Consider the following 57,671-nt stretch of genomic DNA (forward strand, 5'->3'; position numbering starts at 1 on the left):
CATCATCCTCTTCTCCATCCACATAAGGTGGATATGCATACACACCTGTATCCAATTTCTCAATCATTGAGAAGGGAAGCAATCTGCCTTTGATGTAAGGAACCAGACCACGACATACCGCATCATCCCAATTCAGGATGGCTACGTCGTCAGGCTGCTGATTGGCGAACAGTTTGGCTTTGGAAGCCACATAATCATCCAGATCCCCATGATAGTCCAGATGCGTCTCTGCAACGTTAAGCAAGCTGGCGATCCGGGGACGGAAATCAACCGTTCCTTTGAGCTGGAAACTGCTAAGCTCAACAACCATCCAGTTATCTGGAGAAGCTTGCTCTGCCGCTTCACAGAGAGGTGTTCCGATATTACCGGCAACGATCGGTTTGAGGCCGGCATGCTCCAACATTTTACCCACCCAAGTGGTCGTTGTTGTTTTACCGTTGGAACCCGTAATCCCGATCATGGGTGCAGCACATAGATGATAAGCTACCTCTACTTCGGTCACCACTTCAATGCCCAATGCCATAGCTTGCTGCACAGGAGCTGCATGGTATGGGATACCCGGGTTTTTAACGACCAGCTTCACACCACTGTGAATCAGATCATCCGGATGTCCTCCGCATACAACAGAAATTCCCAAAGCCTCCAATTCGGAAGCTTCGGGACATTGATTTCTCTCTTTTTTATCATTTACTGTGACCTTCGCTCCGGCGCGATCCAGCACTTTGGCGACCTGTACCCCACTTTTCGCCAATCCGAGCACGACTACTTGTTGTCCGCGATATGATTCAGGATGATTCATGATCTACAACCCCTTGTTGAGATAAAGTCCAAGAGCGGCCAAAATTGCGCCTACCGCCCAAAAGGTAATAACAACCCGCCACTCTGACCAACCACTTAATTCAAAGTGATGGTGAATGGGGCTCATTTTGAATACACGCTTGCCACGAGTCTTGAAAGATACCACTTGAATGATGACAGACAGGATCTCGATAACAAAAATACCGCCAATGATGACAAATAGAAGCTCTGTCTTGGTTACAATGGCTACCGCACCAATCGCACCACCAATACCCAGAGAACCGGTGTCTCCCATAAACACTTTGGCCGGGTGTGCATTGTATACCAGAAAACCGAGTACGGCTCCGATCATCGCTGCTGCACAAACTGCTGCCGGCATCGACGTGGCTTGCATCGCTACAATGGCAAACGCGCCAAAGGCAATCGCACTTACCCCTGATAGCAAACCATCCAGACCGTCGGTAAAGTTAACGGCATTGGTAATAGCAAGCATCATGAATACAACAAACGGATAATAGAACCATCCGGTCCAGTCAAACGAGAATGACGTACCCGGGATAGAGATGGCTGTGCTGTGTCCATTCTGGATCAGCAAGAAACACATCACTGCACTGAAGAACAATTGACCCAGCATTTTTTGTCTGGCCGTCAGTCCCAGCGAACGTTTGAACACAATTTTGATGTAGTCATCCAGGAAACCTATAAGCCCGAATCCCAGCGTAGCCACAAGCAAGACATAAAAGTCTGTATTCTTGACTGCCGAAAATTTCAAAAAGGCCAATGTGAACGCAACTAAAATGACGACTCCACCCATTGTAGGTGTTCCGCTTTTTTTCAAATGGCTCTGAGGCCCATCTTCCCTAACTTGCTGTCCGAATTTCATCCGGCGTAACAGCGGAATCAGGAGCGGTGCGGCAATCACCGCCAGAATAAATGAAACGCCGATTGTTAACAGTAATACCTGAAAATCCATGGGTTCACCCCTCTAGTCTACTCGATTCTGTAATGGTGCTATTTGTAGTGCTTCGACCACGTCCTCCAGCTTCATGCCTCTTGAAGCTTTGAACAAGACAACGTCTCTGGGATGTAGTTTCTCCAGTAGATAACGGGTCATTTCTTCTTTATCTATAAAAGCATGCACAGCCTCTGCCGGCATATGCTTTCTTGCTCCTTCAGCAATATGTGCTGATAGGTGACCATATACGAGCACCATGTCCATTTTGGCAGATGTAATATACTCACCAATTCCAAGATGCAGATTCTGTTCTTCAGGTCCAAGTTCAAGCATATCACCAAGCACAGCCACTTTCATGCGGTATCCTTTCAGACCCTCTAGTACATCAATTGCGGCCTTCATGGAGGTTGGACTTGCATTGTATGCATCATTCAGCAGGGTTAGACCACTAACGCCTTGAGTAACCTCAATACGCATGCCTGTCAGTTTCAAGCGAGACAATCCCGCTGCAATCTGCTCTGTCGTCACTTTGAAATGACGGGCTACAGCCAAAGCAGCCAGACAGTTAACGACATTATGCGTTCCCAGCAGAGGTAGCGTAAATGCATGTTCTCCAGACTGTTTGGTGGTGAAAACTACGCCGTTCTGCGCATTCATAATTCCGGTAGGATAGTCATCATTATCGGTTTGCAGACCAAATGTAAACCGCTGCAATCCCTCAGGTTGTTTCGTTGCGGGCTCTTCAAGGACTTGTGCAATTAAAGGCTCGTCTCCGTTGTAGATCAGTAACCCGCCAGGCTTCAATCCCGCGGCAATCTCGGCTTTGGCTCTGGCAATCTCCAATCTGGACCCCAGCTGAAGCAGATGAGATTCACCAATATTGGTTATAATCGCTACATCTGGCTGAGCAATAACCGACAAATCATTAATTTCCCCGCGACCACTCATACCCATCTCCAAAATGATAATCTCGGTATCCGGGTCCATGCTTAGTACAGTCAGTGGTAAACCAATGTGATTATTAAAGTTGCCTTGTGTCTTATGCACTTTGAACGTCGTTGAGAGAATGGCATCTACGATGTCCTTTGTTGTTGTCTTGCCGTTGCTGCCTGTGATGCCGACTACAGCTGCTTTATTCTCCGTTAGATAAGCCGATGCGAGTGCTTGCAGTGCGACAAGTGTGTCGTCAACAACAATGACAGCTCCTTGTGGCGGAATACCATGATCCTTTTGCCAGATCGCGCCTGCAGCCCCCTTCTCTAGACAGGCTTGCACAAATTCGTGTCCGTCAAACCTTTCACCCACTAGCGGAATAAATAAACTGCCTTCCAGAGGTTTACGCGAATCGGTAAACACCCCTTCAACCATTACATTGCCATGAGCGGCAACATCACTTAATGTTCCTCCACACATCTCGGCCAATTGTGCCAATGTTCTTTTTATCAATTGGATTTGCCCCTTATCGCTTCTTTGGCTATGATTCGGTCATCAAAATCGGTTTTGGTTGTGCCGATAATCTGATAGGTCTCGTGACCCTTGCCCGCAATCAATACTACATCGGCTGGGCTTGCCATTTCAATAGCTGCATGAATCGCCTGGCGTCGATCCACAATCATCGTATAACGTTCAGCAGGAACGGATTCTTCAATCAGGCCCTGTTCAATGTCTTTGAGAATCAGATCCGGATCTTCTGTCCGTGGATTATCGGAAGTAACCAGTACAAAATCACTATAATTCGCAGCAATTTTCCCCATGAGAGGACGTTTGGTACGGTCCCTGTCACCACCACAGCCAAACACGCAGATTACACGCCCTTCGGCAAATTCTTTCACCGTCCGCAACACATTCTCCAGTCCATCCGGTGTATGGGCATAATCGACAATAACAGCAAATGGCTGTCCTTCGTCCACTCCTTCAACACGTCCATCCACGCCCGGAACCGTCTCCAGACTGCGCTTGATCTCTTCCAGCGGAATACCTTCCACCAGCGCTGCAGAGATTGCTGCCATTGCATTGTACACATTGAATTTGCCTACCATGCGCAAGCGAATATCCGTGCTGCCTGCAAATGTATCCACGTGGAAAGAAGTTCCCTGAGACGTGATTGAGATTTGGGATGCGCGTACATCCGCCTTTTCACCCATGCCATATGTAATCACTTCAGCCGCAGTCACAGAGATGAAATAATCCGCTGCCGGGTCATCTGCATTGATAACAGCAAATTTACGCTGTGAGACATCTTCCGTATAACCGTTACCCAGACGTGCAAAGAACAATCCTTTGGCCCCGCGATATTCCTCCATGGAATGGTGGTAGTCCAAATGATCCTGCGTCAGGTTAGTGAATACCGCAGTGCGGAAATTCGTTCCCTTTACTCGCCCTTGTTCCAACGCGTGAGAAGAAACTTCCATAACACAGCAGTCCGTACCCTTCTGAACCATATCATGCAGACTACGCTGCAGATCAAGCGCCTCTGGTGTTGTTCCTGACATCGGGTAGGTGCGACCGTCATACCGCATTTGAATGGTACCGATTAATCCCGTCTTGCGCCCGTAATCACTCATGATTTTTTCAATTAAATAGGTGGTCGTTGTTTTGCCGTTCGTTCCCGTTACACCAATCATATTCATCTTCTGGCTTGGCGAGTCAAAAAAGAAATCTGCCAGAACAGCCATCGCAAATCGGCTGTCTTTCACCAGCAATTGTGGTACAGGCAGATCCAGCTGCCGTTCAACCACCAATGCAACTGCACCTGCATTTACAGCTTTTTCTGCATAATCATGACCATCTACCGTATGTCCCGGAAGACAGATAAACAGATCACCCGGTTTTACCTGCCGGGAATCTGTCTGAAGGTTTTGGCATTCTGTATTTGATTCGCCCACGAGGCGGGCGGTGGTCAGCATCGATGCAAATTGTTTTAAAAGCACATGAATAACCTCACTTTTCCAATTATACTTCTGTTTTAACATATGTCTGTATTTATTAATATCGTCAATACAACCCAATAATGAAACGCACCTGGATGAATTTTGTTGCGCTAGAAGCTTCAAACTACCCCTAAGCCCCGTTATTCATCCTTTGTGTGATCATGTGCATCGTTCAGTACATTCCCCATATAAATGCGGATGGTTGATCCCTGATCTACCCTCGCCCCAGGCTTAGGTGCCTGATTAATTACGTATTTACCACTGCCAGACTTCGCCAGCATAAAATTCATGTTCAGGTCTTCGTACAGATCTTCAACAGTAGCTCCTGTCAGGTCTGGGACTGTCACGATTTTGGTTTCACCATACTTGTATTCTTTGGCGACCTGATCCTTCCGAACAGGTACATTCATATAATGCAAAGCATCTTCAAGGATGTTCTGCACAATCGGGGCGGCAACCACACCTCCGAACTGAATTCCTTTGGGATTATCCACTGCGGTATAAACCACAATCTGTGGGTCATCTGCCGGTGCAAATCCGATAAAGGATACGATATGCTCAGTCGAGGAATAACGTCCGTTGATAACCTTCTGGGCTGTACCTGTTTTGCCACCAACCCGGTATCCATCAATGAATGCCGGACGTCCGGTACCTTTTGCGACAACACTCTCGAGTGCTTCACGTACTTGTTTGGATGTATTCTCCGAGATCACCTGACGAACCAGTTCTGGCTTGGCTTCTTCCATAACTTCCCCTGTGACCGGATGGACCCACGCTTTCGTAACATAAGGCTTGTAAAGTTTACCCCCATTGATGGCCGCTGACACAGCTGCTACTTGCTGAATGGGCGTTACCGATACACCTTGACCAAAAGCAGTCGTTGCAAGCTCGACAGGTCCCACTCTGGACAGTTTGAACAGAATTCCACTGGCTTCTCCGCTGAGATCGATCCCTGTCTTGGTACCGAAACCAAAATCTTTAATATAGGAGAAGAGCGATTCTTTGCCCAGCCTCTGCCCCAAAGCCACAAAGCCCGGGTTACATGAGTTCTCCACAACTTGTAAGAAGGTCTGACTTCCGTGGCCGCCCTTTTTCCAGCAACGCAGACGGGCTCCACCCACCTCAACATATCCGGGATCAAAAAATTGATCCTGTTGCAGATTGACCTTTTTCTCTTCAAGCGCTGCTGCCAAAGTAATGATCTTAAATGTGGAGCCCGGCTCGTAGGTCATCCAGATCGGTAAATTGCGATTGTATATCTCCGCTGGATATTGCTGATAATCGGCAGGTTCGTATCCCGGCCTGCTGGACATCCCCAAGATTTCACCCGTTTTGGGATTCATCGCTATGGCCAATGCTGAGTTCGCCTGAAACTTCACCATGGCCTGATCCAGTTCTCTCTCCATGATGGACTGAATGGATTTATCAATGGTCAGCTTGAGGTTAAGGCCGTCCTTCGGTTCCACATACTTCTCGGATGAGCCCGGCATTAGCCTTCCGGCCGCATCGGACAAGTAGGACACACTGCCATTCAAACCATTCAGCTTATCATCATACTTCTTCTCGACACCCGTTAAGCCCTGATTATCAATGCCCGTAAAACCAAGAATATGGGCAGCCAAATCATCATAAGGATAAAAACGTTTATTGTCCTCAGCAACAACGATACCCGGAAGCTTCAAATCACGGATGCGTTGAGCTTTCTCCATCGTAATTTTGCGGCCGCCGGGTTGTAGTCGTACAATGAGTTCTCGTTTCTTGATGGTTGCGAGCACTTTTTCATCCGTCATCCCAAGCAATGGGGCCAGCGCTTTAGCTGTCGTTTCAGCTTCTTTAACCTGAGCCGGAATGGCCATAATGGTCGGTGTTGTCACATTATAGGCCAGAGAGGTTCCATTTCGATCCAGGATCTCCCCCCGCTTGGCTGAGTAAGGAATATTACGCCGCCAGGATGCTTCTGCTTTTGCTGATAATTCAGGGCCTTCCCCGAGCTGTACATAAGCAAGCCTGATCATCAGGGCCGAAAATAACAAAACTAAAATCATTAAACTCCATAGCAACCTGCGCCGCAGATTTACGCTTGATCCCTTCACGAAAAGATCCCCCCACTCGTCCCAAAATCATGACATTCGTTCCATTCATGAATATTCAGGACAACCGGGGGTTAGAACAAGCTGTCAGAGCTCCCTATGGAAGCGAAGCTCCGTTTGTGGCTGGATCATTAGAGGATTCGGATTCATTGGCAGGAGCCTTGTTGTTATCTGTTTTATCTGTTTTATCTGTTTTGTCTGTTCCGTCGGTTTTACCTTCTCCGCCCGAAGGCTCTTGTTCCTCCACTTCAGCTTCTGACGACGGATCAGAAGAGATCGGAGCCTCATCGGCTATACCTGTCACTGCAGCTTTGGCAGTTTGCAAGTTCAACTGCACAGTTCTCTGCTCACCTGCGACCTGCTCGGTTTGCTTCACGACATAGCCCTCACCCTTGACCGTAACCCCCACCTTCATGAGAGAAAGTACTTCAAGGGCATCACGGAGAGATTCACCTGTTAGATCGGGAATCTTCATCTTGCTGCTTTCTTCCGTTAGCAGATAGATTCGTTGTCCTGGATTCATAGAAGCGCCAGCAACCGGATACTGCCGAATTACATTATCACCTTGACCAAGAGTCACATAAGCAATACCTGCGCTTAGAAGCTGGCTTCTGGCCTGTTTGGCTGTCTTGCCACTCAAGTCAGGTGCCTTGGCTTGCACGACAGAGACTTCTTTTGACTTTTTGTCAGGAGTTTTGGCTGTATCTTTGGGTATTCCCATATATTGAAGAGTCTGGCTGACAATCTTTTTGAACACCGGTGCAGCTGCGGTTCCTCCCCCAATGTTGGTTCCATCCGGTTGGTCAATGACAACAAGTATAGCAATCTTCGGATTATTCACGGGCGCGAATCCAATAAACGATACAACGTCTTTTGACTTACTGTATGCTCCATTAACAACCTTTCTTGCCGTACCTGTCTTACCAGCTACACGGTAACCCTCAATATAGGCGTTACGACCAGTACCAATCGTTTGGTCTGCAACCACTTGTTCCAAATAACCACTCACCAGTTTGGAAGATTCCTTGGAAATCACCTGACGAACAACTTTAGGTTTGATCACTTCCGTTGTCCCATCATTCGGGTTCTTGATCTCCTTCACCAGATGTGGCTCCAGCAATTTGCCGCCGTTGGCGATCGCAGAGATGGCTGCGACCTGTTGAATTGGTGTTACCTGTACAAGACCATGCCCATAGGCTGCCGTGGCAATCTCAGATTTGTATACAAGTGGCTTGATCGGTGACGCTGACTCATTCGGTAGATCAATACCTGTCTTTTTACCAAAACCGAATTCGTCTATGTAATGACGCAGACGTTCACCACCAAGCATGTTATAACCCAAGTTAACAAAGGCAATGTTACTTGACCGTTTGACACCTTCAAGATAAGATATCCAACCATAGGCATGTCCATTATCACTAATTGGGAAACCACCGATATACATGCGTTTGGATTCGAAACTTGCATTGGGATCGAAAAGTTTTTCTTCTACAGCCCCTGCCAGCGTAACTATTTTGAATGTACTACCTGGCTCATAGATGGATTGAGTAGCATGATTGATAAAATTCTTTTGATCAGGTGTACTCCCATACGAATTCGGGTTAAAAGTTGGCCAATTCGCCATGCCTAGAATCTCCATCGTGCTCGGGTCTGCTGCAATGACCGTCATACTCAGTGGATTATATTTGGCAACGGCTTCTTTCATTGCATCCTCAATGTAGAACTGGATCGTGTCATCGATGGTTAGCGTAAGGTTTTTACCGTTCTGAGGTGGCAGATAGTTATCCTGTGAATCCGGAAGTTTAATGCCTTTGGCATCCTTCTGATAATTCAGATATCCGTCTGTACCAGTCAGTGCTTCATCATATGAGACTTCAAGTCCATTGACAGCTTTCCCATCACGGCTCATATATCCCAATAGGTGAGAGGCAAGTGTTTCTTCAGGGTAAAAACGCTTCGACTCCTGAGCCATCACAATTGCATTACGCGCCTTATATTCATCTTGCAGTTCTTCACGCAACTCGTTGACTTGTGCAGCAAGTTCAGGACTTATCTTATATCCTTCACTGCGTACTTCACGTTGCTGATAGAAGACTCCATCTTTATTTTTGGCAGTGACCAGAGCACGCATCTCACTCTCATTTTTCCCAAGAAGGGCAGAAAGTTTCTCCGTAACAACATCCTGAATTCCAAGTTCATTAATTAATAACGGATTAACAGAAACCGTATACGCAGGCGCGTCAGTAGCCAAAATGTTACCATTGCGATCCGTAATCGTTCCACGTGCAGCCTTAATCGTCTGTTCCCGCTCTACCAAACCGGCTGCCCGTTCCTGCCATACACCGCCATTCACAACTTGAATGAAAAAGATTCGGGTTACGAGTACAAGAAAAAAGAGGGTAATACATCCCCCTATAAGCAACGTGCGCATCTTTATTCTTTTTATCATCGGAACACCTCTTTACTTACTGCTTGCTGTATTCGAGGACGACTCAGTACCAGTTGATTTCGTACTTGTTGAGCGAGGTACATAAATGACATCCTTACCGGAAGCTTCAACGTAACCAAGTTGTTTTGCATTTTCGATAACCTGGTTATTCAATGTTTCTTTTTCCACCTGCAGGTCTGCGATCGTCTTTTCATACACCTTGATATCCGAAATAGTGGACTGCGCCTGCTTGTTCAGATCGTAGATATGAGCATAACGAGACATCAAGGCTCCTCCAACAAGGATAACTGCAACCAGGGTAATCAGATACAAAATCTTCTCGCGCGCCGGAAGACCCGTACGACGGGTCACCACTTTGGTGGTTTCTTTGTATCGTTGCTGGGTCACACGTTCCTGGGACGCTTTTTCTTTTACAGCGAGATTACCACGTGTATATGCCATACTCCGATTCTCTCCTCCACTCTTGATCTACAATTTCTCGGCTACGCGCAGCTTGGCTGAACGAGCACGTGAATTTTCGGTCAATTCCGTTTCCGTTGGAATCAACGGTTTTCTGTTAACTAAACGCAGGGTCCCCTTGCCGCCGCATACACACAACGGAAAATCGGGTGGGCATGTACATTTTTCCAGATAACTGCTGAAAATCTGTTTACATATCCGATCCTCAAGGGAATGGAAGGTGATAACAGATACACGTCCTCCTGGTGCCAGACAACGAACAGCCTGATGCAAACCTTCCTCAAACGCACCCAACTCATCGTTGACGGCAATGCGTAGTGCCTGGAAGCTGCGTTTGGCAGGATGTCCACCAGTACGTCGAGCTGCCGCCGGGATGCCTTCCTTGATCAATTCCACGAGTTCACCTGTCGTCTCAATGGTGGACTGCGCTCGTTTTCCGACGATAACACGGGCAATTCTTCTCGAAAACTTCTCTTCACCATAGCGATACAAAATTCGAGCAATCTCTTCTTCTGGCCACTCATTCACAATCTCTTTGGCCGTCAGCATTGCATCCTGGTCCATTCGCATATCGAGCGGAGCATCGTGATTGTAACTGAATCCACGTTCTCCTTCATCAAATTGCGGAGATGACACACCCAAGTCGTACAAAATACCGTCGACCTGTGGCACACCATCCATCATTGGTACATCCAGATCCTTGAGTACCTGTTCCAGATCCCGAAAATTGGTTTTCACCAATGTTACACGTTCTCCATAAGCTGCGAGCTTCTCACGAGCATTGTCCAAAGCCCAATCATCCTGATCAAGTGCGATCAGACGTCCCCCTGGACCAAGCTTGGAAGCAATCACGGAGCTATGTCCGCCACCGCCTAAAGTGCAGTCCACGTATATACCGTCCTGCTTGATGTTTAATCCCTCTGTTGCCTCTTCTTTGAGTACGGTTATGTGGTGAAACAACCTGCACCCCTCCTGACTTTATAAATCAAAATTAAAATCGACCAGCTTTTCGGCAATGTCGTTGAATGCTTCTTCGGATTGATTGAAATAACTCTCCCATATGCCTTTGCTCCAAATCTCCACCCGGTTCGACACGCCAAGAACAACACAATCCTTGTCCAGCTTGGCATACTCTCTTAAATTGCCCGGCAGATTTACCCTGCCCTGTTTGTCCAGTTCACATTCGGTTGCACCCGAGAAAAAAAACCGGGTAAACGCACGTGCATCAGATTTCATCAATGGCAGTGCTTTGAGCTTCTGTTCCATGACCCCCCACTCCTCCATGGGGTACACGAAAAGACACTGGTCCAAACCCCGTGTGACAACGAAAGACGATCCCAGAGATTCGCGGAATTTAGCCGGAATGATAACCCGACCCTTATCATCAATGCTATGTTGGAACTCCCCCATAAACATTGGCCCACTCACTCCTCACCCGTTTCTCCCACTTTGCCCCACTTTCCACCACCTAAGCATAATAGATTCGCACAAAAAAATCAAAACCCTTCTTGCATGACTTGATTTTTTATTTTTTCAGCATAAAAAAAACGTCCTTGATCCTGTCACTCAGGATCAAAGACGCTTCCCGTAAACGGGCAATCGTATGTCTACCCGCACATGAGCCATATCATCAATAAACCATTCTATACCTATTGAATCATTTCATCAGCTTGTAATTATTGGATAGTGCTTAAAATTTCCAGCTATCCAGGTATTTCACTTGCTCAGTTGACAAGGAGTCGATGCCAATATTCAGGCTTTCAAGTTTATAGCTGGCAACCTGCTGATCAATATCATAAGGTACATTAACAACGTTTTTACCCAAGTTTTCATAATTCTCACTTACATAACGCAGACCAAGTGCCTGCAAGGCAAACGTCGTATCCATGATTTCGGCAGGGTGACCATCTGCTGCACCCAGGTTCACAAGACGACCTTCTGCAAGAAGGTACATCTTACGACCGTCTTTGAAACGATATTCCTCAATGTTGCGGCGAACTGTGCGAATCGATTCCGAACGTTTAGCCAGTTCAGGTTTATTCACTTCAACATCAAAGTGACCTGCATTACTCAGGATCGCTCCATCCTTCATCACATCGTAATGCTCCCCTGTGATAACATCCTTATTGCCTGTAACCGCAATAAAGAAATCGCCCAATTTGGCGGCTTCCACCATTGTCATGACCCGGAACCCGTCCATGTGTGCTTCTACCGCTTTGATTGGATCGATCTCGGTTACGATCACATTCGCACCAAGACCTTTGGCGCGCATCGCTACACCTTTACCACACCAGCCATAACCTGCAACCACTACGTTTTTACCAGCGATAACCAAGTTGGTTGTACGAATAATTCCGTCGAATGCAGATTGTCCTGTACCGTAGCGATTATCGAACAGATACTTGCAGTATGCGTCATTAACTGCAACCATTGGAAACTTCAATTGGCCTTCTTTCGCCAATGCTTTCAAACGAATAATACCCGTTGTCGTTTCTTCTGCTCCGCCGCGAATTGTTGCTGCGAGGTCAGGGCGCTCGGATGCAATAATGGTTGCAAAGTCTCCGCCATCATCAATAATGAGATCAGGCTTCACTTCAAGCGCACGCAGTTGCAAAGATTTGAATTCCGCAGGTTCCGGATTGTATTTCGCATATACTGTAACACCGTCTTCCACTAATGCTGCGCAGACATCATCTTGCGTAGACAATGGGTTACTGTGCGTAATCGTTACTTCCGCCCCACCCGCTTGGATCACTTTTGCCAAGTAAGCTGTTTTTGCCTCCAGATGAAGACAAATCGCGACCTTCAAACCTTTGAAAGGCAGATCCTGTTCGAATTGGCGACGAATGCGGTTTAATACCGGCATATGTGCCTCTACCCAGTCTATTTTCAGATGACCCTCTGAAGCGAGTCCCATATCTTTAACAATACTGTTTTGCAACGCAGGTGTAGTCATTTCATATCCTCCTTGTTTATGTGTTTCTTCTATTATAAAGGACTCTATAGTGCAATAACCTTGTGCTCTCCAAGGAATTCACTTGAGGCCTTAATCAGTTCATCGATCCACTCGGTGCCATAACGATTCAGGTAAAAGAGTGCATTATGTACTCGTTCCTGTGGTTTGCCCGTTGGGAATAAGGAGTTTTGAATGCCGTTCCAGTGCCTTAGACTCACATGGTGTTTATCTTCGATAGCTTTGTGAGTCTGCTGTTTCAGATACTGCATTTGCTCGTTGATTTTACTCAAATTGGTATCGCCAATTCGTTCCAGCCCAGGATGAATCTCCGCAATCTCATCTAGCAACGGTCCATACAGATCAAGAAACGCCTCCTGAACCTTGTCAAACTGTTCATCTACCTGGAACGTCTCCTGCTGTGCGAGCCACTGCTCCTTCTTTTCTTCCATATGATATTGAACATCCTGAAAAGAAAGTCCATATTGTTTCATATGTTTGTGATGAACATCTTCCATAATGGTGAAAGACAACCGCGGCAACAAAATGGGCATTTGCAGGCCGAACTGACGGAATGCTTCCCGAGTCAAACCCCAATATGCAATTTCACCTTGCCCCAAAATAACAGCGGCTACAGGCAACACGGAATCTTGCATTAATGGTCGTGTCAATACGTTGTTACTGAAGCGCTCCGGATGTTCTCCCAGTTCCTGAAGCAAACGTTCCTCTGTGAAAGAAACCAAACCTTTGCGATCACTATATAGACCGTCCTTCAACAACAAGAGCAGACGCGTACCTTCATGAATATAGAACAAATTGGCTCCATCCTCCGCTACTTCGGCAGGCATAGCATAACCAGCTTGTTGTACCAGCGAAGCACCTTGTGTGTATGCGCTGCGCAGCACTTCATTTTTTCGTATCAACCGCTCAAACACGGGCTGTTCCAACCTGCGTAAATCTGGATCCGATGCATCCATTAGAACAAGTCCACTACTGGCAAACAAGGCAGATATCATGCGAGCAAACGCATCACTCAGATTTGAACTGGATTGATGGATCTCTGTGATGCATTTCATCAGTCCTGGTTTATGTATCGTATCAGGTAAAAGATGTTCCACCTGTTCGAGTACATTCACCCACTGCTGCGAATCCACATGAACATTACTCACAGAATCCCTTCCTGCGAATCGTCCTTGTAACTTAACCTTCTTCATGTCTCCCTGATGATCAGGTAGATAAGTGTGGTTAACCTCATCCCAGTCATGGTCTTCACCGGCAATCCAAAATACTGGGACTACCGGGCGTTGAAGTCTTTCTTCCGCTTCACGCGCAGCTGCCACTACGCTGGCGGCTTTGTATATGACGAACAGAGGTCCGGTCAACAGACCGCTCTGCTGTCCTCCTGTAACCACTAGTGCATCTTGTTCTGCAAGACGTGTGATGGACGCATGAACCTCTCCATGGTCGTTCACCCGCTTATTATATATACGTAAATACTCTGCCAGATCACGACGATCAATACGTGTGTTTTCCGATTGGTCCACCCACTCGGCACGCGCCTGAAGTCCTGATTCCCAGCGAATGTCATACTCGTAAAGGCCACGCGCAGCATCTCTTGAACAGATATAATCTTCTGCAAGTCTTGATCCGCTGCGGAGTGCCTCGGTAATACCGTTCATGAGGTCTGCCTCCTATTCTGCTTCAAAGAGCCTTTCTTGATTGTACCGAATTCAAGGCCGCTTCGTCAAAAGAAAGTGATCAAAATACGAAAAAAACCGCCGAACGAGTCGGCGGCATTTAATACATCAATAATAGCATATCGCTTTAATATTCCTATTATACGTAAGGTTCTGCAACCCAGTGACCTTTGGAAACCTCAATCAATTGAGAATTTTCCAGGTTGTACGGATCATTTGCAGGACCGCCAGATCCATTCTGAATCGGGCTCATATGCTCTTCTGGCAGCAAGATGCGACGTTTGTTCGCTTCCACTTCCGGATCAGGTACAGGGATCGCGGAAAGCAATGTTTTGGTGTAAGGGTGGACAGGGTTCGCATACAGTTCTTCACTTTCTGCGAGCTCAACCACTTTACCCATGTACATTACAGCTACACGGTCACTGATATGTTTAACCATTGACAAGTCATGCGCAATAAACAGGTATGTCAAGCCGAGACGTTGCTGAAGTTCTTCAAGCAATTTAACGACCTGCGCCTGAATGGATACATCCAGTGCAGACAATGGCTCATCACAGATGATGAATTTAGGGTCTACAGCAAGTGCACGCGCAATCCCGATCCGTTGTCTTTGACCACCGGAGAATTCATGTGGATAACGAAGTGCATGACTTGGATTCAAACCTACCAGATCAAGCAGTTCCTCCACTCGTCTCTTGCGCTCTTTAGAGCTGGAAGCCAGGCCATGAATATCGAGTGACTCCCCGATAATATCCATAACATTGAAACGCGGGTTAAGAGATGCATATGGATCTTGGAAGATCATCTGCATATCTTTACGCATTTCTTTCATTTTGCGCGGGGACAACTTATAGATATCCGTTCCGTTGAAGTTAACATTTCCGCCAGTTGGCTCATAAAGACGCAGAATGGTACGACCTGTTGTTGATTTACCACAGCCAGACTCGCCTACAACGCCAAGTGTTTCACCTTCAAAGATATCAAAGCTTACGTCATTGACCGCTTTGAGAATGTTACCTTTACCCAAATTAAAGTACTGTTTCAAGTTTTTCACTTGTACCAGAGGCTTATTGCTGCCTTTGATAATACCAGCCGGAGCTGCTTTTTCCTTTTTGGGCTCGTCCAGACGAGGCAGAGCATTCAGCAATTTAATGGTGTATGGATGTTGAGGGTTACTAAAGATTTCAGCTGTTGTTCCTGTTTCAACAACTTCGCCTTCCTTCATAACAACAACACGGTCACACATACCCGCTACGACACCAAGGTCATGCGTGATCAGCATGATCGATGTTCCCAGCTTTTGCTGCATGTCTTTCATGACATCCAGAATTTGAGCCTGAATTGTAACGTCAAGTGCAGTTGTCGGCTCATCCGCAATCAGAAGGGATGGACGACATGCAAGCGCGATCGCAATCATGGCACGCTGACGCATACCACCAGAGAATTGGTGAGGATAATGATTCATGCGAATAGCCGCATTTTTAATACCTACAAGTTCCAGCATCTCCAAAGCCGCTTTATTCGCCGCTTGTTTGGACATGTTCTGATGCTTGCGCAATACTTCAGTAATTTGTTTACCAACTTTAATGGTAGGATTCAATGAAGTCATTGGATCTTGGAAGATCATACCGATATCTTTACCACGAATCGCTTCCATTTGTTTGTCTGTCTTATTCAGCAGGTCTTGCCCGTGAAAAGTAATTTCTCCGCTTTTGACCTTCGAAGGCGGGGAGGGAATCAATTTCATGATGGTTTGGGCGGTAACACTCTTACCACTACCCGATTCACCTACGATCCCCAGCGTCTCTCCTTTGCCAAGTTCAAAACTCACATGTTTAACGGCATCAAATTCACCAGAACGTGTTGAGAACGACACACTCAGGTCTTTGACAGTTAAAATCGGCTCCATAATCCCACCTCCTGTTTCTATTTACGTAATTTCGGATCTAGTGCGTCGCGCAGACCGTCTCCGAGCAAGTTAAATGCAAGCATTGTAAGAACCATCAGACCTGCTGGGAACCACATCCGCCACGGGAATAGCGTCCAGCCTGTAAGTGCATCATTGATCATAGAACCAAGTGAAGATCTTGGTGCTGATACACCCAATCCAAGGAAGCTCAGGAACGCTTCGGCAAAGATTGCATTTGGAATAGACAATGTCAATGTTACAAGAATCGGTCCTATTGCATTGGGTAGCAAATGACGGAACAATTGACGCCCTGTGCTTGCTCCCATGGACCTTGCAGCAAGAATAAAGTCTCTGTTTTTGAGTTGCATAATTTCACCACGCACAATCCATGACATGCTGATCCAGCCTGTGATGGTGAGGGCAATGATAATCGTTGTCAGACTTGGTTCCAGTACAACCAGCAACAAAATTACAACAAGCATGTACGGCAATGAGTAAAGGATTTCGGAAAACTTGTTCATAATTCCATCTACACGTCCACCGTAGAAACCCATGATCGCTCCATAAATAACCCCGATAACAAGGTCAATCAAGGCTGCGGCCAAACCTACAGTAAGGGATACACGTGCTCCTACCCAAGTTCTTACCCACACGTCACGACCAAGCTCGTCCGTACCGAACCAGTGCTCCGCACTCGGCGCTGCATTGGCATTCAACAAATCATTGGAATAATAATTATAACTTGTAAACAAAGAAGTTGGACCAATCAAAGAGAAAATCACGACAAGAACCAATACACTCAGACTGATCATAGCAGCCTTATTGGTTGCAAGTCTGTACATGGCATCTTTAAAAAGGGATACACTTTCTTGCGGTTTAACCGCTGCCTGACTAGTCAGGTTCGTGTTCGCCGTTTCATTCTTTTTATTATTCGTGCCAGACAACGTTATGCCCCCTTCCGGCTTTCCAGCTTAATTCTAGGATCAATCAGCACGTAAGCGATATCCGTAAAGAAACGAGCCAACATCAGGAGGATACCATAGAAAATCGTAATCCCCATGATCATAGTGTAATCACGGTTTGTGATACTCTCTACGAATACTTTACCAATTCCCCCGATGTTAAAGATCTGTTCAATTACAACGGAACCTGTGATGATATTCGCTGTCATTGGACCAACATAAGTTACTACTGGTAGAATACCGTTTCTTACAACGTGTTTAAACATAATTGCAGGCCATTTCAGACCTTTGGCTTTAGCTGTTTTGATATAATCTGCATGTAATACTTCAAGCATGCTTGAACGCGTCAAACGAGCGATAAAAGCAATCGGAGATGCAGATAACGCTGCAACCGGAAGAACATAATCCAATGGACCATCAAAGCCCATAACGTTAAACCAGCCTAACTTAGTAGCAAAGAGGTACTGCAATAGTGAGGCAAGCAAGAAGCTCGGAACAGCTATCCCTATGACAGCCAGGATCATCGTGATATCATCAATGAGTTTACGATGGTAAACTGCAGCAATAAGGCCCAGCAGAACACCCACGATAATGGAGATAACAATTGCAAATACTCCAAGCTTCAGCGAAGCGGTGAATGTTTCACCGATCATTCCGGCTACATCTCGATTGAGATATTTCATTGAGACTCCGAAATCTCCCTTAATGATTCCACCCATATACTTCAGGTATTGTTCATACATCGGTTTGTCCAATCCATACTTCTGTTCCAGCAAGACCCGAATTTCAGGCGACACTTTTTTCTCGGATGTAAAAGGGTCACCCGGAATAGCCTTCATCAGGAAGAAGGTTGCAGATGCGAGTATGAAAAGCGATAGCAGCATAAATAATAGTTTTTTCAACACATACTTAACCAACCCTTGCACACCTCCACAAACAATATTTTGTATACAAATCGATTGTAGAATTAGACAGAAATAAAGTCCAATCCATTTATCGGAAATTTCAAGAATTATAAGGAAAATCGGTACACATACAAAAAATCGGGATATATATGGAATTCCACATATATATCCCGAAGTATTCATATTAGACTTCAGAACAACTTATTTCTCTTCCAGATATGCACGCGTGAAGTCAATAGCTCCACTGAAATCAAGTTGTACGCCTTTCAGGTAAGGCTTGGTCAAAGATACGTTAGTGTAGTAATAGATTGGCATAACGCCCATTTCATCTTGAATCAGGATTTTCTCAGCGTCAGCAAATGCAGCCATACGTGCAGCTGGATCAGCAGATTTTACAGTTTCTTTAACATCTTTGTCATACTGTTCGTTGCTGAATTTGGAATCATTGTTTGTGTTTCCAGTAGTCCACATTTCCAAGAAGTTGTATGGATCGTTGTAGTCAGCAGACCAACCTGCACGAGCTACTTGGAAGTTTTGGTTTTGACGGTTCTCAAGGAATACGCCCCACTCTTGGTTTTCTGTTTTCACATCAACACCAAGATTTTGTTTCCACATGTCAGCAACCGCCAAAGCGATTTTTGCGTGACCATCACTAGTGTTGTAGATCAACGTAACAGCTGGCAATGTTGTGTAACCTTCTTCTTTCATACCTTCAGCAAGCAATGCTTTAGCTTCTTCCACATTTTCTGTGAAGTAATCGTCTTTGTGCTCATCACGGAATTCGCCGTTTTCACCACGGATACCTGGAGGTACAAAGCCGAATGCTGGAATTTGTCCACCTTGTGTAACTTTGTCAACAATCAGCTGACGTTGAATTGCCATTGCAAATGCTTTACGGATTTTAACGTTGTTAAATGGTGCTTCGTTTACGTTGAACTGATAGTAGTACGTACTTGCAATACCAGTAGCTTTGAACTCGTCCGGCAATTCCGCTTTTACAGAAGGAATTTGGTCGGATGGAATTTCACCGTTAGGTGCACCAGTGTAGTCCAATTGTCCTGATTTGTAAGCTTGCAGCTCGGAAGCACTGCTGTTTGTCAGAGACATATCGATTTGAGCCAATTTAATATCGGCAGCTGCATGATAACCATCGTTTTTCTTCACAACAATTTTTTGACCTTTAGAATATTGATCCATTACAAATGGTCCGTTAACAATCATGTTTTTGTAGTCTGTGAAGAATTTGTCATTTGTGTCAGCAGATGCATGTACTGGGTAGTACGTGTAGAATGCTGTCAGACCCAAGAAGTAAGGTGTTGGGTTTTCCAACGTTACTTCCAATGTGTGCTCATCAGTAGCTTTAACGCCTACTTGTGAAAAATCTGTGACTTTAGTACCTTTGTATGTTTCATCTTTGCTGAGGTTGTAACCTTCAGCACCTTTGATGTAGTACAATTGGTAAGCATATGGAGAAGCTGTTTCCGGTTTCAAAGCACGTTCCCAAGAACGAACAAAGTCTTCGGCAGTGATTGCATCACCGTTGCTCCATTTAGCATCCGGGTTCAGGTTGAAAACATATTTCAAACCATCTTCGGAGATTGTCCAGTCTTTAGCTACGCCTGCTTGTTCTTTACCATCAGCATCGATGCGTACAAGACCTTCGTACAAGAATTTCAAAACTGTGTTGGTTTGGCTGTCTTTTGCTTGAGCCGGGTCCAACGTAGGAGGTTCAGCTGACAGGTTGATTTTCAGAATTTGATCTTTAGCAAGACCATTTCCTTCGTTTGCAGAACCAGTATCGGTGTTACCTGTGCCTTCGTTTTTCGATCCGCACGCTGCAAGTACGGTACCGAACGCCAAAATCAGCGTCAAAAGGACTAATAGACTTTTCCTTTTCATCTAACACGTTCCCCCTAAATTGATATGGTTTATATGTTTATAGATTATACAACCACCGGTCAAAAAAATCTACATTACTTTTTCAGAAAGTAATGTTTTTTTCAGTATTCGACAAAATCGACACATTTTTTGCCTCTTTTGCGTTATGTAACCTTACATCTGTTTCATTAAGTATCTAAATAATCCAAATAAAGTAAACAAAATATACCCAAAACTCATAATGATGAAGGCCATGCGCCATACGGCCCGGAACATTCTCCCCCCATCGACCTTCCCCTTTAGTCGATTTTGCGCACCTCCGATAAATCCAAGTGCTAGTAGTATGAGTAATAATGTCAGATAAAAACCAAAACTCGAATCAAATGTTAAGTTGAATAACGCCGATACTGAAAAAACAAGAAAAAAAGTAGTTATATCCATTGCCATCCGCATGGCGTTCCGTTTGTCTTTTTTCCATACGTACATGCCCCAATAGACAAGAAAGAACGGAAAAAAGGGCAATATGCTCAACACAATAAAAAGTCCCATTAATTCACTCCTTCCGGTTGCATTCCTTCAATCAGATGAAGCAGTATTTCATGTGTAGGTGCAACAAGGTCCAACTTCTGCGCCATATTTACAATATGACCGTTAATTGACCTCACTTCTGTACCACGTCCAGCGAGAACATCTGCGAGCATGGAGGAAGTATTCGTGGCAGTAGAACGACAGACCGATATCAGTTGATCCCACATATCCTGATCCAAACATATTCCACTTGCAGAGTAGATTAACAATACTTCATCATATAACTGGCGCATTAGCCTCTTTCGTTCTTCTTTAACGATCAATTCTCCATTAGGGATTCGCCATACTGCCGTGAGCGGGTTAATGACTGAATTAATCAATAGTTTCCTGTATATCAGCTTATCGATTTCATTCGACACTGCACAGTCAAATCCTGCTTGCTGCAACGATCCCGACAGAGTAAATGTTCTCTTCTCCTCTATAGAGGTAGAAGCTACTATATGTATGTTGTACCTCCCCAGCCTGGTTTCACCTGTACCTGCACGAGTCACCTGACTTTGTGTACGCTTCGCACCTTCTGTTGTAACTGCACTACACAGAAGCGACTTTGGCAAAGCTGCTTGAAGTTTTGCCAGATGGCCCATCCCATTCTGAAAACAAGCGATATTCAGCACATGATCTTGTAATGGACTAATCTCATGAATGAAATCATCCATGCTTGTCTGCTTAACCATGAGCAGTAACCATTCTCCTGGTGTATTCTTCCATGTGTCAGTCAGCTCACTTATTGGTTTCGCCTGTATTTGATCCGGTAGAATATGTATCTCCTCGTCTTGTTCTACAATGGTTACTCCATTATGGCTGAGGAGGTCTGCCTGAGCTGTTGTTCTGGTCCAAAATCTGACCTGGTTACCTGACGCCAGCAGTTTCCCGCCATACAAAAGACCCAGTGCCCCCGCTCCTACGATGTCAATGATCATATGATGCACTCCTCTCCGCTTCAGTAGTTTCTCTTCTATTATCTATAATAGAACAAAAACACCAAACTAAAAACCCGTCATACCTGCCGTTTTGTAACGGAGGTGTGGCGGGTTCATACCTGACTTTCACAAATCAAACGTCTGAATTTGTTACTCAATTCGTTCCAGATTTCCGTTGGCATCCATCTTGAAACGTGTCTTAAGTTCCTCTTCTTCTTCGGACAAGAATGCGAGTCTGCGAGCCCGATCCATAATCTGAATCAAAGCTTTGTAGTCGTCATTCACCACACGGTAATCCGTCTGCACTTCATTCACTTCCTTGGAAAGACGGTCATTCTCAAGACGTAGTTCAAGCAATTCATCTTCTTTCTCGCGAAGCTCCTTCTCCAGCATCTTGAGTTGACGATTGCTCTCCTGCACGGTTCCCTTCCATTGTCGCAGGAAGCGGATTACTGCATCCATCGATAATGAATCGTCTGAAATCCCATCTGATTTGTACAGATGTTCTTCAGTGTCCAGGGTAGACAATGCTGCAACCTGCGGTCCGAGCATAGCTGGTTGCTTTCTGAGATAACTTCGTTTTTGTCGTTGTGCCTTGGCGTTACTGATGGCAGAATCATACTTTTTACGTACACAACTGTTCCAGCGAAAACCGCATGCGGCAGATGTTCTGCCTATTTTTTCGCCTACCTCTTCAAAAGCGGCCAATTGTGTACTGCCTTCCCGAATATGACGCAAAGTAACCTCAGCCAATATCAAATCGTCCTCTGTACTCCAAGCATCCTGTCTCACTGCAGTCATGCTATAATACCCTCCTAACAACATCCTAAAATAACCGTCCGCATTACCGGAAGCCCGGTATGTGAATTAGGTATAAAAGCTGCTTCATTCATTCTTATGCCTCTCATAGAGTTCATAGAATTGATTTCATACTAAAATGTATTTCCACATTCAGGCTTGCTCATACGTGACTCACGTAAAACATATCCCTCTATACTTACTTTGAGCAAAAAAAGAATTCGCTTTCATATCCAAATTTGTTTACACGTTTTTCCTTTCCCGGTATAATGTTGTGTAGACAATCTATGAACGTACTTAGGAGAGGAGGATTTACCGTGGCACGCATGTTTCGGGTACTCGGGTTCTTCACGCTTGCGATTGGCCTGATGGCTTTTGCGGGAGATCTGGTCGAAATGGCTTTGCTTTTTTTCCTGCAGACTGCGTTTTTTGTCATTTTGGGATACTTGAAATTTACTGAAAGAACGTACATATTGCTCTTCTGGGGTTATATGATCGTCACATTCACGGGGTTCAGCTACTGGACCGTATTCCAAATGGGTTTGCCGCTATAATCCACCTGCAGCATCAAAGTAATCCGATATCTGTCGGGTTGCTTTTTTGTTGTGTTCAGATTAAATGGTTGTTCATGGTGTTATGTAACCACTAAGGATAATTCACGTAATTGTTTCATATATTGTCTGGAAGACAACTAGCCTGTACTATTGTCATTGAAGAAGTGGAAAGGAGAATGATCGTTGAGACGTCATAACGGCATTGCCGCATTTATATTATGCATCATCGTATTCCTGCAACTACCCTCAACCTATGCCTATGGAGAGTCTTCACCTGAGGATACACGTGAGATATTGCAAAAAAGTCTATCCATCGTTGAAATCGATCACGAAATTGAACGTATCGCAGGCAGACAGAAGCAGCTGGCTCAACAATACGAGACATTATCTGTCCAGCTTCAGGATCAAGAAGAACAGATACATATTCAGCAAGATCGGGCCGGAGCTGTAGTGAGGTCCTACTATACTGGAGAACGCGACAGTCTTCTTATGACGGTCCTGGGAGCCCGGTCATTCAAAGACCTGTTTGTACTGTATGATTATTACCAGATTATTATTGGACGGGATCAGGCTGTGCTGGACAAGTATCAGGACCGGTACCGCAACCTGCAACAGACTTCCACTCAGATTCGTCAGACTACAGCAGAACTAACCGAAATGAAGACTAATCTTCAAAACCAGCGGGAACGTGTAGTCACCTTGCAAAAAGAAGTAGATGCCCAAATAGCCACCAGCGGAGATGCGGCAGCGATTCAGAAACTGATGGATGAACTGACCCTCTATTGGGAGAATATCGGCATCTATGAGGTGAAACGATATTTCAAAGCATTGGCATCTGCCATGCAGAACCTGCCTGACTTTATCCAAAAACAAAACGGAGGCATATCCACAACTGGAACAACGTATACGATTCGTATTGGGCAGGATGAGCTTAATGCATTTTTACGTTCGCAAAATCCCATCTTTGAAGACTTTGCCTTTCAGTTTAATCAGGATAAGATAATAGCTTCCGGTCAGCGGGATCAGTTGCAATTAAGCATTGAAGGACATTATACGGTAGAAAATGAACCTCAAAACTCCATTCGTTTTCATGTGGACAAACTTGTATTCAACCAACTTGAATTACCAGACACCACTCGCCGAATGCTGGAAAAAGAATTTGACCTTGGGTTTTATCCACAGAAAATCCTCTCGTTTGTGAAAGCAACCGATGTTTCAACAAGTGAAGGCATACTGGAAGTAAAACTAGCTATATCATTTTAAAGAGATTGTTCCAAAAGTCTGCTTAAATTAAAAAGGATGCCTAATGGCATCCCTGGCATTAAAGTTAAAATCCAGACTTTTTTTTGAACAGGAACTAAAAGGTTAGTTCGTCGTTCTAATACTATTTACGTATTGATTCGCTGTAATCTCTCCCTTTAAGAATTGTTGTACCTTTTTATGAAAACGAGTTATTAGAGCGAGCCTTTCGGTCGTTGCAGCAGGGGCATCTTGGGTTGTTGAGAACCAGGAATGTCTCTTTGTCATTTCATAACGTCGAGTAAGTTTATCAGACTCCAAATCCAGTTCCTGTTGCTTTGCCGGCAATCGGTTGACCTCCTGGTACCATTTTAACTGTGTCGTAGCGGACGTCATTCCTTCAATCCATCTACTGGCCTCCTCTGCCTCAACCGAACCCGAAGTAATGACAAGACTTCTGGAGCTTACAGTTTCCAAGGATTCAAAAGAAATGCGCTCTAAAGAATCTTTATGAACTGTACTCGATTGATCAGCACTTAATAATTGAGATAACAAGGATACAACCATCGGTATGTTATTCTCGTCAGCAGTTGATGAGAACATTGGATAGGTAGACTGGGCCATTATATGAGGTTGAATGTGATTCATCAATTGAATCCCCTGTTGGAGATCCCCCGGTTGCGAATCTAATTGCGTTTGATTAACTTGATCAGGTGCCATCCTCGGTTCCAAATGATTTAACCACGCATTTGTCCCGTACATATCATTGATGTTCATTGTAATTAAAGGGATTCCTTCGGCAATGGCTTGTTGAGTAAGTTTGATCCACTGATCTTTATTGTGAGGTAATGACTCCATTCCAGCTCTCTTCAGAAATGAAGATTGTGCAGCCAGAATGTAGGGATCAAAATCAAAAGGCATCCCCCATTGATAACCATTCCACTCTGTCATTCCCCGTAATCCAACTACCGTATCTCCAAGCGACTTTGATAATGTTGTTCCGTTTAACGGATACAGGTACCCTTTTTGGGCATAGTATTGCACTTCCTCACTATCAAGCAGAACAACATCACCGTTCTCTCCTAGTGAAAATTCAAGATCCAAAACATGCTTATATGTATCCGGCTTCTCATTCCGAAGATTAATCTCTACCAGCTGGGAAGCAGCAACTTCTTTAGCTATTTTTTGAAAGGCTTGAAACTCTTCATCCGACATGGCGACTACAATCTCCAGCGGAGCTTGAGCATCTTCATTACGGGACGAAGACCCAGGAAAAGCATCCTTCTCCTGATCGCGTTCCTGATTGAGCTGCGAACCTCTAAAGTCAAAACTCGGTGACAAGATCGTTAACGAAAGCAGCAATACCGCGAACAAAACAACCTGATGTCTACGCTTCATTAACTTCCCTCCCTGTTCCACCTAGTTTTTTCCTGCAGCAATTATTGTAACAAATAAGTAGTGCTCTTGTCCTACCCTGCCGAAAAACACTTTTTCTGATTTTTGCATAATACGAGCATATCGAGTTCTGTGTAATAACGCTTACTTATTTTTTCAGCAAAAAACCGGCTCCAGGAGCCGGCTTTAATAACAACATTTTCCGGGAAATAAATCCCCTGAATGTTACAACAAATCAGCTGCAAGCTGTGCCAGCTTGGACCGTTCTCCTTTTTCGAGCATGATGTGTCCGCTGATTCCCTCTTGTTTGAATCGTTCCACGATATACGTCAGGCCGTTACTCGCAGAATCAAGATACGGATGGTCTATCTGCTCGGGGTCTCCCATCAAAATAATTTTACTGCCTTCACCGACCCTTGATACAATGGTCTTCACTTCGTGGCGCGACAGATTCTGGGCTTCATCAATAATGATAAACTGTCCAGGTATCGATCTTCCACGAATATACGTTAAAGCCTCCACCTGAATACTGCCAAGCCCCATTAGGATTTTATCGATATCTCCGGCTTTTTTGGTGTCAAACAGAAACTCCAGATTATCATAAATCGGCTGCATCCATGGACGAAGCTTTTCTTCCTTCTCACCAGGCAAATAACCGATATCTTTCCCCATCGGAACGACAGGACGAGCGATCAACAGTTTTTTGTATTTATGATCATCCTCTACCTTAAGCAGACCTGCTGCAAGTGCCAGCAAGGTTTTCCCTGTTCCGGCTTTACCAGTGATGGTAACAAGCGGGATGTCATCATTCAAAAGCAGTTCCAATGCCATACGTTGTTGTGCGTTACGTGCGCTAATGCCCCAGACATTATCATTACTGAGGAAAAGCGGCTCCAGCTTTGTTCCCTCTGTGTTCACTTTAAGCAAAGCCGATTTATTGGTTCCCATCTCATCTTTAAGAATGACAAATTCATTCGGATACAACGAATAAGACAACTGCAACGGTTTGATTGGTAAAAAACGATATGTGTAAAACTCATCAATCACTGACGGATGAACTTTTAGGGCCGTATATCCTGGATATAACTCACTGAGTCCTGCCGTCCGATCTGATAAGTAATCCTGTGTGAACAGACCAAGTACATCCGCTTTAATACGCACAAGTACATCTTTACTGACAAGCACAACCTGACGTTCGACTACTTCCTTTTCATTCTCCTCAATCTGATAATTCAGTGCGACAGCTAAAATACGATTATCATTGGACACTTCACCAAACATTTCCTGAACTTTCACGAAACTCCGATGATTCAGCTCTACTTTCAGGTTACCTCCATTAGCCAAAGGTACCCCACTGTGCAAGTGACCCAGCTCTCGTAATCCATCTAACAGTCTGGATACATTACGGGCATTACGCCCAATTTCATCAGCATTTCTTTTTTTGGAGTCGATCTCCTCCAGTACAACCGCGGGAATGATTACCTCATGTTCCTCAAAGGCAAATATGGCATTGGGGTCATGCAGAAGCACGTTGGTATCCAATACAAAAATCTTTTTCATTCAATCCCCTCCAAAGCGGCGTCGTTAAAGGCATGAATAGTGTGATCTTTCAGCAGCGGCATGGACAATCATGATCCCATACATAAATGTATTCGACTAGGGCAAAATAATTGTCAACCATTCTGAAAAACTCCAAGAAAGGATGAACATTTATGAAAATATGGGTTTGCACGCTGCTTCTGATCTTTATACTTACAGGTTGCAACAGTTCCACACGCAGCGCTTCTCAGGAACCGCATACGTCACATCCAAGAAGCTACGGAGGAAATGTAACAACTCAGCAAGAACAAGGGAAAGGATCTCACATGCTCAATGCACAGGAAGATCGGATGAATCCTTCACGTTTGGATCGTCTCAATGAGAATACAGGTGAAGTCCATGATACCAACATTGCTGATGATGCACAGAGTGGCCGGATGCCAAATGAAAAACGAATCAATCACCTTAAAGCCCTTGCCAAGCAAGTAGAAGGTGTTGAAGATGCGAACTGCGTCATACTCGGTAATACAGCCGTAGTTGGCATCGATGTTGATGGTGAACTGGAACGTGCTCGGGTGGGTACCATTAAGTACGCTGTTGCCGAAGCACTTCGCAAAGACCCCGAAGGTATAGATTCCATCGTTACTGCTGATGCAGATGTCACTGAACGAATTAAAGAGATCGGTGAACATATTCGTCAAGGGCACCCAATTTCGGGTTTTGCTTCAGAACTCGCTGACATGGTGGGACGAATTATCCCTCAACTCCCGAAAGACGTCAAAGTCCGTCAAAATCCGGATGAACACGTGAGTCAAAAACAACAAATGCAGCAGCTGCATTCATCAGACAAAAGACAACAAAAAGCCCAGTGATCTCTCACTAGGCTTTTTTCATGGCAGCAAAAACCTGCTCATCTAATTTCTCAGCAGCACGCTGATCATATATTTTGACATATTGAGGCACAGAGGACAATTGAGCGCCGTAAAACAGAGCATTCCTCACCGCTTCAATGGTAATGTCGAAACAGCACATATTAAATGGAACATCCAGTAGAGGATCTTGTCGTACCGCAGCACGTCCGTTCACTGCGTACACCGTCTCTTCTCCAAAGACAGTAACCGTAATGAGCGGATTAGTAATCATGTTATTCACTAAACGTGAACGATGATCGATCGCTACACGAAAAGTAGAAGCATTCTCCGCATAAATCCAGGAGATGGCTGTTGAAGTCGGACCTCCGGATTCTCCATCCACTGTGCTCAAAAGCACAAAGGTCTCATTCTTGAATTGCTGTAAAAGAGATTCAGTTAATTGTGTGACGGCTTCGGACATTCAACCAGCCCCCTAACCTTCTTTATGCAATTCTTGTACTTGGTTTATGTTATTATAGCATACCGATTAACGTGCTTCCAATCCTAAAAGATTGAAGGTTATTCGCCTGAAGGTGAAGCCGTTACTTTACCTGAAAGTGTATCTTGTAAAGCCTGCTTGGCATTGGCGAGTTCCGTTTCATTAATATACACATATGGACTTCTCCACTCTCCAGTAACCGGAGTATAATGCACATCCGAAGTGGAAATGTTCCAATACGTCGAGATAAAGTTTTTCATTTGTTCCGATTCCACATCTGTCGTCATATTCTTGTCAACTGCACCAATCACTTTGCTGATCTTTGTAATGCCCCCAAGAGATTTCATCTGATCCAGCATGGAGTTCAGCACTTGGTTTTGACGTTTGTTACGATCAAAGTCGTTGGATTCATCAGTCTTCGGATTACAATTGGATTTGCGGTAACGAACAAAATCTAGTGCTGCTTTACCATCGAGATGTTGTGCCCCTGCGACCAGATTGATATCTGTACCATCGGCTGTATCTCTATAACACATATTTTTATCCACAGTCACATCCACGCCACCCACGGCATTAACAGCATCACGGAATGCCTGGAAATTCAGGACGGTTGTATAATTAATATCTACATCCAAATACTTGCCCATCATTTCTTTCATCTGATCCTCTGCATTTTTGCCAGTGGTTTTTTCCTGTGCTTTGAATTTCGGATAATAAGAATTCAGCTTGTTGGATTTGTACCCATCCAATTGAATACGCGTGTCTCGCGGCAAAGATACAATGGTTGCCGTCTTGGTCTCCGGATTCAACGAAGCCACCATAACGACATCCGAGAGATATGTGCCCGTTTCAGGACGGTTATCTGTGCCTAATAACAGCATCGTGATCGGTTTGGTTGTGGCTGACATCCCGGGAGGTACCGGTTTATCGATGCCTGTATCCACGACTTGATTGTATACCCAGTACGTATATCCACCGCCTACCACAATGGCAATAACCAATAGACTTAAAAGGATTCTGCCAAAAGCATTCATTCTCTTTTTCTTCTTAGGCTGCTTGCCCTTGCCATTCTTCGATCCAGAAGCACCGGATTGCGTTGGTGCCTGTCTCCGTGGAGGCAGTCCGTTCGAATTTGAGTTCATATCTTCAACACCTTTATCACATCTGTTTTTGTCTAAATAAAAGACAACCGCTTTCCCTAAGGAAAACGGATGGTCTGTACAAGACAGGATTTATGAGTTTCGAGCGGCAGCTTCCGCTTTTTTCTTTTGACGGCCTTCGATAAAATAACGCACTCTCACTAACAACATCAAACCAACCGCGACCAACAAACATTGAATGATGGGCAGCTTGTCGATCTGAAAAACAAGAAGCATGAATGTGCCCATCGCCATCAAAATATAGAGAACGATTTCCTTACCAAGTGGCAATTTCTGACGTACCCGAAACACCTTGTTATATACGTAAGTAATCAATACAAAGATGACGATGTAGGCTACGATCGGGTTTGACGCGAACCATGCTTGCATGCACAGCCAGCTCCTTTCGTGTTCATGCTAGGATATAAGTTAACTGGTTGATGGAGCACACCAACAACATTAATTACAAAGCTCTGCATGTGAGACCGTTTCGAATTCGGATCGTTCTTTTGGTCGCTGTTATCCCCAGATTTTTTTGATCCATTTTTCAATGGTAAAATCCGGGGATAAAGGCGAACGCTTCGCTCCTACAGAATCGATTCCGTATCCTCCACTACTTTAGTGGATTGTAACCAACGCCGATGGTGCATATGTGTTCCATCAAACGTTAACTTATAACTTTTATTTTGTTGTTATTAAGCTTTAGAAGCCATTTTGCGTTGTTTCTCTGCACGTTCGCGCTCGGATTTGTTCAAGATTTTCTTACGAAGACGAATAGATTTTGGTGTAATCTCACAATATTCATCTTCATTCAGATATTCAAGCGCCTGTTCCAACGAGAAGATAATCGGAGTTTTAATTTTAACCGTATCATCTTTACCGGAAGAACGAACGTTAGTCAGTTGTTTTTCTTTGCAGATGTTAACAACGATATCATTGTCACGTGTATGTTCACCAACAATCATACCTTCGTAGATTTCAGTACCCGGCTCCAAGAAGAGCGTACCGCGATCCTCAACGCCCATCATACCATAGAACGTAGATGTACCCGTTTCAGTTGAGATCAACACGCCTTGGTGACGTCCACCCACTTGACCGGATACTACTGGAGCGTAGCTGTCAAATGCATGGTTCATTACACCGTAACCACGAGTCAATGTCAGGAAGTTGGTGCTATATCCGATCAAACCACGTGCTGGAATCAGGAACTCCAGACGAACTTGACCACTACCTGTGTTAACCATGTTAACCATCTCTGCTTTGCGTGCGCCCAGGCTCTCCATTACGGAACCCATGCTCTCTTCAGGGATATCAATCAACAAGCGCTCAACAGGTTCCATTTTCTTACCGTCAACTTCTCTTACGATAACTTCTGGTTTGGATACTTGAAGCTCATATCCTTCACGACGCATATTTTCAATCAGGATACCCAAGTGAAGCTCACCACGTCCAGAAACGATAAATGCATCTGGGCTATCCGTTTCGTCAACACGAAGGGAAACGTCTGTTTCCAATTCTTTTAACAAACGCTCACGAAGTTTACGGGAAGTTACCCATTTACCTTCACGACCTGCGAATGGACTGTTGTTCACGAGGAACGTCATTTGTAGTGTTGGCTCATCAATTTTCAGAACTGGCAAAGCTTCCGGGTTGTTAGGGTCGGCAATGGTTTCACCAATGTTGATGTCCTTGATCCCTGCAATGGCAACGATGTCGCCTGCTCCTGCTTCTTCCGTCTCAATACGTTTGAGACCTTGGAAACCAAACAGTTTCTCGATACGTGCAGTTTTGCTCTTACCATCACGCATAATAACCGTTACCGATTGTCCTTGACGGATCACACCGCGGTTAACACGACCAATGGCAATACGGCCAAGGTATTCATTGTAGTCCATCAAAGTAACGAGGAATTGAAGTGGTTCTTCAACATTTTCGGTAGGGTGTGGGATATGACTAACGATGGTATTGTAGATCGCCATCATGTTGTCATCTTGTTTGGCAGGATCATTATCCATGCTGGATGTTCCGTTCAATGCGGAAGCATATACAACAGGGAATTCGAGTTGTTGATCGTTGGCACCCAGTTCAATGAACAGGTCCAATACTTCATCAATAACCTCAGTCGGACGAGCCGCTGGACGGTCAATTTTGTTTACAACAACGATTGGTGTCAGGTTATGCTCAAGTGCTTTACGAAGTACAAACTTCGTTTGTGGCATACAGCCTTCATAAGCATCAACAACGAGCAATACACCGTCAACCATTTTCATGATACGTTCCACTTCACCACCGAAGTCAGCGTGTCCTGGTGTATCCACAATATTAATCAGGTAATCTTTATAAGTTATAGCCGTGTTTTTGGCCAAAATCGTAATACCGCGTTCACGCTCCAAATCGTTGGAGTCCATTACGCGCTCCTGTACCGTTTCGTGATCTCGGTAAGTACCGGATTGCTGGAGCAACTTGTCAACGAGTGTTGTTTTTCCGTGGTCGACGTGGGCAATAATCGCAATATTGCGAATGTGTTCTCTTGAATGCATGTTTTGTATCCATATCCTTTCCAATTTCAAATCATATCTACTTAAACTTCCCGCAATTTCGCAGGTTACTCACAAAATAAGCGTCGGTGATATCCCGACGCATGTCTATATCCCTTATATTATAGTTTATTATAGGTAAAAATCAAGATATTTCGCACGAAAAGACCACTGGGAATGTTACCAGCCTCTCCCTTGACGTCCTCGTCCAAGTAATAACCAGACTCCACCCAAGATCAAAAGGACAGCAAGTACATAGATTATTCCCGTTTGCAGCAGGGTAAATCCGAATAATATGATGGACACCGCACCAAAGATCAAAGCTGCAGGTAACACATATTCCGGTCTTCGTCGTTCAGCCATTCCATATTCGAGTAACCCTATGGCGATCCCAAGCAAGAATGCTGGCCACAGCCTGCTCATAAGTCCAGCACCCCATGTATTCGTTATACTGAATAAAACACCATACACCGTTAGTATGCCGGCAGGAACGAGTGACCACGATGGTGAAATACGCGCATAATATAACGCATGAAGGGCGATGCCTGGCAGCAGGATCAGCAAAGGCCAGAAATTACGACCAATAAATCCAAACACGCCAAACTTGCCAAGCAGAATAATAATTCCCGCAGCTACAATAAATAGTCCAATCGCTTTTTCATTTCTCATCCTCAATCACCTCTTATACTATGGCTATGTACTTTATTTCTTCATAAACGATACGCATTCCATGCTGACTGTTGTTTTTCAAACCTGTAATCATGCTTCTAGTGTATCCGATGTTTCGGCAAAAAACTATACTCTATGTCGCACTTTGCGTGCGTCCTTTATCTGTATTACCCTAAAATGTGCAACTTATGAACAGCCCAATGATTGTTGTATTGACAAGCGTATCCTCTCACCACAAAACCGCCTAAACCGGACGGTTCAGACGGTCATATGTTCAAGCTTTTATCCAAAATTAAACTATGCGTTCTTCCGCACAAATTTATGTGCGCCTCCAATCGCAACCACAAGACAAGCCATGGCTACGGGTAACAGCGTATGCACCTCTGATGCCATACCTCCCAGCCATTCTCCTAACTTGGGGTCTTTCATCACCATCTCACCTGCTGTGAAAGCCAGAATGCCTGATCCAACGAATACAAGAATCGGAAATCGCTTCAACAAACCAACAATTAACCCGCTCCCCCATACAACAATGGGGATACTGATTGCAATCCCGATGACGATCAAAGCCAAATCTCCATCTGCCAAAGCCGCTATGGCCAAAACATTATCCAGACTCATTACAAAATCCGCGATCAGAATGGTTTGAATAGCTTTCCAAGTCGTAGAAGCTTCTCGAATATGTACCTCATCATCATTTTGAAGCAGCAGCTTTACTGCAATCCAGAGTAGCAACAGACCACCTGCCGCTTGGATAAAGGGAATTCCCAGCAATAATACCGCTACAAAGGTTAACACACAACGCAGCAGTACGGCACCAAAAGCTCCCCACCATACCGCTTTTTTGCGTTGTATTGGTGGCAGATCCTTGCTTGCAAGCGCAATAACAACCGCATTATCTCCACTTAATACCAGATTGATCATTAAAATTTCAGTTAACAGCCATAGTGTATCCATGTCCTCATCCCCCCACATTAACTTGTATGTCAGAGTTGTCCATGCTATTCTTAATGATTGAACCGTATATAAGGAGTGACATATATCATGGAGCTATTTAGTCCCACATTCTGGCTGGCTTTGCTGAACGTTGTCTTTATTGATCTAATTCTGGCTGGGGATAATGCCATCGTCATTGGTCTCGCAGCTCGAAATTTGCACCCTTCCGTGCAGAAAAAGGCGATTCTATATGGAACTGGCGGCGCACTTTTAATTCGAATTTTAGCAACAGTTGTTGTTTTATGGTTGCTTAAAGTTCCGTGGCTCTTGCTTGTGGGAGGCATACTTCTGATCTGGATTGCCTATAAATTATTGGCGGATCAGGGAGATGAACACAATGATGTCCAAGCAGGAACTTCCTTGTGGACCGCTATTCGTACCATTGTGATCGCGGATGCAGCCATGGGACTCGATAACGTGATTGCAGTTGCTGGAGCAGCGCAACAGCATCTCGTGCTTGTCATCCTTGGACTCCTGATTAGTGTACCTATTATCGTCTGGGGCAGTACCCTGTTTATCAAGCTAATTAATCACTTTCCTTGGATTATCTATGTCGGAGCCATCGTTCTCGGGTATACGGCTTCCAATATGATCACTGAGGAACAGCGACTCTTGCCTTACTTCACTGAACATCCGGCATTGCGCATTCTATTTATCGTTGTGGTTATTGCAGGTGTAGTCTTTGCAGGTTATCGCAAACGCTCCAGCAGTTCCAGCCACAAGGGATCTGGCGGGGAACAGCAGCGCTCCTATTCGTAGGCTAATTTAAACTAAAAATTTCATCTGAATACAGCAAAGGACTGAACGATATTTCATCGAACAGTCCTTTTTTTTGCAGTTAACATAGCCCTTATTATGTCAGCCATGCTAATTTTTATTGAGTTTAGAACCAATCATCCTTCATGCCATTGTCTTCTGTCTGATTCGTTACCACAGAAGTTTCACCGGCATGCAGTGTGATCGTTTCAGTTTGTTCCACCGCCTGATCCACCCATTCTGACAGATGGCTCATTGTTGATTCTATTTTATCCACAATTCGAAGATTCGGATTGGTTGAAGGTGACTTTGGCACAAAGAGAGTACAGCAATCCTCATATGGCAAAATAGATATGTCATACGTTCCGATCTGTTTGGACAGGGTAATGATCTCCTGTTTATCCATCATAACCAGTGGTCGCAACAATGGCAGATCTGTCGCACGACCAATGACATTCATACTCGGAAGAGTCTGACTCGCTACTTGGCCCAAGCTATCCCCGGTGATTAGTGCGAGTGCCCGCTCACGCTCGGCAAGTTTGGATGCAATTCGCAGCATTGAACGTCGCATCAGCGTAATAATCAGATTATCCTGACCTAGCTGGGTAAATGCCGTTTGGATCTCCGTAAATGGAACCAGATGCAGCTTGATTGTTCCCGCATGATCAGCAAGGGCACGTGCCAAATCAATGACTTTCTCTTTGGCGCGCTCGCTTGTGAACGGGTAACTGTAAAAATGTACACATTCCACTTCAAGTCCACGGCGCATGGAAGACCAGGCTGCCACCGGGCTGTCTATTCCACCTGATAACAGTACCATTGCTTTGCCATTCGTACCCAGTGGAAAGCCACCTACTGCCGGAATGGTTTCGTTGAAAATATAGGTACCCTGATCCCGAATCTCCACTCGCAGTTCAATATCAGGTTGACGAACATCAACACTTAATTGCTGAAACTTCCGAAGGATCGGGGAACCGACCAAATGGTTCATTTCATGGGAAGAGTTCGGGAATTCCTTCCATACCCGCCTTACATTTACCTTAAATGTGGTGCCTTCTTTGAAGTCGTCTTCCCTTTCGTCCATAAACGCAACTGCAGTTTTCACAATCTCATCTAGCTCGGATGGAGTAACTTTAACCGGACTAATCGACATCACACCAAATACCCGCTTCAGCACCTTAATCAGTTCAGTATGTGATTCACCGCCAAGATCCACATAAACACGGCCATATTCTTTGCGAAGGCTCGCTCCTGGATAAGGTTTAAGCAAAGCTTTCACCTGTGTAATGATCGTTTTTTCAAATCGGGCACGATTTTTCCCTTTTAACATAAACTCTCCGAAACGGAGAAGCAGCATATCATAGTTCATATCCATTACATCCGCCTTTCGAGGGGCCGCAACTGCGCCACCATCTGATGTAAAGCCTGTTCAAGCAAGGCTACATCTTCTTCTGTATGTTCATCTCCAAGACTAATACGCAATCCGCCACCAGCACAAGCTGCATCTCTGCCCATCGCAAGTAGAGCCCGACTCGGTTCAGCCGAACGCGAAGAACAGGCAGATTGGGTCGATATGGTTACGCCAAGTTGCTCCAAGGTGTGCAGCGCCACTTCTGCCTTCATCCCGGGATAGGAGAAGTGCACAATATGAGGTGCACCCTCTGTGCGACTGTTCAATTCAAATTCAGGAATAACACGTATCGTTTCCATCAATCGATCACGGAGCACCGTTGTACGTCGGGCAAAATCAACCTGATCTTCTGCTGCCATTCGCATGGCCTTGGCCATGCCTACCAGCAAGGCCACGTTTTCTGTGCCTGCTCTTAGGCCTTGTTCCTGTGATCCTCCTGACAATAGTGGCGTAAGCTCCACTCCACTTCGCACATACAGGAGACCTGCTCCCTTCGGTCCACGAATCTTGTGAGCAGACAAACTGTACAGATCTGCACCCCAAGCAGCAGGTGTCGCCTCCATTTTCCCAAAACCCTGAACACCATCTACATGGAAAAGCACGCGTGGTGCTTTCTTTTTGAGCTGTTTGCCGATCTCTGCAATCGGATGGATGGCTCCTGTTTCATTGTTTACATGCATCAGACTCACAAGCACCGTGTCGGGCCTGATCGCGTCTACAACCTTCTGAGCGTTCACTACTCCATCGGAATTCACAGGAACTAATGTCACTTCCCATCCCCACTGCTGCAATTGCATAAAACTTTCGTACACCGAGGCATGCTCGGTAGCCGTAGTGATGATGTGTCTGCCTCGTGACTGATAACGTAATGCCGCACCTTTTATCGCGAGATTATTACTCTCGGTCGCACCAGAAGTAAATACAATCTCTTCAGGCTTAACGCCGATTGCAGCAGCACAGCCGGATCGAGCACGACGCAGCAACTGATCGGCACGCTCTCCATAGCCATGGATGGAGGATGGATTACCGAATTGTGTCTCCATAATTTCGGCCATCGTACGAATTACATCCGGATGGGGAGGTGTGGTTGCAGCATAATCAAAATATTTCAAATGAGGTTAGACCTCCCTTATCTCTTCGTTCATGAACCTACAGTGAGCATTGTAACACGATACCCGTACAACACAAAAAGACCAACCGGGAACAGGCGTTTTAAGCGCTTCTGCTCCCACATTTGATCTTGTCCTGCCTATCAATGTTATCGCGAAATGTCTTTCTGTGAGTTTAGATCACATATTTCGACTGTGCCTTCTCCACCTTGGAGATATAATTCTGAGTTTCGGAAGGCAAACGGTTAAGTACACTCATCAGTTCGCTATCACTCGACACGCCTAGACGTGAAACACGGCCCGGTCCTGCATTATACGCGGCAAGTGCCATCTTCACTTCTCCACCGAAACGCTGGAGCTGAAGGGAAAGATACTTCGTACCCGCATCAATGTTCTGGGCAGGGTCAAATGAATTACTCACACCCAGCCCTGCAGCCGTGCCATCCATTAATTGCATCAGCCCCTTGGCACCGGCGGAGGACACGACATTTGGGTTAAAATTGGACTCTGTGTCAATGACGGCCTTGATCAATGATTCAGGAACACCGTACTTCGCACTTGCCTCGGCAATTAAAGATTCATAATCCGTAGGTACAGATGCACCGGAATTCACGATTCCTGTATTGGATGAAGATAATAAAGACTCAACGATGTTATTGGAGACAGAGGACGATCCTGCCGTATTTATATCTGGATTGTACGTGCTTCCGAGTTGCAGCCACAACAGACCATCACTGGATCTTTTGGAGACCGTCGCGGTGGAATCTGTATTGCTCGTCGTATTGGCACCCGTACCTAACAGCCCGTCCATCACATTGGCGAAATCCACTGTTGAACCAGCATCCGATTGTGATCCAGTGGTTTGGTTATTCAAATTGGACAATTGCAGTTCCAACAACTGCCGCGATCCGTTTGGATCAATCTGCATGAGTTATACCCACTCCCGTATAATTAAGCGTATTATGACCTTATTCTACATCGTTTTACAGCAAGGTTCCATTGTTTTCATAAAAATAGTTAAACCTCTCCACATAACCTGCGCATATACGAAAAAAACCTTCTGTAATTCACCGCAAATGGGTGAGAACAGAAGGCTTTTGAATGAATCATTTTACACGTTAGCGAGCGAATGGAATCATGAAAAAATAACTCAGCGTAGCTACAACACCCAGTCCAATGGACCAGGCTCCCGCTGTCTTACGACCATTCACATAGGCATAGTAACCCAGTACGGCTGCGGCCGGTCCAAGTACGATTGACCACATGAACAAAGACGCGATCCCGAAGGCAAGTCCCATGTAACCCGCAACCTTACCTGTTGATTCCATGACACGGTCTGCCTCATGCTTCTCAGGTACAGGCTCTGCCCGTTCGGTACCTCCAGTTCTTACGACAGTCGGAGGAGCAACCTCTGCCCCGTATTCTTCGCGATGTACTTTTCTTGGATAATCGACACGCATACGCTGTTTTTCACCTTCAACCTTGGTTTCAGGGCGATCTTGAAAATTAAACTTATTATCGTCATTTTTCATTGGGAAGCACCTCCGTTATGAATAGGGATGACTGCTCACTTGGGTTTAAACGTGTGACAGCATGTTGCAGAGGATGTGCGTGCGTGATCATGGTGATCGGAGTCAAATGTCTCACCGGCAAATTCCTCATGCAGACGACGGGTGGCATGTTGGTCAATGTCAATCATGATGGCATCAGCGTGGCAGAAGTTGTTCTCTCCCCAAAAGTTGCAGTTGGAGACGCTGCATTTGACAATTGGCTTGTCTTGGCTCATTTTTATCACCTCGACTACTATTGTCTCCTCGCCACAAATCTGATATTCCCCGTCAAAATGCCAGATGATGACATGATTACACCTCGTCTGATTCTCACTAAAAACACAAAAAAACCGCCACAAGGGCGGTTTCGTCCAATTTCATATTCAGGTTTAAGCGTTAATTAGGCGTGATTCCGTTGATTTTGCATACGGCGCTGAGTCAGGTAATCACTTTCATAATATGCCAGATCATCGCGCAATTCTTCGTACGTTTTGGAAACCTCCAGAATAACATCCCGTACTGCACGGATTGGCTTATCACGGAAACGAATGGCATCTTGTCCTGTGTAAGCGTATCTTCCGTCTTCGGAATAACATTCATTTTTGGGATAGAAAAAGCTGTTTACGCATTGGTGATACGTATTATAAAGAGCCTTTTCGGCAAAATCGACATCAAAGTTGGCACGACGCAGCACAACGCCAAGTTTTTCGTAAGAAACTTCAGAAAAAACGAGTAAATGACGGAGATCTGAAAGAAATCCTTTGTAGAAGACTGTTGATTCTTCCGTCTGATTCTGATCCAGTTCAGGCAAAGCATTCTCATTCAAAAATTTTTCAATCCGATCGATAGCCGGTTTTAACTTTTCCCTAGTTGACTCACATGTTTTCTGTACATTGGCTGCTGACATAAAGGTAGCTCCCCCTTAAATAAGTCCTTACATATAGGTCGGCCAACGGTGGTTTTCCCCTGACCTTTCAATTCTCAGCTATAATCCTACCATAAAAAGTTGACGAGCGGTATACCTTAATCATGCTTTCCGTTTCTGCCATTGAACATGCCTATTATACGCAGTCAGACTCGAACTCGTTTGCATAAAACGTTCCGCTTTTTCTAACGATAGATATAACCAGTGACAACGATGAAGCACGGTTAACGATTGTTCAAAATGAACGAAGGAGGTTCCATCCATCATGTCCAGACCGAAATGGATTAACTGGGCCCTTGCAGCTGGTGCGGGAGCACTCGCCCTGACGCTTTTGCTCCCAACATCCAATCGTCAAGAACCTAAGCCTAGTGCGCTGTCCGACTCTGCTCATGAAGAGCATACAAGTAAGCAACGTCTGAAAGTACAGGATGTCAAAGCAACAGATCTCTTGACCCGCATGGACGCCAAGCAACATCTCAGTATCATGCTGGAGAAAACCGCCACAATGAATGCTGCGCAGGTTAGCCGATATGTGAATGATCTCCAAAGTTCACATGAACATATCAGATCCATTCATCTCATGAATACCAATGGCTCTTTTGACAAGCCCTTTGATCAAGCCACCTCACAAGGAAGCAAGTTGGAACAACAGAAGCTTCAACATTCGCTCAACCTTGCCAAAAAAGCGGTAAAAAAACGTCAAAGTTTTGAGTCCTCTTCTTTTCCTTTGGGAAAAGAAAAATATTTTGTGATGGGACAACCCTCCAAAGATGGCAAAAGAGCTGTAATTGCCTTGTTCAGCCAGAACGTATTAAATGCTGTTGAACAACATCAGCGCAAAAATCTGCGCATGATCCCTTATCCGCGTGAGGGTAAATTCAAAATTGAGTCTGTTCACCCTGATACGCTTAACGAAATTACAGTGAAGACCGGACATGATAATGCAAATGCCAGTCATTTTTACGAAAATGAAATCGTCATCCGTTTTCGCCAAGATCCCGGTGAACGGGATATGCGTATCATTAAATCCGATCTGAGAGCGCAATCTGCGCGCAAGCTGGGATACACGTATGTTTTTCGGTCAGAACACATGAGTTACAAACAATTGCATAGTTATTTCGAAAGCAAGTGGAATCCACTTTATATGGAGCCCCACTATATGTATTTAACCAATGATACTGTAACTGAACAAACCGATGTAACGATACCCAATGACATTTTGTTCTCCGATTATCAGTGGAACCTGCCTGCGATTGAGACAAACAGAGGTTGGAATATTACCAAGGGAAACAAAGATGTCATCGTAGCAGTAGTTGATACGGGGGTTGATATGAATCATCCTGACCTGAAGGGCAAGCTCCTTGAAGGTTATAATGTGGTCGAGCCAGGAAGCAAACCGATGGATGATGTGGGACATGGCACACATGTCGCAGGCATTATCGGCGCTATTGTCAACAATAACGAAGGCGTGGCAGGCATGAGCTGGTATAACAAGGTACTACCGGTTAAAGTACTCGACAACTCAGGTTCTGGTACCACGTATGCCGTTGCTGAAGGCATCATCTGGGCAGCCGATCATGGAGCCAAAGTTATCAACATGAGTCTGGGCAATTATGCTGATGCGCAATTTCTTCATGATGCCATTAAATACGCTTTTGACCGGGATATCGTCCTGATTGCAGCCACGGGGAACGATAATACAGAGCGTCCAGGATACCCTGCTGCTTATCCGGAAGTATTTGCCGTATCTGCTACGGACCCGGATATGAGCAAAGCTTCCTATTCCAACTACGGGGACTATGTGGATGTGATGGCTCCGGGGTCCAGTATCGCCAGTACCTATCCAAACAATCAGTATGCGGCCTTGTCTGGAACGTCCATGGCCAGCCCTCATGTAGCCGCACTTGCAGGTTTGATTCGTTCGTTGAACCCGGACTTGACTAACACGGAAGTGATGGATTTGATGCGCCAAAGTGTTATTGACCTCGGTGATCCGGGTCACGACAAGTATTTCGGCTATGGCCAAATCGATGTCTATAAGGCACTGCAAGCCGCATCAGGCAACAGCGCTCCTTTGCAATTCTGGCCGCAACATGTCAGACAACAAATGGATAATACGATGAAAAAGTATACGCAGTAAGCGTAATGAAGATAATCTGTAAAAAATACAAAAGCAGCTGCGCCCCGGGGCGTACGCTGCTCTTTTGGTTTATATCCAATTCCCCGGGGCACCCGCTGCAATTAGCGCTTGCGAGAAGATGTGCGGGCTTTACTTGATTTTTTCACGGATTTTTTCTTCGGATTATGGCTGGATACATAACAAGGGTCTTCTTCTTTGACAACAACAGGATACATGTGGTGATGAATCGGAACACAGTGATGTTTTTTGATCACTTCAATCGGGTGGATGACAGGCACGATTTGTGGGATGTAATAATCCTCAACAACCTGGATCGGGTCACATACAATCGGGCAAAGCGGTGGACAGTAATGGTTCATTTCAAAACCAACTCCCTTTCTGGTGATACTATAACCTATTGCAACAGATCGAAAGTGGATTGGATGTATGTCCATAGTCCGAAAAATTATATGAGCGGTAGCCTGTCCGCCACTGTCCCACCCTGCCCAGGTGTAACTTCGTCAATGACTTGGCACAGTACACGAAGTCCTTCACACAAAAGCTCAACATTTGTTACGGTGAAGCAAATACGCAGACTTGGTGTATCCATCTCTCCTACATAACAGGCGGAACCCGGGAGGAAAGAGACCCCTGCAGCAAGTGACTGATGATGCAACTCACGCATATCCAAGTTACTCGGAAGTTGGAGCCACAGATTGAGTCCTCCCTCTGGCAATCGCCATTGCATGCCCATAGTAGCATGCTCTTCCAGCACTTCAGATGCTGCGCACAAGCGAGAATACAATTCATCCCTCAATCGGGATACATAGACACCGTACTGATTCTGAATAAAAGATTGCAATGCCTTTTGTGTAAGCAGCGGACTCCCCAAATCCGCCGTAGATTTCGCAGCCACAAGCCGGGTCAATACACTTCCGTCTGCAATGGCGCAGGCTATACGGCAACCAGGAGACAGCACCTTGCTGAAGCTTTTGATATATACGACATGACCTGTCCCATCCATCGATTTAATGGATGCCGGAGGAGGGTCCCGAAAATAAAGATCTGCAAACGGATCATCCTCCAGAATGAGGCAGTGGTAGCTTTGCGCGAGATTCAAAAGCTGTGCTCGCCTTCTTGCACTCATCGTGATACCTGTTGGATTGTGATAGGTCGGGATCGTATAGATCAGCTTGGGCGGATAGGTATCACATAACCGGGTCAACAGATCAATACGCATGCCTTCGTCATCCATCGGGACCGTAATGATCTTCGCGCCTCTACTCGTAAATACATCAATAGCTCCGGTATAGCTTGGTGCCTCCATGTATACAACATCCCCAGGTCCGACAAAAGTCCGTGCCACAAGATCGATCCCCTGCTGAGCACCACTTGTAATTAACATGCGTTCAGGTGCAGCCTGTAGTCCACGCTCGGCAAAATGTTCGGCCAAGATCTGTCTAAGCTCACGATCCCCCTGAAAAGATCCGTAAGCTGCCATACGCTCTGTATGATCAGAGGAGAGTCGGTAGGCGCTGTCGATAATCTCTCGTGTAGGCAACAGTTCAGGCTGAATCGCTGACATATGAAGTTCATACCGCACTTGAGGTGACGTATCAAAATGTCTCCAGAGCTGCGCTCGAGGTAAATAATCCACCAGTGCCATCTGCCAATTCCATGACGTACCGGATTCACTGTTGGCATTGTTTCGCTGGGTTCGGTCCACATCCTCCATCTGATCCACGTTCAATGTACCTCTCACATAACAACCTTTCCCCTGGGAGCAGGTGATCAATTGAATCGCTTCAAGTTCAGCATACGCTTTGGATACAGTGACCAGGCTGACACCCAAATCCGCGGTCATTTTACGAACAGATGGAAGTCGGGTTCCGGGTTCAATGAGTCCTGATCGGATGCGATCGGCAATCGTTAGCGCAATCTGCACGTACAATTTGGTACTGCTTCCCCGCTTTAATTCAATATGCATATGTGCTCCCCCAACTGTTATGATCTTCATTTTACTGTTATAGTGTAGTCCGTCTATTATAGTTTATAATATCAGTATAACAGTGAATAACAGGAGATGAGAATAACATGAGTATCCCTTGGTCCAAAATGGCACAAAACACCCCGTCCTCTGTCGTTCGCGACATGCTCCAGGCCGCTCAGGCACCTGGAATGATCTCACTAGCCGGTGGATTACCAGCCCAGACTTCATTCCCGCTGGAAGCCATCCGCGTTGCATATGAAAAAGTATTTATGAGCGGAGCAGCCGCTCTTCAATATGCGGAGACTGAGGGTTACCGTCCTCTTCGCGCCAAAATCGCTGAACGTCTTGAATCCAAGGGCATTCCCGCTTCACCCGATCACATGCTTCTCACTACGGGTTCACAGCAATCCATTGACTTGGTTTGCCGCATCCTTCTCGACCCGGGTGACCGCGTATTGGTTGAATCACCAACCTACCTCGCTGCTCTGCAAGTCATTCATTCCTATCAGGCTGAATCTCACGGCGTAGCTTGTGATGATCACGGCATGTTGCCTGAATCTCTGGAGGAACAGCTCCAGTTGCATCGTCCAAAACTTGTCTATATTAATCCCACGTTCTCCAATCCTACGGGAAAAGTATGGTCGCGAGAAAGAAGACAGCAGGCTGTGGATCTGTGCCGCAAGTACGGCGTACTTATTCTGGAAGATGATCCCTATGGTGAAATTCGGTTTAATCCGGAGCAATTGGATGTCCCTGCTCTCGCAGAACTGGATGCAGTATCCTATGACGGCTCTTCCAATGTTATCTACACCAGTACATTCTCTAAAACGGTAGCACCTGGCCTTCGTACGGGATGGATTCTGGCCGCTCCCGATATTGTCAAAATGGCAGCACGAGCCAAACAAGGTGCCGACTTGCACTCCAGCAGCATTGACCAAAGAGCGCTTCATGCACTACTCGAATCTTTCGATCTGGATGCACATATCCGCCATATTTCAGAGGATTACGAAAAACGCATGAGAACACTGACTACTCTTATGGCAGCCAAAGCATGGGAAGGTATCTCGTGGAATTCACCACAAGGTGGCATGTTCTTGTGGCTGCAATTGCCTGAAGGCATGCTTGCAAGCAATCTGTTCACTTACGGTATCCAGGAGAAAGTGTGCATTGTGCCAGGTGATTCTTTCTATGCAGGTACACCGGAGTTAAACCGCATGCGGATCAACTTTACTCATACGGACCCTGAGCTCCTTCCGGAAGCCGTGGAAAGAATGGATCGCGCCATCCAACGATGGCATGCTTCCTTAACATCGGACAGTGTTGTTACACTGTAATGAACTGTCATAAACGTTTGACTATTCCATTAGCGTATGAAGGTTAATAACTTGATATGAGAAACAAAAATAAGGCGGCAGGCCCGAGAATCTCGGAACTGCCGCCTTATTTTTATAGACCTGTTATCAACAGGAGTTATGTTTTTTTAGATGTTCATGGGTCCTTTCTGATCAGTCAGGTCATCGGATGATTCATACGAGTTGTCCTCGACTGATAGATGGACTACATTGTGTTGTGTTGTTGTTGCAGTTAGGAAAGCTTACCGTAAGCCGGGTTCTGTGCTCTTCGTGGTTCATACGGGAACTACCCTCCCACCAGAAGCGACAATCATCTATCTAGGCCATACATTGCTGCACAGCTCAAGCGACCAACCTAGACACACCTCGGGCTAAGGCTGCCTCCTCCAAAGAGGCGGCTGTGTCCCATTAGGTCTTGCTCCAGATGGGGTTTACCAGGAACGAAGTCACCAGCGTTCCTCGGGGTCTCTTACACCTCGGTTCCATCCTTGCCTGTGCCGGAAAATCCGGCCATCGGCGGTCCATTTCTGTGGCACTATCCTTCAACTCGCGCTGACTGGACGTTATCCAGCATCCTGCCCTGTGGAGCCCGGACTTTCCTCTCGTGGCAACAAAGGCCACCAGCGATTGTCTGTCAAGCTTTCCGAACAACATTACATAGTATACAGGCATTTGAGTTCCCAGACAAGCTTAATATTACTGGGAATCACACAGCAACTGTCTTTTTAGATAAACCGGAATACCTCCGTATTGACCTCTGAAGCTGTAACTTGCGTATCATATCGTTTTTCTTCCAAACGGGAACGAAGCCAATCGGCCGTTTTTGGTTTCATAATCTTCTCTGAATTATGTCCCGGGTCGATGATACACATACCTGCCATTAACGCATCATGAGCCGTGTGATAATCAATATCTCCGGTCACAATAACATCCGCACCTTTGAAGCGGGCAGTGAGCGCATAACGGCTGCCAGATCCGCCAAGAACCGCTGCTTTTTTGATCTGCTTGTTCAGATCTCCTACTACACGGACATGAGGCACATTGAATTGGGTCTTCACGACCTCCACTAGCTCACCTAATGTCTTAGGCTCCCTAAGGGGTCCCAAGCGTCCCAGGCCGAGCGTACGGCCTTTTAAATCCATGGCATAGAGGTCATAGGCCACTTCCTCATACGGATGAGCCTTAAGCATCGCCTGAACGACCTTACTTCTCAGACTTTGGGGTACGATGGTCTCAATACGCATTTCTTCCACACGTTCCATCTGCCCTTGGGTACCGATAAACGGTTGAGCCCCTTCACCAGGTACAAATGTTCCTGTACCTTCCGTGTTAAAGCTGCACTTGTTGTATTGACCGATACTCCCCGCTCCGGCTTCCAGAATGGCCTGAAGAACCTGCTCATGATGGGTACGAGGCACAAAGACAGCCAGCTTGTACAGATGATCTGTGTGTACATCTTCCAGCGATTCTTTACTCTCGATGCCAAGTGCCTCGGCCATCCAGTCATTCATACCACCCTCGGCCACATCCAGGTTTGTATGACTGATATAGACAGCAATATCATGCTTAATCAGCTTTTCATACAATTTACCCATAGGTGTATCTGTACTCAGTGACTTAACCGGACGGAAAATGATCGCGTGATGAGCAATAATCAGGTTGGCTCCGACGCGAATCGCTTCGTCCACCACTTCATCCGTCACATCCAAAGCTACTAACACGTGACTGATTTCTTTTTGCAAACTGCCGAGCTGGAGACCAATGCGGTCATCCGGTACAGCCAGATGTTTGGGAGCGAGTTGCTCCATCAGTTGAATTACAGTTTGACCTTTGGCAAACATGCCAAAACCTCCTTCAAGTTTGCGATAAGACGCTCTACCTCAGCCGCCTTGTCCCGGGAAGAATCCTGATCGGATTTGGAGATGGAGTTAACAACCCCCTGCAGTTTGACGATCTCACTTTCCCATTTGGAAAAAAATACATCCGTCGGTCGATCAACCAAATAAGGTCCCATCCGCAGCAGCAAATCTTCCGTCAATTCTGTCCCGCCTTGAAGCGGACGTGCACGATACACCTCTACATTGGCAATCGGGCTTACAGATTGTGGCATCGCCGTTATAATCTCATAAATCTTGCCATCTTCTTCGAGCAACTGTTCTGCTACAACCACCCAGTGATGCTCCAGTAACCAGCGTCTGAGGATATCCTCACCCACATTTGGTTGCAAAATAAGTAACTGGACTCCTTCCAGTTTGGATATACCTCGGTCCAAAATAGAGGCAATCAAGGCGCCGCCCATGCCTGCGATGGTGATGACATCCACTTCACCCGCAGAGATCACATCAAGACCGTCTCCACGACGCACCGTGATTTTTTCTTTCAAGCCAGCATCGCTGACTTGTTTGCATGCAGCATCATAAGGGCCAGGATTGACTTCACCGGCTACTGCACTTGCAGCTTTCCCACTGCGGATTGCGGCTACTGGCAGCAACGCGTGGTCTGAACCGATATCAGCCATGCGGCTGCCATCGGGAATTTGATCATGTATTTGCTGTAATCGATTCGAAAGTTTCATGAAGCACCTACACCATTCATTTAATTTATTGATTTGCATTGAACAAGGAAAAGCGATAAAATAAAATCCAATAAAACATTTCAAGGATGAATTTCCAAAACCAAGAAATCAAGACGTTTAAATTAAAAATAAAGGAGACCCCGCCGCCGCTAAAGCGTCTTGCGGAAAGTCTCCCATAGTTCGATTATTCGAGGAAATCCTTGAGTCGTTTACTACGACTCGGGTGACGCAACTTACGAAGAGCCTTGGCTTCGATCTGACGAATACGCTCACGCGTAACACCAAATACCTTGCCGACTTCCTCCAGCGTTCTCGTCCGTCCATCGTCCAGACCAAAACGTAGACGAAGCACGTTCTCTTCACGTTCAGTCAATGTATCCAACACATCTTCGAGCTGTTCTTTCAGCAACTCATACGCAGCAGCATCCGCCGGAGCAAGTGCTTCCTGATCCTCAATGAAGTCACCCAGATGGGAATCATCTTCCTCACCAATTGGTGTTTCCAGAGAAACCGGTTCCTGTGCAATCTTCGTAATTTCACGAACTTTCTCTACACTCAGATCCATCTCAGCAGCGATTTCTTCTGGTGTCGGTTCACGACCAAGTTCCTGCAACAGCTGACGGGATACCCGGATCAGCTTATTAATCGTCTCCACCATATGCACAGGGATACGAATTGTGCGCGCCTGGTCAGCAATAGCACGAGTGATCGCTTGGCGAATCCACCATGTTGCATACGTACTGAACTTGTATCCTTTTTTGTGGTCGAACTTCTCAACCGCTTTAATCAGACCCATATTACCTTCCTGAATCAAATCAAGGAACAACATTCCACGTCCAACGTAACGCTTGGCGATACTGACAACGAGCCGTAAGTTAGCTTCAGCCAGACGACGCTTGGCTTCTTCATCCCCGTTCTCAATCCGTTTAGCCAGTTGTACTTCATCATCTGCCGACAACAGTGGCACACGACCAATTTCCTTCAGGTACATACGGACAGGGTCATTGATTTTGATACCTGGCGGCAAGCTCAGATCATCATCAAAGTGGAATTCGTCCTCTCCCTCTCTGGTGTTGTTCTCGGAATCTTCACTAGGACGAAGTGTAACCTCTTCATTGTTTTCATTCACTACATCAATGCCCAGATCGCTCAGTTGCTCATAGAACTCATCCATTTGCTCTGCATCCTGCTCAAAAGGAGAGAGTTTCTCTATAATTTCCTTGTAATTCAGCGAAGCTCTTTTCTTACCTGATTCAATCAATTGATCTTTAACCTGATCCAGTGTCAATTCTGTTTCTAGTTCAGTATGCTGATCATTCGCCATAATTCGACTCCCTCCTCCCTAGAAACATCTAATCATCAGACGTTCACTGTCTCTCTAGGGCAATCATTTCAATTGCAATCTGTGCCGCGCGTACAGAATCACCTGCCCGCTCTGCAGCAATCATTTCTTCTTTTTTCAAATCGTACTCTTTCTTACGCGGATGCTTCAGCACTTCTCTGATGCAATCATCGAGCATTTGAATACTCCATTCACCTGGACCATCCATCATCGAGATTGAACTGACCGTTTTTTCCAGGCGATCGTCATGCAGTGAAGACATAAAACGGCTTGTATCCGACGGTTTGCCTTGCGCATAGTAGGCATATAGATAAGCAGCAATAGCTGCATGATCATCCAAGTTAAAAGCTTCACCAAGATGCTCATTCACGTACTGGGCAGCCTCATCATCCTGCAACATCCAGGCGATCAGTTTGCGTTCAGCTGCGTGGTAAGCCGGCAACAGATTGGGTGTAGGCACCTGCCTATTTTGTTGCCTACCATTATTCCACCTTTTCGGGTTATTATCCCCATACTGGAGGTTATTTTTCATCGCCTCCCGTTCTTCATTACACTCCTGCTTCAATGTTTCGAAGGATACGTCCACTTCTGCAGCCAGTTCACGAAGATACACTTCCCTTTCTGTTGGAGAAGGTAAGGGTGCAATCAACTTTACTGCTTCTTTCGAATAGGCGATTTGTCCGCCACCCTCTAGCAGTATATGGTTTTTTTTTAAGTTTATAAGTTTAAATTTTGTAGTTGTCACGGCACCATCCACAATCTGGTTTCGGAACCGTTCACCACCATGCTTCCGGATAAAATCATCCGGGTCAAGTCCCTCGGGAATGAGAGCCACTTTGACCTGCAATCCAGCTTCCTCAAGAATAGGGAAGTTTTTGAGTGCAGCAGCCTGTCCTGCTCTGTCGCCGTCATAACATATGATGACTTCGTCGCACATCCCTTTGAGCATCAGTGCCTGATTCTCGGTTAGCGCAGTACCCATTGCCGCTACACCATTCTGGATGTCCTGATCCCATGCGGAGATGACATCTCCATATCCCTCGAACAAAATGGCTTGTCTTTGTTTGCGAATTGCATTTTTGGCATGATGCAGATTATAGAGAACACGGCTTTTGTTAAATAACCGGGTTTCCGGTGAATTTAGATACTTCGGTTGCCCATCTCCCAATATGCGTCCTGCAAATGCAATCGGCTTACCGCTCCTACCATTAATCGGGAACATAATCCGGTCTCGGAATCGATCCACATATCCCTGACCTTCATTTCGCGGTGACAGAAGTCCACCCTTTTCCATCTCTTCGAGCGGATAGTTACGTTTCTCAAGAAATTGTACCAGTGTGTCCCAACGATTTGGTGCAAAACCAATCTGGAACTGGTCGATCAACTTGTCGCCAAAACCTCTTGAGCGTAAATACTCCATGGCTGACTTGCCGTGCTCTGTATTTTTCAACAAAAAATGATACAGCTTCGCGGTAAGCTCATAAGCCTCCAACAGACGTTCCGTCTCCGGATTCACATGAGCAGATTCACGCCCTTGCCAGTCCCCCATAGAGATGTGACTTTCTTCCGCCATCGTTTTGACAGCCTCGGGAAAGGATAACCCTTCGATTTCCATCCTGAATTTGATGGCATTTCCACCCGTGCCGCAACCGTAGCAGTAGAAAATTTGTTTCTCAGGTGTAACGGTGAACGAAGGCGTCTTCTCGGAATGAAAAGGACAGAGGCCTTTCATATACTTCCCCTGTTTGGTCAGATGCACAAATCGGCTCACCGTATCGACAATATCATTCTGCTGTAACACCGATTCAATAATACTTTCGGGTATACCGCCTTGTCCGGTACTCATCTCTGGCCACCTTCATCTCTTCAACACGTAAATATAATTCGATAAACTTACACATTCTCCTGCAAATCTTTTAAAAGTTTTGTCAGTTTATGTTGAAACATTTCTCGATCCTGCTCTGTGAAAGGCTTTGGGCCTTTCCCGTAATGACCTCTTTTTCGTGCTTTGGCCGCAGTATGACGAGAATCCAACATGAAATCAATGTCACGATCGTTGAACTCACGACCACGAAAGGACAAAACATAACAACGTTTGCCAAGCGCAAGTGCCGCAAGTCCATAGTCCTGAGTGATAACCACATCATATGGCTTAATATGATTAGCAATATACAGGTCTGCGCTCTGATCACTGCGATCCACTTGCACGGTTCGTACCCCTTCTCCTCCTTGAAGCAAATGATCAAATGAAGAGACTAACAATACGGGGATGTTGAAAAGGCGAGCGGTTTGCGCAATCTCGGTTTTGACCGGGCAAGCATCACCATCCACAACAATGTGGCGTATATTTAACTCACTCAAACCCAGACCACCCGGTTTCATAAAATAGCTGCATATTGTTATATACGACCCCGGCCAGGCAAAATCCTTCTGCCGGAACGAGGGAAATCAAAGGCTAAAATACGGAGCGGTTGTCAAAAATACATTTCACAACCCGTTCCGTATATTTATACCCTCATATATCCTTCTTTAATACTGAATTTTAGCTTTGCGCCAAGTCTGTGGAAAAGGACTCATGAAATATGTCCAATTACCAAACCAACTTTGAAAAATCAGCAAAGCCTTTCAAGTCACGATCAATAGCCGCGAGCAAGGCAAGTCGATTCGCTCGAACAGCTTCATCTTCAGCCATAACCATGACCGAATCGAAGAATGAGGTAATACCATCCTTCCAGGCAGATGCAATAGCCAGTGCTTCAGCAGCATGATGCTGAGTCAACGCCTGGCGATATTCTGCATTCGTTTTGCTCCATGCCTCATGTAGTTGACGTTCTCCATCTTCTGTGAACAGTTCTGGATGTACGGAAGCATTGGATGCTTTGGCAGCCAGATTACCCACACGGTTGAACGATTCAACCGTTGTTTTGAATGCGTCTCCTGTCAGAACAGCCGCCATCAACGCTTCACCTTTTGGAACCACGGCGCTGATATCATCGAATCCGGAAGAAATTACGGCATCCACTACGTCGTAGCGAACGGTTTCGGACAACAATTTTTTCACACGAAGACCAAAGAAGTCTTGCAGATCTTTACGAACCTCTTCATCTGCACGTTTCAACAAGTTCATCTGGGCATGTACTTGAAGTGCTACTCCGAACACGTCTGACAATGTCAGCGGAAGCTTGTGATCCAGCAAAATCTGTACAATACCTGCAGCCTGACGGCGCAGCGCGTACGGATCCTGAGAACCCGTTGGAATAATGTTGATGGAGAAACAACCCACGATTGTATCCATTTTGTCCGCTGCACTCACAATGGCACCAACAAGAGAAGCAGGGGATTGATCTCCAGCGAAACGTGGCTGATAGTGTTCGAATACCGCTTTGGCCACTTCTTCTTTTTCGCCGGCTTTACGAGCGTAATCCTCACCCATCACACCTTGCAGTTCAGGGAATTCTCCCACCATCAGTGTCACCAGATCGAATTTGCAGATATCTGCTGAGCGGCTAACGGATTCTGCAACATCACCGGATACTTGCAGTTTGGCAGCAACACCATCGGCAATCTTGCGAATACGACGCACTTTATCTCCAACCGTTCCCAATTCTTCCTGGAAGACGATACTTTCCAGCTTCGACAATGCATCCTTAATCTGTAACTTCTGATCTTCCTCATAGAAGAACTTGGCATCAGACAGACGTGCACGCAGAACTTTTTCATTCCCTCTGGCAATAACGTCCAGTGAATCACTTCCACCATTACGTACTGTCACGAAGAATGGCAACAATTGTCCTTCACTGTCCAGTACAGGGAAATAACGCTGATGCTCACGCATAGAAGTAATCAATACTTCTTGTGGAATATTCAAGAATGAGGAGTCAAATGTCCCGAACAATACGGTAGGTGTTTCCACCAGGAACAGAACTTCCTCCAGCAAGTCTTCCTTAATCGCAATATCCCATTTTTTCTCAGCAGCCAGTGCCTGAATCTGGGATACAATCATCTGTTCACGTTCCTGGATATCAGCAATGACATGTTCGGAACGCAACACTTCCACGTATGAAGACGGAGTGGAGATCACAGCCTCCTTACCGAGGAAACGATGTCCACGAGTTACATTACCCGACTTAACACCTGTCACTTCCAGATCGATAACCTCACTGCCGAGCATAGCCACAATCCAGCGGATTGGACGTACAAATTTGAAATCATAGGAAGCCCAACGCATGAATTTCGGGAACGTCATGGCATGTAATACAGAAAGTAATCCTTCGCCAACTACAGAAGCCGTCTCCACACCTTTGCTGCTCTTCGTTGCATAGATATATTCAACGCCGTTCAGTTCCTTGAACGTGAACTGGTCGGGTTCAACACCTTGACTGCGGGCGAATCCGAGTGCAGCCTTGCTCCAATTGCCACTGTCATCCAGGGCAATTTTGCGTGAAGGACCTTTCACTTCTTCCTCGATATCTTCCTGCTTTTCAGCCACATTGTGAATCAAAACAGCCAGACGGCGCGGTGTAGCATATGCATTCACTTCACCATAAGCAATGCGGGATGCGTCAAGCCATTTCACGACACGTTCTTGCAGCTGTGCGATTGCTGCGCGCATAAAGCGTGCAGGTACTTCTTCCAGCCCTATTTCAAACAACAGATCCTTAGACATGCTCGGCTCCCCCTTTCTTGATCAGCGGGAAGCCTAGCTTCTCACGCTCTTCCATATATGTTGCAGCGACTTGGCGAGCCAGATTACGAACACGTGTGATGTAACCCGTACGTTCCGTTACACTGATGGCTCCACGTGCATCCAACAGGTTGAACGTGTGGGAACACTTCAGCACATAGTCATATGCCGGGAATACCAGATGCTGCGCCATGGCCTTGTTTGCTTCTTCTTCATGCATGTTGAAGAGTGTAAACAGCATTTTGACATCAGATACTTCAAACGTATATTTAGAGTGTTCGAATTCTGGCTGACGGAATACATCACCATAAGTGATACCTTCAACCCATTCCAGATCAAACACATTCTCTTTATCCTGAATGTAAGAAGCCAAACGCTCCATACCGTACGTAATTTCAACAGCTACCGGATTTGTCTCGATACCACCAACCTGTTGGAAATACGTAAATTGCGTAATTTCCATGCCGTCCAACCAGACTTCCCAACCAAGACCTGCACAACCAAGGGAAGGATTCTCCCAGTTATCTTCAACAAACCGAATATCATGTTTGAGCGGGTCAATGCCCAGACGCTTTAGACTTTCCAGGTAAATTTCCTGAATATTGTCCGGAGAAGGCTTGATGATTACCTGGAACTGATGATGCTGGTAGAGCCGGTTAGGGTTCTCACCATAACGTCCATCCGAAGGACGACGGGAAGGCTCCACATAGGCCACTTTCCAAGGTTCGGGTCCAAGCGAGCGTAAAAAGGTCATCGGGTTCATCGTACCTGCCCCTTTTTCCGTATCGTATGGCTGGACAATAATACAGTTATGCTCGGCCCAGAATTGTTGCAGCGTTAGAATCATCTGCTGAAAATTCATAATCATGCTCCTTTTCAATGGTTTGTTAGCAAGCTTAGGACGGTGAAGACAACAATAAATAGCCCCCGTCCTACGCCTGTTGTACAGACGTAGGGACGAGAGCTATTCCCGCGGTTCCACCCTACTTGGCTTAGATCAAACAGGATGATCCTGTTCGTTCCAGCCCACTTTTCCGTGTCCATTCATGCTCCCGAGTGCCGTTTCAAAGACCGATTCAGCCAGGCTCCCACCATCCCCGGCTCGCTCATTCATGATTACCAAGTGTTAAACAAAGACTTGTCTCCATAAATGCAATAAATCCAGTCTTTTACTTTCTCGTTCAATGCATGTCTCATAAAGAGAAATTATATTTCATAATATATAAAATCTAGTATGAAGTCAAGATATAGTTTCACTTCCACCAAAACGCCTCAAATCCCGTACTTCTCCATCTGATCGAGGAAAGAACGGGATTTAAGATTCAGACCAAGCTGATGATCCATAAAGGCACGCATCAACTTTTTGATCTCATCACGGGTAGACTCACTCACTGATATATTCCCCAAGCGCTGCAGATCCAACTGCGCGAACAAACGCAACAACTTCAGAGCCTTTGGACTTACGGACATCGCGGGAGGATCGAAATGTTTGCATGCTCGACATAAGACGCCACCAAGTCTGGGACTTATGAACAACTGCTCATCTGGTCGCTCCTGGTTGCAGGAGATGCACTCATCGAACTGTGGACCATATCCGGATGCCTGTAATATTTTCATTTCGTACAGACTTGTAATAACAACCGGGTCTTTCTCTTCCTTCAACGCCTGCAAACACGCCTTTAACTGTTTGAACCAAAATGTACCTGTCTCTTCATCCTGAAGCACCCGATCCAATAGTTCACACGCATAAGAAGCATATGAGGCCTTGACCAGATCTTCACGCAACTCATGATAAGATTCAACAATTTCTCCAGCGTTCAGTGTGCCTAGACCTGTATTGCGAAAATATACATATTGACCATACGTAAACGGCTGCACCAGTGCAGCATGTCGGCTCTTGGGCTTTTTGGCACCGCGGACGAGTACCCCTACTTTCCCGCCGCTTTCGGTGCAAAGCGTAATGATTTTGTTCCCTTCGCCGTAGTCCATGCTGCGGATGACAATCCCTTCCACCCTGTATAGCATGCCTCGTCACCTAACCATTCCCGAATCAGCCAGTTATCCTTCGGCTTCTTCATCTTCAATCACTTCCCTTGCATGATCCGACTCCTGTCCTAACGAGTTACACGCCTCGGTATATAACAAATAGGACTCTACATCCCCCGTCATCGCAAAAACCTTCCACGAAAAATCTCGCATCGGAATTTCATCCTCTCTTCGGAAATGACGTCTGCATCTACCAAATAGGATGGAGTCTTGCAAGGTAAACTATGTGTTGCAATTACTGGATACAATTCCGACGATCAGTCGCGGCCAAAGCCAAGGTCACGCAGAACTCTATCCTGATTTCTCCAGTCTTTTTTCACTTTAACCCACAGGTCCATGAAAATTTTGGAGCCGAGCAAGTTTTGAATATCGTGTCGAGCTCGTTTACCTACTTCTTTCAGAAGGGCACCCTGCTTCCCGATAATGATCCCTTTTTGGGAATCCCGTTCTACAAAAATGACAGCTGAGATATAAACGACACCGTTATCTTGCACTTTCATATCTTCGATCGTTACAGCAATGGAGTGAGGCACTTCTTCACGAGTCATTTGCAGAATTTTCTCACGAATCAACTCGGCACATACAAACTGCTCCGGATGGTCAGTAACCTGGTCATCAGGATAGTACTGTGGACCTTCTGGCAAATACTTGCCGAGCTGTTCCAGCAACGTGCTGACATTGCTGCCAAGCATGGCAGAGACAGGAACGATTTCAGCGAAATCGTGAAGCTTGCGATACGTCTCAATGAGTGGCAGCAGTGCTTCCGGCTCAATTTTGTCAATTTTATTCATGACAAGAATGACAGGTGTACGGATATTTTTCAATTGTTCCGCAATGTAACGGTCACCGCCACCCAAACCCTCCGAAGCGTCAATCAGGAACAGTGCTGCTTCTACTTCTCCGAGCGTATTCAAAGCAGTCTGGTTCATGTAATCGCCAAGTTTGGATTGACGTTTGTGAATACCGGGTGTATCCAGGAAAACGATTTGCTGATGTTCGGATGTATACACACCATGAATTTTATTACGTGTGGTTTGTGGCTTGTCCGACATAATCGCAATTTTCTGTCCGATCACCTGGTTCATCAATGTGGATTTACCTACGTTTGGACGTCCAATAATGGCTACAAAACCGGATTTAAATGCTTGTTTTTTCATATGTTCCTCCTCAGGCGCCTAGGCCTGGAATATTGGTTTATTTTTTGGCAGAATTCAGATCAGAAGGCCCAAAAGCCCAAGGTAACAGTTCAGCAACGGTGGTCTCTTGCAGATCACCTTTCAAGTTCCCCAAGATGACTTTCATATCAGGTTCACACAGTTCGTACATGACCTGACGACATACGCCACATGGAGCAATCGGACCATCCGTGTCGCCCACAATGGCAATCGCTGTGAAGCTGCGAGGCTTCTGCCCACCTGCAATGGCACTGAACATCGCCGTACGCTCAGCACAGTTACCTGGTGTATACGCAGCATTCTCAATATTACAACCATGATGCACATGACCTTCACTGTCAAGCAAAGCCGCGCCAACACCAAAATGGGAGTAAGGCGTATACGCCTTCGTACGTGCCTTAATTGCTTCTTGCATTAACAAACCGTTATCCATTAATGTTCTCTCCCTTAGGGTGCAATATAAAGTTACTACCTACGGATTAAGTTCAACCAAAGCCAAATTCACACTAGCCACTCCGAGTCCAGAATAACCCTTCGATCGCTGTTATCCCCAGATTTTTTGATTCACTTTTTCATTGTGAAAATCCGGGGATAAAGGCGAACGCTTCGCTTCTACGGTTTATTCCTGCCCTCTTCGTTATCGTGTAATGTCAACAAGTTCAACTTAAAAAAGGTCTAACTTCACAAATTTGTGTAGTATTAAAATCAAACAAAACGAATCAAAACAAAGTTAATACAAATCAGTACAAACCTAACCAGCTCATCACCGGCTTAATGAAAACGATACAACCGATGATGACGGCGAATACCGCAGCCAGAAGAACTGCCCCGGCCGCGGTATCCTTTGCCGCTTTTGCCAGCGGATGGATATGGGGGTGTGCCAAGTCAACCGCTGCCTCTACAGCCGTGTTCATCAATTCAGTCACCA

General features: G+C 45.6%; 53 protein-coding genes and 1 other RNA gene (2 of these 54 cut by a window edge). 6 read left to right on the forward strand and 48 right to left on the reverse strand.

Annotated features, from left to right (window positions below; all coding sequences use genetic code 11):
- The 18 genes from murD to IFU39_RS18775 all read right to left on the reverse strand — a co-directional run.
- On the reverse strand, window positions 1-799 hold the 5' portion of the coding sequence (gene murD / locus IFU39_RS18690; RefSeq protein ID WP_192134176.1) for a UDP-N-acetylmuramoyl-L-alanine--D-glutamate ligase. 623 nt of this gene lie to the left of the window's left edge; 799 of the gene's 1,422 nt are visible here — the first part of the coding sequence; it begins with the start codon at window positions 797-799; the stop codon falls past the left edge of the window.
- Window positions 800-802: 3 nt separating this feature from the next.
- A complete protein-coding gene (gene mraY / locus IFU39_RS18695) occupies window positions 803-1,771 on the reverse strand; it encodes a phospho-N-acetylmuramoyl-pentapeptide-transferase (protein ID WP_047843751.1) in 969 nt (322 codons plus the stop codon).
- A 12-nt stretch (window positions 1,772-1,783) separates the two neighbouring features.
- Window positions 1,784-3,196 (reverse strand): UDP-N-acetylmuramoyl-tripeptide--D-alanyl-D-alanine ligase, encoded by a 1,413-nt coding sequence (locus IFU39_RS18700; RefSeq protein WP_341074262.1) that lies wholly within the window; start codon window positions 3,194-3,196, stop codon window positions 1,784-1,786.
- Window positions 3,196-4,683 carry a UDP-N-acetylmuramoyl-L-alanyl-D-glutamate--2,6-diaminopimelate ligase gene (locus tag IFU39_RS18705; protein ID WP_341073695.1) on the reverse strand — a complete coding sequence of 496 codons (1,488 nt, stop codon included), beginning with the start codon at window positions 4,681-4,683 and terminating at the stop codon, window positions 3,196-3,198. Before IFU39_RS18705 ends, IFU39_RS18700 begins: the two co-directional genes overlap by 1 nt.
- A 140-nt stretch (window positions 4,684-4,823) precedes the next feature.
- Entirely contained in the window at window positions 4,824-6,776 is a 1,953-nt protein-coding gene (locus IFU39_RS18710; RefSeq protein WP_192134183.1) for a stage V sporulation protein D, read from the reverse strand.
- Between the two features lie 94 nt (window positions 6,777-6,870).
- Window positions 6,871-9,222, reverse strand: coding sequence for a penicillin-binding transpeptidase domain-containing protein (locus IFU39_RS18715; RefSeq protein ID WP_192134185.1), 2,352 nt, complete (start codon window positions 9,220-9,222; stop codon window positions 6,871-6,873).
- 12 nt (window positions 9,223-9,234) lie between these two features.
- Window positions 9,235-9,663 (reverse strand): hypothetical protein, encoded by a 429-nt coding sequence (locus IFU39_RS18720; protein ID WP_036614881.1) that lies wholly within the window; start codon window positions 9,661-9,663, stop codon window positions 9,235-9,237.
- Window positions 9,664-9,690: 27 nt separating this feature from the next.
- Window positions 9,691-10,641 (reverse strand): 16S rRNA (cytosine(1402)-N(4))-methyltransferase RsmH, encoded by a 951-nt coding sequence (gene rsmH / locus IFU39_RS18725; RefSeq protein WP_091014057.1) that lies wholly within the window; start codon window positions 10,639-10,641, stop codon window positions 9,691-9,693.
- An 18-nt stretch (window positions 10,642-10,659) separates the two neighbouring features.
- Window positions 10,660-11,097: a division/cell wall cluster transcriptional repressor MraZ gene (gene mraZ / locus IFU39_RS18730; protein WP_091014054.1), complete on the reverse strand. Its 438-nt coding sequence runs from the start codon at window positions 11,095-11,097 to the stop codon at window positions 10,660-10,662.
- A 274-nt stretch (window positions 11,098-11,371) separates the two neighbouring features.
- Entirely contained in the window at window positions 11,372-12,637 is a 1,266-nt protein-coding gene (locus IFU39_RS18735) for an adenosylhomocysteinase (protein WP_091014053.1), read from the reverse strand.
- A gap of 44 nt (window positions 12,638-12,681) precedes the next feature.
- Window positions 12,682-14,313 (reverse strand): bacillithiol biosynthesis cysteine-adding enzyme BshC, encoded by a 1,632-nt coding sequence (gene bshC, locus IFU39_RS18740; protein ID WP_192134187.1) that lies wholly within the window; start codon window positions 14,311-14,313, stop codon window positions 12,682-12,684.
- Between the two features lie 157 nt (window positions 14,314-14,470).
- Entirely contained in the window at window positions 14,471-16,240 is a 1,770-nt protein-coding gene (locus tag IFU39_RS18745; protein ID WP_105599709.1) for an ABC transporter ATP-binding protein, read from the reverse strand.
- 17 nt (window positions 16,241-16,257) lie between these two features.
- On the reverse strand, window positions 16,258-17,139 hold the full coding sequence (locus tag IFU39_RS18750) for an ABC transporter permease (protein ID WP_370511422.1): 882 nt from the start codon (window positions 17,137-17,139) through the stop codon (window positions 16,258-16,260).
- Window positions 17,140-17,186: 47 nt separating this feature from the next.
- Window positions 17,187-18,119, reverse strand: a complete 933-nt coding sequence (locus IFU39_RS18755; protein ID WP_036614893.1) for an ABC transporter permease — start codon at window positions 18,117-18,119, stop codon at window positions 17,187-17,189.
- 189 nt (window positions 18,120-18,308) lie between these two features.
- A complete protein-coding gene (locus IFU39_RS18760; RefSeq protein WP_076211569.1) occupies window positions 18,309-20,006 on the reverse strand; it encodes a peptide ABC transporter substrate-binding protein in 1,698 nt (565 codons plus the stop codon).
- 153 nt (window positions 20,007-20,159) lie between these two features.
- Window positions 20,160-20,534 (reverse strand): DUF3397 domain-containing protein, encoded by a 375-nt coding sequence (locus tag IFU39_RS18765; RefSeq protein WP_192134189.1) that lies wholly within the window; start codon window positions 20,532-20,534, stop codon window positions 20,160-20,162.
- Window positions 20,534-21,493: a ketopantoate reductase family protein gene (locus IFU39_RS18770; RefSeq protein WP_192134191.1), complete on the reverse strand. Its 960-nt coding sequence runs from the start codon at window positions 21,491-21,493 to the stop codon at window positions 20,534-20,536. The genes IFU39_RS18765 and IFU39_RS18770 overlap by 1 nt, the downstream gene beginning before the upstream one ends.
- A gap of 150 nt (window positions 21,494-21,643) precedes the next feature.
- Window positions 21,644-22,294, reverse strand: a complete 651-nt coding sequence (locus tag IFU39_RS18775; protein ID WP_076211575.1) for an RsfA family transcriptional regulator — start codon at window positions 22,292-22,294, stop codon at window positions 21,644-21,646.
- Window positions 22,295-22,608: 314 nt separating this feature from the next.
- On the opposite strand from IFU39_RS18775, the gene IFU39_RS18780 reads away from it, so the two are divergent.
- Both IFU39_RS18780 and IFU39_RS18785 read left to right on the forward strand, forming a co-directional pair.
- Complete coding sequence (locus IFU39_RS18780; RefSeq protein ID WP_076332330.1) at window positions 22,609-22,845, forward strand: DUF2626 domain-containing protein; 237 nt, start codon at window positions 22,609-22,611, stop codon at window positions 22,843-22,845.
- Between the two features lie 183 nt (window positions 22,846-23,028).
- Entirely contained in the window at window positions 23,029-24,108 is a 1,080-nt protein-coding gene (locus IFU39_RS18785) for a hypothetical protein (RefSeq protein WP_105599713.1), read from the forward strand.
- A 102-nt stretch (window positions 24,109-24,210) separates the two neighbouring features.
- Here the strand turns inward: IFU39_RS18785 and IFU39_RS18790 are convergent, their stop codons facing one another.
- Both IFU39_RS18790 and IFU39_RS18795 read right to left on the reverse strand, forming a co-directional pair.
- Window positions 24,211-25,482 (reverse strand): ABC transporter substrate-binding protein, encoded by a 1,272-nt coding sequence (locus IFU39_RS18790; protein WP_105599715.1) that lies wholly within the window; start codon window positions 25,480-25,482, stop codon window positions 24,211-24,213.
- A 222-nt stretch (window positions 25,483-25,704) separates the two neighbouring features.
- The gene (locus tag IFU39_RS18795) at window positions 25,705-27,039 is read right to left on the reverse strand and encodes a PhoH family protein (RefSeq protein ID WP_024628438.1); all 1,335 of its coding nucleotides are present in this window, start codon (window positions 27,037-27,039) and stop codon (window positions 25,705-25,707) included.
- 152 nt (window positions 27,040-27,191) lie between these two features.
- Between IFU39_RS18795 and IFU39_RS18800 the strand changes: the two genes are divergently transcribed.
- Window positions 27,192-27,890, forward strand: a complete 699-nt coding sequence (locus IFU39_RS18800) for a YhcN/YlaJ family sporulation lipoprotein (RefSeq protein ID WP_192134193.1) — start codon at window positions 27,192-27,194, stop codon at window positions 27,888-27,890.
- Window positions 27,891-27,897: 7 nt separating this feature from the next.
- Here the strand turns inward: IFU39_RS18800 and IFU39_RS18805 are convergent, their stop codons facing one another.
- From IFU39_RS18805 to IFU39_RS18830, 6 genes are all read right to left on the reverse strand, one after another.
- The gene (locus IFU39_RS18805) at window positions 27,898-28,350 is read right to left on the reverse strand and encodes a pyridoxamine 5'-phosphate oxidase family protein (RefSeq protein WP_105599717.1); all 453 of its coding nucleotides are present in this window, start codon (window positions 28,348-28,350) and stop codon (window positions 27,898-27,900) included.
- A 98-nt stretch (window positions 28,351-28,448) separates the two neighbouring features.
- Window positions 28,449-29,510: an LCP family protein gene (locus tag IFU39_RS18810; protein ID WP_105599718.1), complete on the reverse strand. Its 1,062-nt coding sequence runs from the start codon at window positions 29,508-29,510 to the stop codon at window positions 28,449-28,451.
- 90 nt (window positions 29,511-29,600) lie between these two features.
- Window positions 29,601-29,897: a YlaH-like family protein gene (locus IFU39_RS18815; protein ID WP_053781242.1), complete on the reverse strand. Its 297-nt coding sequence runs from the start codon at window positions 29,895-29,897 to the stop codon at window positions 29,601-29,603.
- Between the two features lie 305 nt (window positions 29,898-30,202).
- Complete coding sequence (typA, locus tag IFU39_RS18820; protein ID WP_036614992.1) at window positions 30,203-32,047, reverse strand: translational GTPase TypA; 1,845 nt, start codon at window positions 32,045-32,047, stop codon at window positions 30,203-30,205.
- A gap of 177 nt (window positions 32,048-32,224) precedes the next feature.
- Window positions 32,225-32,719, reverse strand: a complete 495-nt coding sequence (locus tag IFU39_RS18825) for a hypothetical protein (RefSeq protein WP_091014032.1) — start codon at window positions 32,717-32,719, stop codon at window positions 32,225-32,227.
- A gap of 291 nt (window positions 32,720-33,010) precedes the next feature.
- The gene (locus tag IFU39_RS18830; RefSeq protein ID WP_091014030.1) at window positions 33,011-33,670 is read right to left on the reverse strand and encodes a TerC family protein; all 660 of its coding nucleotides are present in this window, start codon (window positions 33,668-33,670) and stop codon (window positions 33,011-33,013) included.
- Window positions 33,671-33,757: 87 nt separating this feature from the next.
- Here IFU39_RS18830 and IFU39_RS18835 point away from each other — a divergent pair, with 87 nt between their 5' ends.
- Window positions 33,758-34,468 carry a TerC family protein gene (locus IFU39_RS18835; RefSeq protein WP_047843768.1) on the forward strand — a complete coding sequence of 237 codons (711 nt, stop codon included), beginning with the start codon at window positions 33,758-33,760 and terminating at the stop codon, window positions 34,466-34,468.
- A gap of 124 nt (window positions 34,469-34,592) precedes the next feature.
- Here the strand turns inward: IFU39_RS18835 and thiI are convergent, their stop codons facing one another.
- The 6 genes from thiI to IFU39_RS18865 all read right to left on the reverse strand — a co-directional run bounded on the left by thiI (window position 34,593) and on the right by IFU39_RS18865 (window position 39,442).
- Window positions 34,593-35,834 (reverse strand): tRNA uracil 4-sulfurtransferase ThiI, encoded by a 1,242-nt coding sequence (gene thiI / locus IFU39_RS18840; protein ID WP_105600016.1) that lies wholly within the window; start codon window positions 35,832-35,834, stop codon window positions 34,593-34,595.
- 5 nt (window positions 35,835-35,839) lie between these two features.
- Complete coding sequence (locus tag IFU39_RS18845) at window positions 35,840-36,988, reverse strand: cysteine desulfurase family protein (RefSeq protein ID WP_105599720.1); 1,149 nt, start codon at window positions 36,986-36,988, stop codon at window positions 35,840-35,842.
- 172 nt (window positions 36,989-37,160) lie between these two features.
- Window positions 37,161-37,913: a lytic transglycosylase domain-containing protein gene (locus tag IFU39_RS18850; RefSeq protein WP_192134195.1), complete on the reverse strand. Its 753-nt coding sequence runs from the start codon at window positions 37,911-37,913 to the stop codon at window positions 37,161-37,163.
- 190 nt (window positions 37,914-38,103) lie between these two features.
- On the reverse strand, window positions 38,104-38,517 hold the full coding sequence (locus IFU39_RS18855) for a hypothetical protein (protein WP_192134197.1): 414 nt from the start codon (window positions 38,515-38,517) through the stop codon (window positions 38,104-38,106).
- Between the two features lie 35 nt (window positions 38,518-38,552).
- Entirely contained in the window at window positions 38,553-38,771 is a 219-nt protein-coding gene (locus IFU39_RS18860; protein WP_074095869.1) for a DUF1540 domain-containing protein, read from the reverse strand.
- A 164-nt stretch (window positions 38,772-38,935) separates the two neighbouring features.
- Window positions 38,936-39,442 carry a YpuI family protein gene (locus tag IFU39_RS18865; protein WP_091014020.1) on the reverse strand — a complete coding sequence of 169 codons (507 nt, stop codon included), beginning with the start codon at window positions 39,440-39,442 and terminating at the stop codon, window positions 38,936-38,938.
- Between the two features lie 283 nt (window positions 39,443-39,725).
- Here IFU39_RS18865 and IFU39_RS18870 point away from each other — a divergent pair, with 283 nt between their 5' ends.
- Window positions 39,726-41,600, forward strand: coding sequence for a S8 family peptidase (locus IFU39_RS18870; protein WP_105599723.1), 1,875 nt, complete (start codon window positions 39,726-39,728; stop codon window positions 41,598-41,600).
- 101 nt (window positions 41,601-41,701) lie between these two features.
- On the opposite strand, the gene IFU39_RS18875 is transcribed toward IFU39_RS18870, so the two are convergent.
- A complete protein-coding gene (locus tag IFU39_RS18875; RefSeq protein WP_076211601.1) occupies window positions 41,702-41,959 on the reverse strand; it encodes a hypothetical protein in 258 nt (85 codons plus the stop codon).
- An 86-nt stretch (window positions 41,960-42,045) separates the two neighbouring features.
- The gene (gene pdxR / locus IFU39_RS18880; protein ID WP_192134199.1) at window positions 42,046-43,566 is read right to left on the reverse strand and encodes a MocR-like pyridoxine biosynthesis transcription factor PdxR; all 1,521 of its coding nucleotides are present in this window, start codon (window positions 43,564-43,566) and stop codon (window positions 42,046-42,048) included.
- Between the two features lie 107 nt (window positions 43,567-43,673).
- Here pdxR and IFU39_RS18885 point away from each other — a divergent pair, with 107 nt between their 5' ends.
- Window positions 43,674-44,903: an aminotransferase-like domain-containing protein gene (locus IFU39_RS18885; protein ID WP_091014010.1), complete on the forward strand. Its 1,230-nt coding sequence runs from the start codon at window positions 43,674-43,676 to the stop codon at window positions 44,901-44,903.
- 251 nt (window positions 44,904-45,154) lie between these two features.
- Here the strand turns inward: IFU39_RS18885 and rnpB are convergent.
- From rnpB to IFU39_RS18950, 14 genes are all read right to left on the reverse strand, one after another.
- Window positions 45,155-45,564, reverse strand: an RNA gene (rnpB, locus tag IFU39_RS18890) — RNase P RNA component class A.
- Window positions 45,565-45,646: 82 nt separating this feature from the next.
- A complete protein-coding gene (locus IFU39_RS18895) occupies window positions 45,647-46,762 on the reverse strand; it encodes a Nif3-like dinuclear metal center hexameric protein (RefSeq protein ID WP_192134202.1) in 1,116 nt (371 codons plus the stop codon).
- Window positions 46,738-47,496, reverse strand: a complete 759-nt coding sequence (locus IFU39_RS18900) for a tRNA (adenine(22)-N(1))-methyltransferase (protein ID WP_192134204.1) — start codon at window positions 47,494-47,496, stop codon at window positions 46,738-46,740. Before IFU39_RS18900 ends, IFU39_RS18895 begins: the two co-directional genes overlap by 25 nt.
- Window positions 47,497-47,680: 184 nt before the next feature.
- Complete coding sequence (gene rpoD, locus IFU39_RS18905) at window positions 47,681-48,820, reverse strand: RNA polymerase sigma factor RpoD (RefSeq protein WP_017687256.1); 1,140 nt, start codon at window positions 48,818-48,820, stop codon at window positions 47,681-47,683.
- Between the two features lie 43 nt (window positions 48,821-48,863).
- Entirely contained in the window at window positions 48,864-50,684 is a 1,821-nt protein-coding gene (gene dnaG, locus IFU39_RS18910) for a DNA primase (protein WP_091014001.1), read from the reverse strand.
- A gap of 47 nt (window positions 50,685-50,731) precedes the next feature.
- The gene (locus IFU39_RS18915) at window positions 50,732-51,199 is read right to left on the reverse strand and encodes a YaiI/YqxD family protein (RefSeq protein WP_017687254.1); all 468 of its coding nucleotides are present in this window, start codon (window positions 51,197-51,199) and stop codon (window positions 50,732-50,734) included.
- 229 nt (window positions 51,200-51,428) lie between these two features.
- On the reverse strand, window positions 51,429-53,504 hold the full coding sequence (gene glyS / locus IFU39_RS18920; RefSeq protein WP_192134207.1) for a glycine--tRNA ligase subunit beta: 2,076 nt from the start codon (window positions 53,502-53,504) through the stop codon (window positions 51,429-51,431).
- Complete coding sequence (gene glyQ / locus IFU39_RS18925; RefSeq protein ID WP_017687252.1) at window positions 53,497-54,384, reverse strand: glycine--tRNA ligase subunit alpha; 888 nt, start codon at window positions 54,382-54,384, stop codon at window positions 53,497-53,499. The genes glyS and glyQ overlap by 8 nt, the downstream gene beginning before the upstream one ends.
- Before the next feature lie 135 nt (window positions 54,385-54,519).
- Entirely contained in the window at window positions 54,520-54,645 is a 126-nt protein-coding gene (locus IFU39_RS33265) for a hypothetical protein (RefSeq protein WP_274599277.1), read from the reverse strand.
- Window positions 54,646-54,794: 149 nt separating this feature from the next.
- Window positions 54,795-55,547 carry a DNA repair protein RecO gene (recO, locus tag IFU39_RS18930; RefSeq protein ID WP_047843778.1) on the reverse strand — a complete coding sequence of 251 codons (753 nt, stop codon included), beginning with the start codon at window positions 55,545-55,547 and terminating at the stop codon, window positions 54,795-54,797.
- A 33-nt stretch (window positions 55,548-55,580) separates the two neighbouring features.
- Complete coding sequence (locus IFU39_RS18935; RefSeq protein ID WP_091013993.1) at window positions 55,581-55,721, reverse strand: YqzL family protein; 141 nt, start codon at window positions 55,719-55,721, stop codon at window positions 55,581-55,583.
- Between the two features lie 104 nt (window positions 55,722-55,825).
- Window positions 55,826-56,725: a GTPase Era gene (gene era / locus IFU39_RS18940; protein WP_047843779.1), complete on the reverse strand. Its 900-nt coding sequence runs from the start codon at window positions 56,723-56,725 to the stop codon at window positions 55,826-55,828.
- Window positions 56,726-56,762: 37 nt separating this feature from the next.
- Window positions 56,763-57,176, reverse strand: coding sequence for a cytidine deaminase (locus tag IFU39_RS18945; RefSeq protein WP_036615035.1), 414 nt, complete (start codon window positions 57,174-57,176; stop codon window positions 56,763-56,765).
- A 307-nt stretch (window positions 57,177-57,483) separates the two neighbouring features.
- A protein-coding gene (locus IFU39_RS18950; protein ID WP_017687246.1) for a diacylglycerol kinase family protein crosses the window boundary here: on the reverse strand, window positions 57,484-57,671 show its 3' portion. The gene runs 184 nt beyond the window's last position; the window shows 188 of its 372 coding nt (coding positions 185-372); its start codon lies off the right edge, out of view; it ends in the stop codon at window positions 57,484-57,486.

This window comes from Paenibacillus sp. CFBP 13594 (genome assembly GCF_014842675.1).
In the GTDB taxonomy this organism is placed as follows: Bacteria; Bacillota; Bacilli; order Paenibacillales; family Paenibacillaceae; genus Paenibacillus; species Paenibacillus amylolyticus_B.

Coding starts and splice junctions, on each gene's coding strand:
- mraY (WP_047843751.1), bottom strand. CDS start 1,771: ATGGATTTTCAGGTATTACTGTTAACAATCGGCGTTTCATTTATTCTG.
- IFU39_RS18715 (WP_192134185.1), bottom strand. CDS start 9,222: ATGATAAAAAGAATAAAGATGCGCACGTTGCTTATAGGGGGATGTATT.
- IFU39_RS18720 (WP_036614881.1), bottom strand. CDS start 9,663: ATGGCATATACACGTGGTAATCTCGCTGTAAAAGAAAAAGCGTCCCAG.
- mraZ (WP_091014054.1), bottom strand. CDS start 11,097: ATGTTTATGGGGGAGTTCCAACATAGCATTGATGATAAGGGTCGGGTT.
- IFU39_RS18735 (WP_091014053.1), bottom strand. CDS start 12,637: ATGACTACACCTGCGTTGCAAAACAGTATTGTTAAAGATATGGGACTC.
- bshC (WP_192134187.1), bottom strand. CDS start 14,313: ATGAACGGTATTACCGAGGCACTCCGCAGCGGATCAAGACTTGCAGAA.
- IFU39_RS18745 (WP_105599709.1), bottom strand. CDS start 16,240: ATGGAGCCGATTTTAACTGTCAAAGACCTGAGTGTGTCGTTCTCAACA.
- IFU39_RS18760 (WP_076211569.1), bottom strand. CDS start 20,006: ATGAAAAGGAAAAGTCTATTAGTCCTTTTGACGCTGATTTTGGCGTTC.
- IFU39_RS18765 (WP_192134189.1), bottom strand. CDS start 20,534: ATGGGACTTTTTATTGTGTTGAGCATATTGCCCTTTTTTCCGTTCTTT.
- IFU39_RS18770 (WP_192134191.1), bottom strand. CDS start 21,493: ATGATCATTGACATCGTAGGAGCGGGGGCACTGGGTCTTTTGTATGGC.
- IFU39_RS18775 (WP_076211575.1), bottom strand. CDS start 22,294: ATGACTGCAGTGAGACAGGATGCTTGGAGTACAGAGGACGATTTGATA.
- IFU39_RS18790 (WP_105599715.1), bottom strand. CDS start 25,482: ATGAAGCGTAGACATCAGGTTGTTTTGTTCGCGGTATTGCTGCTTTCG.
- IFU39_RS18795 (WP_024628438.1), bottom strand. CDS start 27,039: ATGAAAAAGATTTTTGTATTGGATACCAACGTGCTTCTGCATGACCCC.
- IFU39_RS18800 (WP_192134193.1), top strand. CDS start 27,192: ATGAAAATATGGGTTTGCACGCTGCTTCTGATCTTTATACTTACAGGT.
- IFU39_RS18805 (WP_105599717.1), bottom strand. CDS start 28,350: ATGTCCGAAGCCGTCACACAATTAACTGAATCTCTTTTACAGCAATTC.
- IFU39_RS18810 (WP_105599718.1), bottom strand. CDS start 29,510: ATGAACTCAAATTCGAACGGACTGCCTCCACGGAGACAGGCACCAACG.
- IFU39_RS18815 (WP_053781242.1), bottom strand. CDS start 29,897: ATGCAAGCATGGTTCGCGTCAAACCCGATCGTAGCCTACATCGTCATC.
- typA (WP_036614992.1), bottom strand. CDS start 32,047: ATGCATTCAAGAGAACACATTCGCAATATTGCGATTATTGCCCACGTC.
- IFU39_RS18830 (WP_091014030.1), bottom strand. CDS start 33,670: ATGGATACACTATGGCTGTTAACTGAAATTTTAATGATCAATCTGGTA.
- IFU39_RS18835 (WP_047843768.1), top strand. CDS start 33,758: ATGGAGCTATTTAGTCCCACATTCTGGCTGGCTTTGCTGAACGTTGTC.
- thiI (WP_105600016.1), bottom strand. CDS start 35,834: ATGAACTATGATATGCTGCTTCTCCGTTTCGGAGAGTTTATGTTAAAA.
- IFU39_RS18850 (WP_192134195.1), bottom strand. CDS start 37,913: ATGCAGATTGATCCAAACGGATCGCGGCAGTTGTTGGAACTGCAATTG.
- IFU39_RS18855 (WP_192134197.1), bottom strand. CDS start 38,517: ATGAAAAATGACGATAATAAGTTTAATTTTCAAGATCGCCCTGAAACC.
- IFU39_RS18860 (WP_074095869.1), bottom strand. CDS start 38,771: ATGAGCCAAGACAAGCCAATTGTCAAATGCAGCGTCTCCAACTGCAAC.
- IFU39_RS18865 (WP_091014020.1), bottom strand. CDS start 39,442: ATGTCAGCAGCCAATGTACAGAAAACATGTGAGTCAACTAGGGAAAAG.
- IFU39_RS18870 (WP_105599723.1), top strand. CDS start 39,726: ATGTCCAGACCGAAATGGATTAACTGGGCCCTTGCAGCTGGTGCGGGA.
- IFU39_RS18875 (WP_076211601.1), bottom strand. CDS start 41,959: ATGAACCATTACTGTCCACCGCTTTGCCCGATTGTATGTGACCCGATC.
- pdxR (WP_192134199.1), bottom strand. CDS start 43,566: ATGCATATTGAATTAAAGCGGGGAAGCAGTACCAAATTGTACGTGCAG.
- IFU39_RS18885 (WP_091014010.1), top strand. CDS start 43,674: ATGAGTATCCCTTGGTCCAAAATGGCACAAAACACCCCGTCCTCTGTC.
- IFU39_RS18895 (WP_192134202.1), bottom strand. CDS start 46,762: ATGTTTGCCAAAGGTCAAACTGTAATTCAACTGATGGAGCAACTCGCT.
- IFU39_RS18900 (WP_192134204.1), bottom strand. CDS start 47,496: ATGAAACTTTCGAATCGATTACAGCAAATACATGATCAAATTCCCGAT.
- rpoD (WP_017687256.1), bottom strand. CDS start 48,820: ATGGCGAATGATCAGCATACTGAACTAGAAACAGAATTGACACTGGAT.
- dnaG (WP_091014001.1), bottom strand. CDS start 50,684: ATGAGTACCGGACAAGGCGGTATACCCGAAAGTATTATTGAATCGGTG.
- glyS (WP_192134207.1), bottom strand. CDS start 53,504: ATGTCTAAGGATCTGTTGTTTGAAATAGGGCTGGAAGAAGTACCTGCA.
- glyQ (WP_017687252.1), bottom strand. CDS start 54,384: ATGAATTTTCAGCAGATGATTCTAACGCTGCAACAATTCTGGGCCGAG.
- recO (WP_047843778.1), bottom strand. CDS start 55,547: ATGCTATACAGGGTGGAAGGGATTGTCATCCGCAGCATGGACTACGGC.
- IFU39_RS18935 (WP_091013993.1), bottom strand. CDS start 55,721: ATGCGAGATTTTTCGTGGAAGGTTTTTGCGATGACGGGGGATGTAGAG.
- era (WP_047843779.1), bottom strand. CDS start 56,725: ATGAAAAAACAAGCATTTAAATCCGGTTTTGTAGCCATTATTGGACGT.
- IFU39_RS18945 (WP_036615035.1), bottom strand. CDS start 57,176: ATGGATAACGGTTTGTTAATGCAAGAAGCAATTAAGGCACGTACGAAG.